The organism is Micromonospora sp. NPDC005161, from assembly GCF_053599855.1.
Genome location: NZ_JBSFYQ010000051.1, coordinates 1 through 42,375 on the forward strand (window position 1 = coordinate 1; position 42,375 = coordinate 42,375).

42 protein-coding genes and 1 pseudogene are annotated in these 42,375 nt (G+C 71.9%); 30 read left to right on the forward strand and 13 right to left on the reverse strand.

Annotated features, from left to right (window positions below):
• Window positions 1–57 precede the first annotated feature (57 nt).
• Window positions 58–1,023 (reverse strand): COX15/CtaA family protein, encoded by a 966-nt coding sequence (locus tag ACWD5O_RS31930; RefSeq protein ID WP_450087591.1) that lies wholly within the window; start codon window positions 1,021–1,023, stop codon window positions 58–60.
• 98 nt (window positions 1,024–1,121) lie between these two features.
• On the opposite strand from ACWD5O_RS31930, the gene ACWD5O_RS31935 reads away from it, so the two are divergent.
• The 11 genes from ACWD5O_RS31935 to ACWD5O_RS31985 all read left to right on the forward strand — a co-directional run bounded on the left by ACWD5O_RS31935 (window position 1,122) and on the right by ACWD5O_RS31985 (window position 10,353).
• Complete coding sequence (locus ACWD5O_RS31935) at window positions 1,122–1,922, forward strand: helix-turn-helix transcriptional regulator (protein ID WP_450087592.1); 801 nt, start codon at window positions 1,122–1,124, stop codon at window positions 1,920–1,922.
• Window positions 1,919–3,349: a Fe-S cluster assembly protein SufB gene (gene sufB, locus ACWD5O_RS31940; RefSeq protein ID WP_074312771.1), complete on the forward strand. Its 1,431-nt coding sequence runs from the start codon at window positions 1,919–1,921 to the stop codon at window positions 3,347–3,349. The genes ACWD5O_RS31935 and sufB overlap by 4 nt, the downstream gene beginning before the upstream one ends.
• Before the next feature lie 97 nt (window positions 3,350–3,446).
• Window positions 3,447–4,592 carry a Fe-S cluster assembly protein SufD gene (gene sufD / locus ACWD5O_RS31945; protein ID WP_354968148.1) on the forward strand — a complete coding sequence of 382 codons (1,146 nt, stop codon included), beginning with the start codon at window positions 3,447–3,449 and terminating at the stop codon, window positions 4,590–4,592.
• Complete coding sequence (locus tag ACWD5O_RS31950) at window positions 4,592–4,918, forward strand: non-heme iron oxygenase ferredoxin subunit (protein ID WP_074312767.1); 327 nt, start codon at window positions 4,592–4,594, stop codon at window positions 4,916–4,918. Before sufD ends, ACWD5O_RS31950 begins: the two co-directional genes overlap by 1 nt.
• A complete protein-coding gene (gene sufC / locus ACWD5O_RS31955; RefSeq protein ID WP_354968147.1) occupies window positions 4,918–5,691 on the forward strand; it encodes a Fe-S cluster assembly ATPase SufC in 774 nt (257 codons plus the stop codon). Before ACWD5O_RS31950 ends, sufC begins: the two co-directional genes overlap by 1 nt.
• Before the next feature lie 20 nt (window positions 5,692–5,711).
• Window positions 5,712–7,016 (forward strand): cysteine desulfurase, encoded by a 1,305-nt coding sequence (locus ACWD5O_RS31960; protein ID WP_354968146.1) that lies wholly within the window; start codon window positions 5,712–5,714, stop codon window positions 7,014–7,016.
• A complete protein-coding gene (gene sufU / locus ACWD5O_RS31965) occupies window positions 7,016–7,489 on the forward strand; it encodes a Fe-S cluster assembly sulfur transfer protein SufU (RefSeq protein WP_354968145.1) in 474 nt (157 codons plus the stop codon). Before ACWD5O_RS31960 ends, sufU begins: the two co-directional genes overlap by 1 nt.
• Entirely contained in the window at window positions 7,486–7,947 is a 462-nt protein-coding gene (locus ACWD5O_RS31970) for a metal-sulfur cluster assembly factor (RefSeq protein ID WP_354968144.1), read from the forward strand. Before sufU ends, ACWD5O_RS31970 begins: the two co-directional genes overlap by 4 nt.
• Window positions 7,948–8,144: 197 nt before the next feature.
• On the forward strand, window positions 8,145–8,753 hold the full coding sequence (locus ACWD5O_RS31975) for a TIGR03086 family metal-binding protein (protein ID WP_450087593.1): 609 nt from the start codon (window positions 8,145–8,147) through the stop codon (window positions 8,751–8,753).
• Window positions 8,754–9,002: 249 nt separating this feature from the next.
• Window positions 9,003–9,647: a LysE family transporter gene (locus ACWD5O_RS31980; protein ID WP_354968142.1), complete on the forward strand. Its 645-nt coding sequence runs from the start codon at window positions 9,003–9,005 to the stop codon at window positions 9,645–9,647.
• A 52-nt stretch (window positions 9,648–9,699) separates the two neighbouring features.
• Window positions 9,700–10,353: an acVLRF1 family peptidyl-tRNA hydrolase gene (locus tag ACWD5O_RS31985; RefSeq protein ID WP_450087594.1), complete on the forward strand. Its 654-nt coding sequence runs from the start codon at window positions 9,700–9,702 to the stop codon at window positions 10,351–10,353.
• A 154-nt stretch (window positions 10,354–10,507) separates the two neighbouring features.
• On the opposite strand, the gene ypfJ is transcribed toward ACWD5O_RS31985, so the two are convergent.
• A complete protein-coding gene (gene ypfJ / locus ACWD5O_RS31990; protein ID WP_450087595.1) occupies window positions 10,508–11,425 on the reverse strand; it encodes a KPN_02809 family neutral zinc metallopeptidase in 918 nt (305 codons plus the stop codon).
• A gap of 263 nt (window positions 11,426–11,688) precedes the next feature.
• On the opposite strand from ypfJ, the gene ACWD5O_RS31995 reads away from it, so the two are divergent.
• Complete coding sequence (locus tag ACWD5O_RS31995) at window positions 11,689–13,293, forward strand: ABC-F family ATP-binding cassette domain-containing protein (protein WP_450087596.1); 1,605 nt, start codon at window positions 11,689–11,691, stop codon at window positions 13,291–13,293.
• 86 nt (window positions 13,294–13,379) lie between these two features.
• Here ACWD5O_RS31995 and ACWD5O_RS32000 read toward each other — a convergent pair whose 3' ends face one another.
• On the reverse strand, window positions 13,380–13,979 hold the full coding sequence (locus ACWD5O_RS32000) for a cadmium resistance transporter (protein WP_450087597.1): 600 nt from the start codon (window positions 13,977–13,979) through the stop codon (window positions 13,380–13,382).
• A 219-nt stretch (window positions 13,980–14,198) separates the two neighbouring features.
• On the opposite strand from ACWD5O_RS32000, the gene ACWD5O_RS32005 reads away from it, so the two are divergent.
• The 3 genes from ACWD5O_RS32005 (at window position 14,199) to ACWD5O_RS32015 (ending at window position 17,330) form a co-directional block, all read left to right on the forward strand.
• On the forward strand, window positions 14,199–14,426 hold the full coding sequence (locus ACWD5O_RS32005) for a helix-turn-helix domain-containing protein (protein WP_007462679.1): 228 nt from the start codon (window positions 14,199–14,201) through the stop codon (window positions 14,424–14,426).
• A 46-nt stretch (window positions 14,427–14,472) separates the two neighbouring features.
• Entirely contained in the window at window positions 14,473–15,240 is a 768-nt protein-coding gene (locus tag ACWD5O_RS32010; RefSeq protein WP_354968137.1) for an enoyl-CoA hydratase/isomerase family protein, read from the forward strand.
• Between the two features lie 113 nt (window positions 15,241–15,353).
• The gene (locus ACWD5O_RS32015; RefSeq protein WP_450087606.1) at window positions 15,354–17,330 is read left to right on the forward strand and encodes an ABC transporter ATP-binding protein; all 1,977 of its coding nucleotides are present in this window, start codon (window positions 15,354–15,356) and stop codon (window positions 17,328–17,330) included.
• A 35-nt stretch (window positions 17,331–17,365) separates the two neighbouring features.
• On the opposite strand, the gene mug is transcribed toward ACWD5O_RS32015, so the two are convergent.
• From mug to tnpA, 4 genes are read right to left on the reverse strand one after another with little or no spacing between them, the layout of a single operon-like run.
• Window positions 17,366–17,971, reverse strand: coding sequence for a G/U mismatch-specific DNA glycosylase (mug, locus tag ACWD5O_RS32020; RefSeq protein ID WP_354968136.1), 606 nt, complete (start codon window positions 17,969–17,971; stop codon window positions 17,366–17,368).
• A complete protein-coding gene (locus tag ACWD5O_RS32025) occupies window positions 17,968–18,729 on the reverse strand; it encodes an SDR family oxidoreductase (protein WP_354968135.1) in 762 nt (253 codons plus the stop codon). Before ACWD5O_RS32025 ends, mug begins: the two co-directional genes overlap by 4 nt.
• Complete coding sequence (locus tag ACWD5O_RS32030) at window positions 18,714–19,274, reverse strand: hypothetical protein (RefSeq protein WP_354968134.1); 561 nt, start codon at window positions 19,272–19,274, stop codon at window positions 18,714–18,716. Before ACWD5O_RS32030 ends, ACWD5O_RS32025 begins: the two co-directional genes overlap by 16 nt.
• A gap of 51 nt (window positions 19,275–19,325) precedes the next feature.
• Window positions 19,326–19,721 carry an IS200/IS605 family transposase gene (gene tnpA, locus ACWD5O_RS32035; RefSeq protein WP_354968133.1) on the reverse strand — a complete coding sequence of 132 codons (396 nt, stop codon included), beginning with the start codon at window positions 19,719–19,721 and terminating at the stop codon, window positions 19,326–19,328.
• A gap of 41 nt (window positions 19,722–19,762) precedes the next feature.
• On the opposite strand from tnpA, the gene ACWD5O_RS32040 reads away from it, so the two are divergent.
• The gene (locus tag ACWD5O_RS32040; RefSeq protein ID WP_450087607.1) at window positions 19,763–20,953 is read left to right on the forward strand and encodes an RNA-guided endonuclease InsQ/TnpB family protein; all 1,191 of its coding nucleotides are present in this window, start codon (window positions 19,763–19,765) and stop codon (window positions 20,951–20,953) included.
• Here the strand turns inward: ACWD5O_RS32040 and ACWD5O_RS32045 are convergent.
• The 3 genes from ACWD5O_RS32045 to ACWD5O_RS32055 form a co-directional block, all read right to left on the reverse strand.
• Window positions 20,950–21,768: a DUF692 domain-containing protein gene (locus tag ACWD5O_RS32045; protein ID WP_354968132.1), complete on the reverse strand. Its 819-nt coding sequence runs from the start codon at window positions 21,766–21,768 to the stop codon at window positions 20,950–20,952. The genes ACWD5O_RS32040 and ACWD5O_RS32045 overlap by 4 nt on opposite strands.
• A complete protein-coding gene (locus ACWD5O_RS32050; protein WP_450087598.1) occupies window positions 21,765–22,697 on the reverse strand; it encodes a TIGR04222 domain-containing membrane protein in 933 nt (310 codons plus the stop codon). Before ACWD5O_RS32050 ends, ACWD5O_RS32045 begins: the two co-directional genes overlap by 4 nt.
• A gap of 104 nt (window positions 22,698–22,801) precedes the next feature.
• Window positions 22,802–23,374, reverse strand: a complete 573-nt coding sequence (locus ACWD5O_RS32055; protein ID WP_354968130.1) for a TetR/AcrR family transcriptional regulator — start codon at window positions 23,372–23,374, stop codon at window positions 22,802–22,804.
• A gap of 89 nt (window positions 23,375–23,463) precedes the next feature.
• Here ACWD5O_RS32055 and ACWD5O_RS32060 point away from each other — a divergent pair, with 89 nt between their 5' ends.
• From ACWD5O_RS32060 to ACWD5O_RS32070, 3 genes are all read left to right on the forward strand, one after another.
• The gene (locus ACWD5O_RS32060) at window positions 23,464–24,321 is read left to right on the forward strand and encodes a carbon-nitrogen hydrolase family protein (protein ID WP_450087599.1); all 858 of its coding nucleotides are present in this window, start codon (window positions 23,464–23,466) and stop codon (window positions 24,319–24,321) included.
• A 65-nt stretch (window positions 24,322–24,386) separates the two neighbouring features.
• On the forward strand, window positions 24,387–25,031 hold the full coding sequence (locus tag ACWD5O_RS32065; protein ID WP_450005444.1) for an HAD family hydrolase: 645 nt from the start codon (window positions 24,387–24,389) through the stop codon (window positions 25,029–25,031).
• A 205-nt stretch (window positions 25,032–25,236) separates the two neighbouring features.
• Window positions 25,237–26,169: a serine protein kinase RIO gene (locus tag ACWD5O_RS32070; protein WP_354968127.1), complete on the forward strand. Its 933-nt coding sequence runs from the start codon at window positions 25,237–25,239 to the stop codon at window positions 26,167–26,169.
• A 48-nt stretch (window positions 26,170–26,217) separates the two neighbouring features.
• Here ACWD5O_RS32070 and ACWD5O_RS32075 read toward each other — a convergent pair whose 3' ends face one another.
• Entirely contained in the window at window positions 26,218–26,466 is a 249-nt protein-coding gene (locus ACWD5O_RS32075; RefSeq protein WP_328418721.1) for a DUF2630 family protein, read from the reverse strand.
• 388 nt (window positions 26,467–26,854) lie between these two features.
• On the opposite strand from ACWD5O_RS32075, the gene ACWD5O_RS32080 reads away from it, so the two are divergent.
• The 10 genes and pseudogenes from ACWD5O_RS32080 (at window position 26,855) to ACWD5O_RS32125 (ending at window position 37,314) form a co-directional block, all read left to right on the forward strand.
• Window positions 26,855–28,240 (forward strand): cytochrome P450, encoded by a 1,386-nt coding sequence (locus ACWD5O_RS32080; protein ID WP_450087600.1) that lies wholly within the window; start codon window positions 26,855–26,857, stop codon window positions 28,238–28,240.
• On the forward strand, window positions 28,237–29,148 hold the full coding sequence (locus tag ACWD5O_RS32085; RefSeq protein ID WP_354968125.1) for a terpene synthase family protein: 912 nt from the start codon (window positions 28,237–28,239) through the stop codon (window positions 29,146–29,148). The genes ACWD5O_RS32080 and ACWD5O_RS32085 overlap by 4 nt, the downstream gene beginning before the upstream one ends.
• Complete coding sequence (locus tag ACWD5O_RS32090) at window positions 29,145–30,764, forward strand: prenyltransferase/squalene oxidase repeat-containing protein (RefSeq protein WP_354968124.1); 1,620 nt, start codon at window positions 29,145–29,147, stop codon at window positions 30,762–30,764. The genes ACWD5O_RS32085 and ACWD5O_RS32090 overlap by 4 nt, the downstream gene beginning before the upstream one ends.
• Window positions 30,765–30,873: 109 nt before the next feature.
• Complete coding sequence (locus tag ACWD5O_RS32095) at window positions 30,874–33,477, forward strand: sensor histidine kinase (RefSeq protein ID WP_450087601.1); 2,604 nt, start codon at window positions 30,874–30,876, stop codon at window positions 33,475–33,477.
• Window positions 33,478–33,567: 90 nt separating this feature from the next.
• Window positions 33,568–33,990, forward strand: a complete 423-nt coding sequence (locus ACWD5O_RS32100) for a roadblock/LC7 domain-containing protein (protein ID WP_354968122.1) — start codon at window positions 33,568–33,570, stop codon at window positions 33,988–33,990.
• 5 nt (window positions 33,991–33,995) lie between these two features.
• Window positions 33,996–34,382: a DUF742 domain-containing protein gene (locus ACWD5O_RS32105; RefSeq protein WP_450087602.1), complete on the forward strand. Its 387-nt coding sequence runs from the start codon at window positions 33,996–33,998 to the stop codon at window positions 34,380–34,382.
• Complete coding sequence (locus ACWD5O_RS32110) at window positions 34,363–34,974, forward strand: GTP-binding protein (protein ID WP_089019891.1); 612 nt, start codon at window positions 34,363–34,365, stop codon at window positions 34,972–34,974. The genes ACWD5O_RS32105 and ACWD5O_RS32110 overlap by 20 nt, the downstream gene beginning before the upstream one ends.
• A 94-nt stretch (window positions 34,975–35,068) precedes the next feature.
• Window positions 35,069–35,404: a YciI family protein gene (locus ACWD5O_RS32115; RefSeq protein WP_450087603.1), complete on the forward strand. Its 336-nt coding sequence runs from the start codon at window positions 35,069–35,071 to the stop codon at window positions 35,402–35,404.
• A gap of 58 nt (window positions 35,405–35,462) precedes the next feature.
• Window positions 35,463–36,690 (forward strand): annotated as a pseudogene (locus ACWD5O_RS32120) (RNA polymerase sigma factor).
• A 78-nt stretch (window positions 36,691–36,768) separates the two neighbouring features.
• Window positions 36,769–37,314, forward strand: a complete 546-nt coding sequence (locus ACWD5O_RS32125; protein WP_354968119.1) for a GNAT family N-acetyltransferase — start codon at window positions 36,769–36,771, stop codon at window positions 37,312–37,314.
• Window positions 37,315–37,370: 56 nt separating this feature from the next.
• Here ACWD5O_RS32125 and ACWD5O_RS32130 read toward each other — a convergent pair whose 3' ends face one another.
• A complete protein-coding gene (locus ACWD5O_RS32130) occupies window positions 37,371–38,462 on the reverse strand; it encodes a winged helix DNA-binding domain-containing protein (RefSeq protein WP_450087604.1) in 1,092 nt (363 codons plus the stop codon).
• Between the two features lie 106 nt (window positions 38,463–38,568).
• The gene (locus tag ACWD5O_RS32135) at window positions 38,569–41,421 is read right to left on the reverse strand and encodes an aconitate hydratase (RefSeq protein WP_450087605.1); all 2,853 of its coding nucleotides are present in this window, start codon (window positions 41,419–41,421) and stop codon (window positions 38,569–38,571) included.
• Window positions 41,422–41,611: 190 nt separating this feature from the next.
• Between ACWD5O_RS32135 and ACWD5O_RS32140 the strand changes: the two genes are divergently transcribed.
• Window positions 41,612–42,268, forward strand: coding sequence for a DedA family protein (locus ACWD5O_RS32140; protein WP_387330342.1), 657 nt, complete (start codon window positions 41,612–41,614; stop codon window positions 42,266–42,268).
• Window positions 42,269–42,375 lie beyond the last annotated feature (107 nt).

The window sequence follows — 42,375 nt, forward strand, 5'->3', positions numbered from 1 at the left end:
GGGCGCGGGGCGCGGGGCGCGGGGCGCGGGGCGCGGGGCGCGGGGCGCGGGGCGCGCTCAGGCGGTGGCCGGGACGGCTTCGGTGTCGGCGGGGGTGGCGGCCCGGGGTGCGGGGGCGACCGGGCGGCGTTCGCGGGTGGACCACTGCACCGAGAGGGTGGCCAGCAGCACCAGGCAGGAGCCGAACATGTGTGCGCCGACCAGGATCGCCGGCACGTGGGTGAAGTACTGCACGAAACCGATGAGGCCCTGACCCAGCTCCACCGCGAGCAGGATGACGGCGGCCCGGGTGGCCCGCTGTGCGCCGACCGCGCGGAACGCGAAGATCAGCGCCACCGAGAGACCGATCAGCAGGAAGACGCTGTCGGCGTGCACCTGGGAGATCGACTCCGGGTCGAGGCCGTTGCGGGCCGCGCCCTGGTCGCCGGCGTGCGGGCCGCTGCCGGTGACCCAGGTGCCGATGACCAGCACGGCGACGCCGACGCCCGTGGTGACCCGGGCCAGGGTGCGCAGCGGCGCCGGGACCACGGCCACCGTCGGCCCGTCCGGGTCGGCGATCCGCCGCCAGAGGGCGTACGCGGCGGCGATCACCCCCATCGAGGCGAGGAAGTGCAGCCCGACCACCCACGGGTTGAGGTTGGTGAGCACGGTGATGCCACCGATCACCGCCTGGGCGGGAATGCCCAGGAAGACCGCGACGGCCAGCGCCAGCAGACCGGGCCGGCGTGGCCGGTGTGCCAGCACCGCCAGCACGGTGGCCAGCGCGATCAGGCCCACCGCGAAGGTCAGCATCCGGTTGCCGAACTCGATCACGCCGTGCCCGCCCATTTCCGACGTCGCGACGTACGACGCGTCCGTGCACCGGGGCCAGGTGGGGCAGCCGAGGCCCGAGGCGGTCAACCGGACGGCCCCGCCGGTGACGACGATGCCCACGTTCGCGATGATCGAGGTGAGCGCGAGGCGGCGCAGCAGGGTGCCGGAGACCGGACGGACGTATCGGTTCACGGCGCAAATCCTACGCACCGTAGTGATCGAGGTTCGTCCGACTCCGCCAGGTCGGTGGTTCGGATCACCGGGGCCCGGGTTTGCGACCCTCCGGGTAATTACGTAACGTTGGCGTTGTGAAAAACGTGGCGGCGCTCTCCGGGCAGCAGCCGACGGCCGGTCCGGCCGTCGGTGCGAGCGCGTCCGCGCCGGTCGTGACCACGTCAGCCGCGCTCAGCGGCACCGCGCCGACCGAGGTCTCCACCCGGGACCGGGTCACCCAGCTGCTGCTGGAGCGGGGGGCCACCACCGCCGCGCAGCTCGGGGAGGCGCTCGGGCTCAGCCCCGCCGCGATCCGCCGGCATCTGGACGCCATGCTCGCCGACGGTGACGTGGTCGCCCGCGAGCAGACCGTGCAGGGCAGCCGCGGTCGGGGGCGTCCGGCCAAGGTGTTCCTGCTGACCGAGGCCGCCCGGGTCCGCTGTGGCACCCACCACTACGACAACATGGCCACCGCCGCGTTGCGCTGGATCGCCCGCAGCGGCGGCTCGGACGCGGTCGGGGCGTTCGCCACCGAGCAGGTGGCCGCCCTGGAGGCGCGTTGTCGGACCGCCATGGAGGACGCCGGCGACGACCCGCTCGCACGGGCGGAGGCACTCGCCGGAGCGCTCACCGCCGAGGGTTACGCTGCCAACGCGACCACGATCGCCTCCGGCGGCCAGCTCTGCCAGCACCACTGCCCGGTGGCGCACGTGGCCGCCGAGTTTCCTCAGCTGTGCGAGGCCGAGACCGCGGTGATCTCCCGTCTGGTCGGCACCCACGTACAGCGCCTGGCCACCATCGCGCACGGCGACGGTGTGTGCACCACGCACATTCCGACCCAGCCGGGCCGCGTCCAATCCGGTAATCCCGTCACCACTGTGAGGACAGATAGATGACCGAGCAGATCGTCCAGCCCCTGACCCAGGAAGAGCAGCTCGCCGCCCTGGGTCGCTACGAGTACGGCTGGTCCGACCCGGACGCCGCCGGGGCGGTCGCCCAGCGCGGCATCAACGAGGCGGTGGTGCGGGACATCTCGGCGAAGAAGAACGAGCCGGCCTGGATGCTCGACCTGCGCCTGAAGGGTCTCCGGCTGTTCGGCCGCAAGCCGATGCCGGCCTGGGGCGCCGACCTCACCGGGATCGACTTCGACAACATCAAGTACTTCGTGCGGTCCACCGAGAAGCAGGCCACCAGCTGGGAGGACCTGCCCGAGGACATCAAGAACACCTACGACCGGCTGGGCATCCCGGAGGCGGAGAAGCAGCGGCTGGTCGCCGGTGTCGCGGCGCAGTACGAGTCCGAGGTCGTCTACCACAAGATCCGTGAGGACCTTGAGGAGCAGGGCGTCCTCTTCCTGGACACCGACACCGCGCTGCGTGAGCACGAGGACGTGTTCAAGGAGTACTTCGGCACGGTGATTCCGGTCGGCGACAACAAGTTCGCCGCGCTGAACACCTCCGTATGGTCCGGTGGCTCGTTCATCTACGTGCCGAAGGGTGTGCACGTGGAGATCCCGCTGCAGGCCTACTTCCGGATCAACACGGAGAACATGGGCCAGTTCGAGCGGACGCTGATCATCGTCGACGAGGGTGCGTACGTGCACTACGTCGAGGGATGCACCGCGCCGCTCTACTCCTCCGACTCGCTGCACAGCGCGGTCGTGGAGATCATCGTCAAGAAGAACGCGCGCTGCCGCTACACGACCATCCAGAACTGGTCGAACAACGTCTACAACCTGGTCACCAAGCGCGCCGTGTGCCACGAGGGCGCGACCATGGAGTGGGTCGACGGCAACATCGGCTCCAAGGTGACTATGAAGTACCCGGCGGTCTACATGACCGGCGAGCACGCCAAGGGCGAGGTGCTCTCGGTGGCCATGGCCGGCGAGGGCCAGCACCAGGACGCCGGCGCCAAGATGGTGCACGCCGCGCCGCACACCTCCTCGACCATCGTGTCGAAGTCGATCGCCCGGGGCGGCGGCCGCACCTCGTACCGGGGTCTGGTGCAGGTGCTGGAGGGTTCGCACCACAGCCGGAGCACGGTCAAGTGCGACGCGCTGCTGGTCGACACGATCTCCCGCTCGGACACCTACCCGTACGTCGACATCCGCGAGGACGACGTGTCGATGGGGCACGAGGCGACCGTCTCCAAGATCAGTGACGACCAGCTCTTCTACCTGATGAGCCGCGGCCTGAGCGAGGACGAGGCGATGGCCATGATCGTGCGTGGCTTCATCGAGCCGATCGCCAAGGAACTCCCCATGGAGTACGCCCTGGAGCTGAACCGGCTGATCGAACTCCAGATGGAGGGCGCGGTCGGCTGACCCGGCCGGCCGTCGCGCGGCGGCCCCGACCCGCCGCGCCGCGCCGGGACCAGCTCGACCGACCCTCCGATTAACCGCAGAACAGACCAAGGAAGACATGACTACCCAGGCTTCCGCGCCGCCGCCCAGCACCAAGTCGCAGGCGCTGCGCTCGTACGACGTCGCCGACTTCCCGGCCCTCACCGGCCTGGAGGAGGACTGGCGTTTCACTCCGCTCAAGCGGCTGCGCGGCCTCGCCGGTGAGGCGCTGGCCGCCACCGGCACGGTCCGGCACGAGTACGGCGACCTGCCCGAGGGCGTGGCCGTCGAGCGGATCGGCACCGACGACCCGCGGGTGGGCAGCGTGCTCACCCCGGTCGACCGGGTCAGCGCGCTCGCCTACGGCGGTGCCGGTCAGGCGCTGCTGCTCAGCGTGGCCAGCGACGTCGTGGTGGGTGCGCCGGTGAGCCTGCGGGTGGTCGGCGACAACGCCGAGGGCGTGGCCTTCGGGCACACCTTCGTCGAGGTGGGCCGGTTCGCCGAGATGACCCTGGTGCTGGAGCACGTCGGCTCGGTGACCCTGGCCGACAACGTCGAGGTCTCCGTGGCCGACGGGGCGAAGCTGACCCTGGTCACCGTCGCGGACTGGGCCGACGACGCGGTGCAGGCACAGCACCTCAAGATCAAGCTGGGTCGGGACGCCCGGGTGACGCACGTCCAGGTCAGCCTCGGCGGTGACCTGGTCCGGCAGTACACGTCGGTGGAGTACACCGGCCGCGGCGGCGAGGCCGAGCTGTACGGCGTCTACTTCGCCGACTCCGGCCAGCACCTCGAGCACCGGCAACTGGTGGACCACAGCGTGCCGGACTGCCGCAGCTACGTCGGTTACCGGGGCGCCCTGCAGGGCGAGGACGCGCACACCGTCTGGGTGGGCGACGTGCTGATCCGGGCCGAGGCGACCGGCACCGACACGTACGAGATCAACCGGAACCTGTTGCTCACCGACGGCGCGCGGGCGGACTCCGTACCCAATCTGGAGATCGAGACCGGCGAGATCGCCGGCGCCGGCCACGCCAGCGCGACCGGCCGCTTCGACGACGAGCAGCTCTTCTACCTGATGGCCCGGGGCATCCCGGAGGGCGAGGCCCGCCGCCTGGTGGTTCGCGGCTTCTTCGCCGAGCTGATCAACAAGATCCCGGTGGAGTCACTGCGGGAGCGTCTTGGCGACGCGATCGAGGCCCGGCTGACCAAGGCTGGCGCCTGATGATCCGGATCTGCTCCACCGAGGATGTGCCGAAGGGCACCGCGATCAGCGCGGACGTCGACGGCACCCCGATCGCGCTGGTGCACGGCGAGGACGGCCAGTTCTACGCCGCCTACGACGAGTGCTCGCACGCCTCGGTCGCCCTCTCCGAGGGTGAGGTCGACGGCTGCACACTCGAGTGCTGGCTGCACGGCTCGCGTTTCGACCTGCGCACCGGGCAGCCCTCCGGGTTGCCGGCCACCGAACCCGTACCCGTCTACCCCGTCGAAGTCCGCGACGGCGACATCTACCTCAGCCTGACGCCGAGTAATGGAGTGACCCGATAATGAGCACCCTGGAGATCCGCGACCTGAAGGTGTCGGTCAAGCTGCCCGAGGGTGAGCTCAAGCCGATCCTGTCGGGCGTCGACCTGACCGTCCGCTCCGGTGAGACCCACGCGATCATGGGCCCGAACGGCTCCGGCAAGTCCACCCTGGCGTACTCGATCGCCGGCCACCCCAAGTACGAGATCACCGGCGGCACGGTGACCCTCGACGGCGAGGACGTGCTCGCCATGACCGTCGACGAGCGGGCCCGCGCCGGCCTCTTCCTGGCCATGCAGTACCCGGTCGAGGTCCCCGGCGTCTCGGTGGCGAACTTCCTGCGCACCGCGAAGACCGCCATCGACGGCGAGGCCCCGAAGCTGCGCACCTGGGGCGGCGAGCTGCGCGGTGCCATGGAGCGCCTCCAGATGGACCCGGCGTTCGCCCAGCGCAACGTCAACGAGGGCTTCTCCGGTGGCGAGAAGAAGCGGCACGAGATCGTCCAGCTGGAGCTGCTCAAGCCGAAGATCGCGATCCTCGACGAGACCGACTCCGGCCTCGACGTGGACGCGCTGCGGGTCGTCAGCGAGGGCGTCAACCGGGTCCGTGACACCGGCGACACCGGCGTGCTGCTGATCACCCACTACACGCGGATCCTGCGCTACATCAAGCCGGACTTCGTGCACGTCTTCGTGGCCGGCCGGATCGTCGAGCAGGGCGGCCCGGAGCTGGCCGACAAGCTCGAGGCCGAGGGCTACGAGCGGTACGCCGCCGGGGCCGGCACGGCCCGGGCCTGAGCGGGAGAGGCGCTGCCGAGATGACCAGCATCGCGATCCCTTCGGGGATGCCGCAGTACGACGACGTGCCGCGTTTCGACGTGGCCCGGGTGCGCGCCGACTTCCCGATCCTGGAGCGGGAGATCAACGGGCACCCGCTGGTCTACCTCGACAGCGCCAACACCTCGCACAAGCCACGGCAGGTGCTCGACGTGCTCGGAGAGCACTACGCGCGGCACAACGCCAACGTGTCGCGTTCGGTGCACACCCTGGGCTCCGAGGCCACCGAGGCGTACGAGGGGGCGCGCGCCAAGGTCGCCGCGTTCCTCAACGCGTCGAGCTCGGACGAGGTGGTGTTCACCAAGAACTCCACCGAGGCGATCAACATCGTGGCGTACGCCTTCTCCAACGCCTCGCTGCGCCCGGACGCCGACCCCCGGTTCCGGCTCGGGCCTGGCGACGAGGTGGTGATCTCCGAGATGGAGCACCACTCGAACATCGTCCCGTGGCAGCTGCTCTGTGAGCGGACCGGCGCGACCCTGCGCTGGTTCCCGGTCACCGATCAGGGCCGGCTCGACGAGTCGGGCCTCGACGACCTGGTCACCGAACGGACGAAGATCGTCTCTTTGGTGCACATGTCGAACATCCTCGGCACGATCAACGCCACCGCCCGGATCACCGCGCGGGTCCGTGAGGTGGGGGCGCTGCTGCTGCTGGACTGCTCGCAGTCGGTGCCGCACCTGCCCGTCGACGTGGTCGACCTGGACGCCGACTACATCGTCTTCACCGGGCACAAGATGTGCGGCCCGACCGGCATCGGCGTGCTCTGGGGCCGGGCCGAGCTGCTGGCGGCGATGCCGCCGGTGTTCGGCGGCGGCTCGATGATCGAGACGGTCACCATGGCCCGGTCGACGTTCGCCGCTCCACCGGCCCGGTTCGAGGCCGGCACCCCGCCGATCGCCGAGGCGGTCGCGCTCGGCGCGGCGGTGGACTACCTCACCGGGATCGGGATGCAGGCCATCCAGTGGCACGAGAAGGAGCTGACGGCGTACGCGCTGGACGCCCTCGGTTCGGTGCGCGGCCTGCGGATCTTCGGCCCGACCGTGCCGGTGGGCCGGGGCGGCACCATCTCGTTCGCGCTGGGTGACGTGCACCCGCACGACGTGGGTCAGGTGCTCGACTCGCTCGGCGTGCAGGTGCGGGTGGGCCACCACTGCGCGAAGCCGGTGTGCAGCCGGTTCGGTGTCCCGGCGATGACCCGGGCCTCGTTCTACCTCTACACCACCACCGAGGAGATCGACGCTCTGGTGGCTGGTCTGGAGCAGGTGCGGAAGGTGTTCGACTGATGCAACTCGACCAGCTCTACCAGGAGATCATCCTGGATCACTACAAGCACCCGCACGGCCGTGGCCTGCGTGATGCCGACGACGCGGGCGACCAGGTCGCCGAGGCGCACCACGTCAACCCGACCTGCGGCGACGAGGTCACCGTCCGGGTGGCCACCGACGGCGCCGTGCTGCACGACATCTCGTACGACGGGATGGGCTGCTCGATCAGCCAGGCGTCGGCGAGCGTGCTGCACGAGTTGCTGCGCGGTCGGGGCGCTGGGGAAGCTTTCGAGGTGCACGAGGCGTTCGTGGAGTTGATGTCCGGGCGTGGTCAGGTCACGCCGGACGAGGACGTGCTCGGTGACGGGGTGGCTTTCGCGGGTGTGGCCCGCTACCCCGCCCGGGTCAAGTGCGCGCTGCTGCCGTGGATGGCGTTCAAGGACGCCGCGGCACGCGCCGGTGTGGGCGTGAGCCCGGAGGTGAAGGCATGAGCGAGAACACCGCTACCGCAGCGACGCCGGAGGCCGGTGACGCCACCGCGGCGGCGCAGACCGACGCCGTGACGACCGACGGCGCCGCGACGGCGGGTGCCGGCGACGCCGCCACCCCGACGACCGGCGTCAGCAAGGCCATGATCGCCGACGTCGAGGAGGCGATGAAGGACGTCGTCGACCCGGAGCTCGGCATCAACGTGGTCGACCTGGGCCTGGTGTACGGGGTGCACGTCGACGACGAGAACGTCGCGACCCTGGACATGACGCTCACCTCGGCGGCCTGCCCGCTGACCGACGTGATCGAGGACCAGGCCCGGCAGGCGCTGACCACCGGCCCCGGCGGCGGCCTGGTCAACGACATCCGGATCAACTGGGTGTGGCTCCCGCCGTGGGGTCCGGACAAGATCACCGACGAGGGTCGGGACCAGCTCCGTTCCCTCGGCTTCAACGTCTGACCCGTTTTCGTCTCACCTTCGTCGAGCGCGGCGCCCGTTTGGGTGCCGCGCTCGATGCGTTCTGAACCAGTGCGAACCAATAGTGGAACGGATCGTTCCGGTCTGCTAAGCTGATCTCAGCACGACGGAGCGGAACATTCCGCTCCGCAAGCGAGTGGAGTCGCTCGTTTGACGGCGTCGGCGGAGAGGTCAGGACGATGAGCGAGATGGCAGCTGGGCAGTGGCGGACCGTGCTCGACGAGGCGCACCAGGCGCTCCGGACGGTTGTCGAGAGGGTTCCGGCCGACGCCTGGGATCGGCCCACCCCGTGCGAGCGGTGGACGGTCACCCAGGTGCTTCAGCACGCGACCGGAGACCAGATCGCCTTCGCGGCGGCGATCGTCGGCGGGCCGGGGCCGGCGGAGGACCCGTTGTCGCCCTCCGGCCGCGTCGACGGGGACAAGCTGGTCGGCCTACGCGCCGCCCTCGACGCGTCCGCACGAGCCTGGGCAGGTGTCGCCGACGACGACCCGCAGGTGCCCACGCCGCTGCCCCAGGGCAAACTGTCGGCCCAGGTTGGTGCCGTCGCGTGCGCCCTCGACGCGGCAGTGCACGCCTGGGACATCGCGGCGGCCACCGAGCAGCCGTCTCCGCTCAGCGACGAACTGGCCCGCCCCCTGCTGGTGGTCGCCCGGCAGATCGTCGAGCCGCTGCGAGCCTATGGCGCGTACGCCCCGGCGATCGACCCCGGGCCGGAGGCCGACGACGTCAGCGTCCTGCTCTCCTACCTCGGTCGCCACCCCCAGGGGCTCGCCGGAAGGCCCTGATCGGCCTGGCGGCCCAATCGGATCCCATGATCGTGCTCGATCTTGGAAAGAGTGCCTACCGCCAGTTGATGAGGCCACTACTTCCTGGATCGAGCACGATCTTGGCGCGGGGCGCGGAAATCCGGTGGCGGTGCGCGACCTCGGCGCGCAGGATGCGCATGTGATTGAGGCGTACCCGAAGCAGGTTCCTGTCCGCGCGGCCACCGCCGCGCGCCGACAGCGCACCGGGCCTGGGCTCGCCTCGATCCGTTGCCCGTCGTCGTGAGCGGGGCGTTCCTCGCCGGTCTCGTGGCCGGCTACGGGGTCGCCATCCCCGTCGGCGCGATCGCGATCCTCATCCTGGGGCTCAGTGCCCGTACCTCGTTGCGGGTCGGTGCGGCCGCGGCGCTCGCGGTGGCGACGGCCGACGGGCTCTACGCGGCGGTTGCCGTGCTCGGCGGTGCCGGTCTGGTCGGGATCATCGCGCCGGTCGCCGGGCCGCTGCGGGTGGTCGCCGCGGTGGTCCTGCTGGGTCTCGCCGCGCACGGCCTGTGGCGGACCTGGCGCGCCCACCGCTCGCGGCAGGCGCCCACGGCACCCGCCGGTCGAGGTCTGAGCACTCCCGGTCGGGCCTACGCCGCGTTGCTCGGGCTGACCCTGCTGAACCCGATGACGGTGCTCTACTTCGCCGCGCTGGTGCTCGGCCGTCGTGCCACCACCGATGCGCATGCGGGCTCCGCGGCGCTCTTCGTGGCGGGCGTTTTCCTGGCGTCGGCGAGCTGGCAGTTGCTCATCGCCGGTGGAGGCACCGTGGTCGGTCGGGCGCTGGCCGGGCCGCGCGGCCGGCTGGTCACCGGCTTGGTCTCCAGCGCGCTCATCGCCGCGCTGGCGGTGGTCGCGTTGCTGCCAGGCTGAGCGTTCCCCGCCCGACGGTCCGGCCGGGCCCGCCGTGCCGTACGGTCGGGCGGTGACCAGTCGACCCGCAGCCGGGGGCGGCCGGTGGGTCGAGGTCGACCCGGCCCGCGTCGGGCGCTGGGTCGAGGGCTTCGCCGACCGGCACGGCCCGCCCACCACGACCGTCCAGGGGTACGGGCTGCTGCTCGCCGCACCCGACGGGGCCACCGCCGAGCTGCACGCCCCACCTGGCGCGCCGGCCGCCCCGGACGTACCCGGTTTCGTGGCCGCCGTGGCCACGCCCCGCCGGATCGGCCTGCTGCTCGCACGCAAGGGCGCGGTGGCGGTCGGTGTCGCGGCGGGGGAGGAGCTGACGGTCTCCAAGGTGGACACCCGGTACGTGCAGGGCCGCACCGCGGCCGGAGGGTGGTCCCAGCAGCGCTTCGCCCGACGACGCGACAACCAGGCGAAGGCGGCGCTGGGCGACGCGGCCGAGCTGGCCGTACGGCTGCTGTTGCCGGAGGCGTCGTCGCTGAGCGCGGTGGTCTGCGGCGGCGACCGGCGGGCGGTGGACACCGTGCTGGCCGACCGGCGGCTCGCCCCGCTGGCGGCGCTGCGCGCGGAGCGGCTGCTGGACGTGCCCGAGCCCCGGCACGCCGTGCTGGTCGCCGCGATCGCGGCCGCCCGGGCGGTCCGGATCCTGGTCCGCGACCCCGCCCCGGCCTGACCACGGGCGTCGGTTCGACGCCGCGCGGTACGGGCTGACGCGCCGGCTGGTCAGGCGGCGAGGATGACGACCGCCATGGCCGTCACCGCGACCAGTTGGGCCGGAAGTGGTCGTGGCAGGCCTTTTGAGGGCCTGCCACGACAGGTGTGCGGTGTCAGAGCTGGTTGGTGCCGAAGGTGTCGCAGGTGTTCGGGTCGCCGCGGTCGTAACCCTGCCGGAACCAGCGCTGCCGCTGCTCGGAGGTGCCGTGGGTGAACTGGTCGGGGTTGATCCGACCGCCGGAGCGCTGCTGGATGGTGTCGTCACCGATCGCCTCGGCGGTCTGGACCGCCTCGCTGATGTCGGTCTCGGTGACCGATTTGAACAGCGGTTCCTGGCCCGTCTTGTCCTTACTCTCGGTGGCGTGCTTCGCCCAGGCGCCGGCGTAGCAGTCGGCCTGCAGTTCCAGACGTACGGAGGTGGAGCGGGGCCCGCTCTGGTCGCCCTGGCCGGCCCGCTCGTTGGTGCCGAGCAGGTTCTGGACGTGGTGGCCGTACTCGTGGGCGAGCACGTACGGCGCGGCGAACTCGCCCTTGGCGCCGAACCGGGAGGCCAGCTCGTTGTAGAAGCTCAGGTCGATGTACACCTTCCGGTCGGCCGGGCAGTAGAACGGGCCGACGCCGGAGTCTGCCTGGCCGCAGCCGGTGTTGACCGCGGCCTCGAAGTAGTTGGTGGTGGTCGGCTCGTACGTCCCCTTGCTCAGCTCCGGGTACGCCTTCTCCCAGTAGTCCTGGATGCTGTTGACGTAGAGCAGGTTGCGGCAGCGCACGTCCTCGAAGCGCTGGGCGTTGCTCGTGTCACACCCCTCCAGCTTGGTGCCGCCGGCCTGCCCGCCGTCGTCGCCGTTGGTCATCGCGTTCAGGCCGAACCCGCCGCCGAGCAGCGCGACCAGCACGGCCACCACGATGCCGATGATCCCGCCCCGACCGCCGCCGCCGGGGATCGGGATGCCGATGCCGCCGCCGGATCCGCCGCCCCGACCGAGGTCGTTGACCTGGGAGGTGTCGAGTTCGGCCCGCTCGTTGAGTTCCATGCTGACCCCGATCGCCGTATGCCGGTGATTGTCGTGTGAATGTCGTTGTGTCGCCTCAGTGCCGGACTGGTCCGGATAGCCGTTACCCGTACCCGATGATCTTGGCTGGTAATCCGGGCGGGACGTCCAGGAGCGCCCGGTACACTGGTTGGGTGCTGCGCTGCGAAGGCTGAACCGCCCCGCGCCGTCGGGCCACCGAGCCCGCCGGCCGTTTCGCGTGCCCCGAGTCAGCCTTCCAGACCCCGAGAGCGAGCCCCGAACAGATGATCACTGCCACCGGCCTGGAACTGCGTGCCGGCTCCCGGATCCTGCTGTCCGACACCACCCTGCGTGTGCAGCCCGGTGACCGGATCGGCCTGGTGGGCCGCAACGGCGCCGGGAAGACGACCACGCTGAAGGTGCTCGCCGGCGAGGGTCAGCCGTACGCCGGGCAGATCGACCAGCGCAGCGCCATCGGCTACCTGCCGCAGGACCCGCGCACCGGCGACCTGGAGGTGACCGGCCGCGACCGGGTCCTCTCCGCGCGCGGCCTGGACGTGCTGATGTCCCAGATGCAGGAGGTCGAGGCCCGGCTCGCCGAGGACGCCGACGACAAGCTGGTTCGCCGCTACGGCGCGCTGGAGGACCAGTTCGCCGCCCTGGGCGGGTACGCGGCCGAGGCCGAGGCCGCCCGGATCTGCGCCAACCTCGGCCTGCCGGACCGCGCGCTGGCGCAGACCATCGGCACCCTCTCCGGCGGTCAGCGGCGGCGCATCGAGCTGGCCCGGATCCTGTTCCGGGACGCCGGCGAGAACGGCGGCGGCATCCTGCTGCTGGACGAGCCGACCAACCACCTCGACGCCGACTCGATCACCTGGCTGCGCGGCTTCCTCGCCAACCACAAGGGCGGCCTGATCGTGATCTCCCACGACGGCGCGCTGCTGGAGTCGGTGGTCAACAAGGTCTGGTTCCTCGACGCCACCCGGTCCGTGGTCGACGTGTACAACCTGGGCTGGAAGGCCTACCTGGAGTCGCGCGAGACCGACGAGCGGCGCCGCCGCCGGGAGCGGGCCAACGCGGAGAAGAAGGCCGGCGCCCTGATGGCGCAGGCCGACAAGATGCGGGCCAAGGCCACCAAGACCGTCGCCGCGCAGAACATGGCCCGTCGGGCCGAGAAGCTCATCTCCGGCCTGGAGGAGGTGCGGGTCGCCGACCGGGTGGCCAAGGTGCGCTTCCCCAGCCCCGCGCCCTGCGGCAAGACCCCGCTCACCGCGACCGGCCTGTCCAAGTCGTACGGCTCGCTGGAGATCTTCACCGACGTCAACGTGGCGGTGGACCGCGGCTCGCGGGTGGCCATCCTGGGGCTCAACGGCGCCGGCAAGACGACGCTGCTGCGAATGCTCGGCGGCCTGCTCACCCCGGACACCGGCGAGGTGCACGCCGGGCACGGGCTGCGGTTGGGCTACTACGCCCAGGAGCACGAGACGCTGGACGTGGAGCGGACGGTGCTGGAGAACATGCGCGCCGCTGCCGTCGAGCAGTCCGACACCGACCTGCGCAAGATTCTCGGCGCGTTCCTCTTCTCCGGCGACGACGTGAACAAGCCGGCCGGGGTGCTCTCCGGCGGCGAGAAGACCCGGCTGGCCCTGTCGACCCTGGTCTGTTCCGGCGCCAACGTGCTGCTGCTCGACGAGCCGACGAACAACCTCGACCCGGTCAGCCGGGAGCAGGTGCTGGACGCGATCGCCAACTATCCGGGCGCGATCGTGCTGGTCACGCACGACCCGGGCGCGGTGCTGGCGCTCAAGCCGGACCGGGCCATCCTGCTGCCGGACGGCGACGAGGACGCCTGGAGCGACGACCTGCTCGAGTTGGTCGAGCTGGCCTGACCGCTCCCGGTCGATGCCTGTTAGGAAGGGCCCCTTCTTATCGCGAGGCGATAAGAAGGGGCCCTTCCTAACAGCCGGGGCCGCCCTCAGCCGAGCAGGTCGACCAGCCGGCCGAGCACGCCGGAGCTGACCAGGATCACCACCCCGATGCCGACGAAGATCGCCGGCACCAGCCAGTGGCCGGCGCGCTCGACCAGCCGGACGATCCTGGGATGCCCGCCCAGCCAGGCCGCGACGGCGCACCACAGCGCGATGAGCAGCACGAAGACCAGCAGGAAGACCGCGCTGTCGGCGGGGCCGAGGGCCCGGAACACGGGTACGTAGACGGCCACGTTGTCGGCGCCGTTCGCGATCGTCACTCCGGCCACCCCGAGTGTGGAGGCCACCACGACGGGTTCCTCGTCGCCGTCGCGCTGAACGAGGGCGCGGACCCCGAGCGCGATCGGCAGCAGCCCGAGCAGCCCGGTCCACGGGTCCGGCACGACCAGCAGGCCCGCGGCGACCACCACGCTGGCCAACGCCAGCGTCCCGATGCCGAGGTACTGCCCGGCCACGATCTGCCGGACCCGCGGTCGGCCGGTGCGGCGGGCGGTGACGAAGAACAGCGTCAGGATGACGATGTCGTCGATGTCGGTGGCCGCGAAGACCACGGCCGCCCCGGCTGCGGTGCCCAACAGGTCGGTCACGACCGCAGGGTACGGGGCGTCGACGGGCATCGTCGCGCGGCGATGGTGGTACGCCCGGCCGGTGCGGCGGGACCGATCGCCAGGATCACTCTATCGGGAAGCTGACATTGCATAGCGTGTCGGTTGGCGAAGAGTTGATATCTGGCGCATGATCGTTCGAGGCGGTCTAATAGGTGGGACCGTATCCGAACCGCACAGTCTGGGACGTGAGGACACAGCATGGCAGCCACTGGCACAGCCACCAGCACTGAGAAGGGTCGCCGGATCGTCGGAGCCGAGCGTCAGACGCTCGCCAAGGACCTGGTAAAGCGGTACACCTCGGGGGAGAGCATCCGCGCGCTGGCGGCCTCGACCGGCCGTTCCTACGGGTTCATCCACCGAGTGCTCACTGAGTCCGGGGTGCAGCTGCGCCAGCGCGGCGGTGCCCGGCGCCGCAAGAAGGCGTGACCCGCCCCCCAGCGTCGTCCGACAGCTCCGCTCCCCGGGCCGCCCGGTGACCGCCGAGGCGACCGGGGTCCGGCTGACCTGCGACGGGCCGGTCGCCACGGTGACGTTGTGCCGGCCCGACGTGCTCAACGCCCAGACTCCCGCCATGTGGCGGGCGATGAGCGACTTCTCCCGCGACCTGCCCGGTGACGTGCGGGTGGTCGTCGTCCGGGGCGAGGGGCGTGCCTTCTCCGCCGGTCTCGACCTCTCCGTGGCTGGCGCTTCCGGCCCGGGGTCCTTCGCCGAGCTGGCCACACTGCCCGAGCAGGAGTGCGCGGACCGGATCGCCGAGTTCCAGGCCGGTTTCACGTGGCTGCACCGCCCGGATGTCATCTCTGTCGCGGCCGTGCAGGGGCACGCGATCGGCGCCGGGTTCCAGCTCGCGCTCGCCTGTGACCTGCGGGTCCTGACCACCGACGCGAAGCTGTCGATGGCCGAGGTGACCCTCGGTCTGGTGCCCGACCTGGCCGGCACGAAGCGGCTCGTCGAGCTGGTCGGCTATGCCCGGGCGCTGGAGATCTGCGCGACCGGCCGTCGGCTGGACGCCGCCGAGGCGGACCGGATCGGGCTGGCCACCCTCGTCGTGCCGCCGATCGACTTGGACGGCGCGGTCCGTGACCTGACCGCCGGCCTGCTCGCGGGCGCCCGGGACGCGGTGGTGGAGATCAAGGCGTTGCTCGCCGGGGCCGCCGGGCGGTCGCACGCCGACCAGCAGCGCGCCGAGCGGGAGGCACAGACCCGCCGGCTGCGTGATCTCGCCGGCCAGGGAGAATAGTAAGGACCGTACGGGAAGATCCGGGTTACGACCGAGGTTGTCACAGTCGTCGGGAGAATTGACCTGACGATGCGGTCTGCCCGACGACCCGGAGGTGAACGGTGTCCAACCCGATGTCCGGCGGTGGCATGGCGGGCTGGAGCATGCTCCGGTCGATGCGTAACCGGGACGAGGTCTCCACCCACCGGCTGAAGCACGGGGTGGCCAGGCGGATCGTCGCCTTCGCCCAGCCCTACCGGCGCGACATCGTGGTCTTCCTGGCCACCGTGGTGCTGGCCGCCATCATCGGCGTGGCCACCCCGGTGCTCGCCGGCGAGGTGATCAACGCGATCAACCGGGGCGGCAGCGAGGCCGGTCGGCTGGTGGTCAAGCTGGCCCTGTTCATCGCCGCGCTGGCGGTCGCCGACGCGCTGCTCTCGCTGGCCCAGCGCTGGTATTCCGCCCGGATCGGCGAGGGCATCATCCTCGACCTGCGCACCCGGGTCTACGACCACGTGCAGCGGATGCCGCTACAGTTCTTCACCCGCACCCAGACCGGCGCGCTGGTGAGCCGGCTCAACAACGACGTGCTCGGCGCCCAGCGGGCGTTCACGTCCACCCTGTCCGGGGTTGTCAGCAACGTCATCCAGCTGGTGCTCACCGCCGCGGTGATGTTCACGCTCTCCTGGCAGATCACCGCGCTGTCGCTGGTGCTGCTGCCGATCTTCATCATTCCGGCCCGCCGGGTGGGCCGGCGGCTGGCCGACATCACCCGCGAGGCGTACAACCTCGACGCCAAGATGAACGCGACGATGACCGAGCGGTTCGGGGTGGCCGGCGCGCTGCTGGTGAAACTCTTCGGCCAGCCTGAGATCGAGGCCCGCCGGTTCGCCGGCCGGGCCGAGCGGGTGCGCGACATCGGCATCCAGTCCGCCATGTACTCGCGGACGTTCTTCGTGGCGATGCTGCTGGTCGCCTCGCTGGCCCAGGCGCTCACCTACGGCCTCGGCGGCTGGCTCGCGGTGACCGGCGGTGTCAGCGCGGGCACGGTGGTGACCCTCGCGCTGCTCCTCACCCGCCTGTACGGCCCGCTCACCGCGCTCTCCAACGTCCGGGTGGACGTGATGAGCGCGCTGGTCTCCTTCGACCGGGTCTTCGAGGTGCTGGACCTGAAGCCGGGCATCGTGGAGAAGCCCGACGCGGTGCCGGTGCCCCGAGGCACCGGCCGGGTCGACTTCCGCGACGTGCGGTTCCGCTACCCGAGCGCCGCCGAGATCTCCCTCGCATCACTGGAGGAGGTCGCGACGCTCGACCGCACCGTCAACGAGCCGGTGCTCAAGGGTGTCTCGTTCAGCGTCGAGCCGGGGCAGATGGTCGCCCTGGTCGGCCCGTCCGGCGCCGGCAAGTCGACGCTGTCCATGCTGATCTCCCGGATCTACGACGTCACCGACGGGCAGGTGCTGGTCGGCGGGGTGGACGTGCGGGACGCGACGCTCGCCTCCCTGCGCGACGAGATCGGCGTCGTCACCCAGGATTCGCACCTGTTCCACGAGACGATCGCCGAGAACCTGCGCTACGCCAAGCCGGACGCCACCGACGACGAGATCTGGGCCGCGCTGGCCGGCGCCCAGGTCGCCGACCTGGTCCGGTCGCTGCCCGACGGGCTCGACACCACCGTGGGGGAGCGCGGCTACCGGTTCTCCGGCGGCGAGAAGCAGCGCATCGCCATCGCCCGGCTGCTGCTCAAGGCCCCGTCGATCGTGATCCTCGACGAGGCGACGGCACACCTGGATTCGGAGAGCGAGGCGGCGGTGCAGCGGGCGCTGTCGGTGGCGCTGGCCGGGCGAACCGCGCTGGTGATCGCGCACCGGCTCTCCACCGTCCGCGACGCCGACCAGATCCTGGTTCTGGACGGCGGGCGGATCGTGGAGCGCGGGCGGCACGAGGAGTTGGTCGCGGTCGGCGGGCTCTACGCCGAGCTGTACCGGACCCAGTTCGCGATCGCCGACTCGCCCACCCCGTACGTGGACGCGACCGGCCCCGAGCCGGTGATCATGCCGCTGGGCACCTACGTCGCCGACGAGGCGCTGCCGCCCGCGGCGGCGAACTGACCCACCGGCCCCGGCGGGCCGGGCGGCGCGCCGGCTCAGCCCGGGCGGCGGTCCGGCAGCCCGGTCGCCAGGCGCAACTCGGCGAACGCGACGCCCAGGGTCACCGGCGTGAAATGTGCGTTCAGCCCGCTCGGGTTGGGCAGTACCCACAGCCGTGCCCCGGCCAGCGACTCCGGCTGCGGCCCGAAGGTGGCCTTCGGCCGGCCGAACCCGATCCGGTACGCCGTCACACCCACCACCGCCACCCAGCGCGGCCGGTACCGGTCCACCGTGGCGGTGAGCAGCCGGGCACCGTCGAGCAGTTCCTCGGTGGTCAGCTCGTCGGCGCGGGCACTGGCCCGGGCGGCCATGTTGGTGATGCCGAGGCCGAGAGCGCGCAGCTCGTCCTGCTCGCTCGGGTGCAGCAGTCGAGGGGTGAACCCTCCCCGGTGCAGCGCCGGCCAGAACCGGTTACCGGGCCGGGCGAAGTGCCAGCCGGTCGAGGCCGACCAGAGACCGGGGTTGATGCCGACGAAAAGCACCGCCATCCCCGGCGCGAGAACGTCGGGGATGGTCCGGTCCGCGGCGGCGGCCAGCTCCGCCCGGGTCGGCCGGGGGTGCCCGGCCGCGTCGCTGGCTCGCCGGAGCGCGTCGGGCGTCACAGCCCGCGCAGCGCGCCACCGTCGACCGGCACGGTGAGGCCGGTCAGGTAGCTCGCGGCGGGGGAGAGCACGAACGCGGCCACGCGACCGAACTCGGCCGGGTCGCCGATGCGCCGCAGCGGGATGCCGGCCTCCGCCTCCGTTCGGGCCCGCTCCGGGTCGCCCGTCAAGGCGAACAGCTCCCGGTTGCGGTCGGTCAGGATACGGCCGGGCAGCAGCCCGACCACCCGCACTCCACGCGGGCCGTAGTCGTCGGCAACGTCCTTGGCGACCCCCACCAGACCGGGCCGCAGGCCGTTCGAGATGCCCAGGCCGGGCACCGGGCCGCGGGCCGAGGTGGAGAGCACCAGCCCGATCGCGCCGCCCTCGGGCAGCGCGTCAGCGACCGTGCGTACCGCGCGGACGGTGCCCAGGAAGACGGTCTCGAAGGACTGCCGCCACTGCTCGTCGGTGACCGACGCGGCGTTGCCCGCGGGCGGGCCGCCGACCGAGATGAGTGCGCCGTCGAGCCGACCGAAGTGTTCCCGGGCCGCCGCGACGAGCTGACCGGGGGTCTGTGGGTCGGCCAGGTCCGCGGCCAAGCCGACCGCCCGCTCCGGGCCGCCCAACCGCTCGGCGGCGGCGGCCACCGCGTCGGCGTCCCGGGCCGAGAGCACCACCCGGGCCCCGTCGGCGACCAGGCACTGCGCCGTCGCGTAACCCAGGCCGCGGGAGGCGCCGGTGAGCACGTACACCCGGTCGGTCAGTCCGAGATCCATGCCGCCGATCCTGCCGCATCCGGTACGCCGTCGCCACCGGCGGGCTGCGGCGCCGGGGGACGCGGGGCAGGCCGCAGCAGGCGTACCCGGCCGGCGATCTGCACCGCGACGGCGCCGCCGGCGCGGGCGACCGCCGGCAGCCGACGGGGACGCGGCGCCTGATGCCCGTCGTAGCGCAGGCGCGACTCCCGGACGGCCAGCTCCTCGGCGGCCGCCGGGGGCAGCGCACGCTGCTCGTCCAGCGCACGGGCCAGGTCCCAACCGTCGCACAGCGACCCGGCGGTAGGTCGCCGGTCGGCCCAGCCGGCGAATGTCGTCGACCACCCGGCGCCGAGGCCGGCGGCGAGCAGTGGCCAGTGCCGGGCCACCTCGCCGGCACGTTTGCGCAGCAGGGCCGCCCGCGTGGCGGCGAGCTGGGTCGGTGCGAACCCCGGCGGTGGCGGCCCTCCGCCGACCAGGGTCGCCACCAGCTCCGCCTGCCGGTCGGCGAGCCTTGTGAGATCGACGGGTGGCCGCGTGCCGGTGCCGTCGCGTGCGTCGGTCATCGGGTCGGTCCCGAGAAACCCGGCTTTTGCCGTGAGAGGTAAGAGACCGTTTCACACGTCGCGCTGGTTTTCGACATAGCGTTTGACCACCTCTGAGGTCGCGCCGCCGGTTGTGGCGACGAAGTAGCTGTTGGTCCACAAGGTCGGAAGCCTGGATTTGAGGTGCGGAAATTCTTGCCGCAGAAGTCGCGACGACCTGGCCTTGATCTGCTTGACGAGTCGGTGGATGCCGTACTGCGGGTCGCAGACGACCAGCAGGTTGACCTGATCGGGCATGGTCTCGATTGCCTCGATGGGAGCGTCTCGTTCGGCGCACACCTCGCGAATGATCTGTCTGAGCCGGTCGTCCACTGCCCCGGTGAGGACGGGGCGGCGGTACTTCGGGCACCACACGACGTGGTATTTGCAGCGGTAGACGACGTTGTTGTTGGATCTGACCTCATCCATCCCGGCACTATATAGCGCTGTGCTTTATAGTGATTGTTGTGATGGAGACAGTGCGCTACACCTACCGGCTGCGCCCCGGCGCGACCGCGACGGCCGCACTGCTCGCCGAATGGGGTCGCTGCCGATTCCTGTGGAACGAGGCTGTGCACCAGCAGAAGATCGGTGCGAAGCCCACCTTCGGCGGCCTGTCCAAGATGCTCACCGAAGCCCGTGCCCGAAACGTGTGGTTGCGTGACGGCTCGCAAGTCGTCCAGCAACAAGCGCTGCGCACCTACGCCGGCGCGCTGCGCCACTCGTTCACCGTGAAAGGCCGTGGGCGGCCGACGGTGAAAACCCGCAAACGGTCGCTGCCCAGCATGGAATACACCCTGCGTGGCTTCACCGTCGCCGACGGGCGGCTGCGTCTTGCCGGTGGCATCCTCGTGCCCGTCGTGTGGTCGCGGGATCTGCCGTCCCCGCCGACCAGCGTGCGCGTCTACCAAGACAGCCTCGGGCACTGGTACGCGTCGTTCGTCGTGCGCCGCGAGGTGGCCGCCACGCCCGCGGTGTCCGGGGCGATCGGTATTGACTGGGGTGTGAAGACCACCGCCACAACCACCGACGCCCGATTCGACCTGCCGCACCTCGGGCATCGCAAGCGGTGCGCCGCCGAACTGGCCAAAGCGCAGCGAAAGATGTCCCGTCGCCGCCGACCCAACGGGCATGGACAGTCCAACGGCTACCGCAGGGCCAAGCGTGCGGCGGCGAAGCTGCACAAGAAATCCGCCCGGCAGAACAGCCACGACTCCCGGCAGTGGGCGAAACGGATCGTCGACCACCATCAGGTGATCGCCGTGGAGGATTTCAAACCGACGTTCCTGGCCAGGTCCACGATGGCACGTAAGGCCGCTGACGCCGCGATCGGCGCGGCCAAGCGGGAACTGATCCAGCAGGGCATGCGGGCGGGCCGGAAGGTGGTGCTGGTTCCGCCCGCCTACACGACCATGACGTGTTCCTCGTGCGCGGCGAGAGCCAAGCAGCGCATCGGGTTGAATGTCAGAGTGTTCGAGTGCGCGGCCTGCGGTTTCACCGCCTGCCGTGACCTCAACGCCGCAAGGACGATCCTCGCCACGGTAGAGCGCGACCGTGCCGGTGCTGACGACGTGAGACATGCGATCACCTCCCTACGGGATGAGGGGTCGAATGCGGTCCGAGCCGGAAATCCCCCGGATTCATCCTTGGGGAAGCGTTAAGTCACGACCGGGAAGCTCGCGGCGGCGGACAGGGCGTCCAGCTCGGTGCGGAGCCGGGCCGCGGGCGGGTAGTCACCGTCGCGCTCCAGCAGCAGCGCCGGCGGTCGTCGCCGGGCGCAGAGCGCGCCGACCAGCTCCAGCACCGCCGGCGGCACCGGGTCGGTGTGCGTGTCGTGGTAAAAGCCGCCACGCTCCGCGCCCCCGGCCACATGCACGTATCCGACCCGGTCCAGCGGCAGCCGATCCAGCAGAGCCAGCGGGTCGGTGCCCCGGTTGCGGGCGTTGGCGTACACGTTCGCCACGTCCAGCAGCAGCAGCGCCCCGGTCCGGTCCAGGATCTCGGTGAGGAAGTCCGCCTCGTCCAGCTCGTCGTCGGGCCAGTCGACCAGTGCGGCGATCGGCTCCAGCGCGATGGGCACCGGCAGGTCGGCCTGTGCACGGGCGACGTTGGCGCAGACCGCGTCGACCGCCTCCCGGCTGCGCGGCAGCGGCAGCAGGTGCCCGGCCTCCAGGCCGCCGGCCCGGACGAAGGCGATGTGCTCGCTGACCAGCGGGGCGTCGACCCGCTGCGCCACCGCGGCCAGGTGGGCGACCCGGGCCGGATCGACCGGCTCAGCGCCGCCGAGGGAGAGCCGCACCCCGTGCGGTACGACGGTCACCGCGCGCTCGCGCAACTGCGCCAGGCCCGGTGGCAGTGGCCCGGTCGCGGACACCGACTCGGCCACCACCTCGACGAAGCGCAGGCCGGGCAGCTCGGCCACGAAGCCGGCGATCTCCGGGCGCCAGCCGATGCCGACGCCGTACGGACCGGTCATCCGCCGCACCCCCCGCCGCCGCATCCACCGCCACCGCCACCGCCGCACGAGCTGCCACCATTGCACGAGCTGCCCCCGCCGTCGCCCGACGTGCCGCCGCTGGAGCCCGACGACCAGCCGCTGCTGGACGCCGCCGCCTGGCGCTGGATCTCGGCCTGCTCGGCGAAGCCCGGGTCGAGGGCCCACAGCGACACGGTGCCGTACAACGCCACGCCCATCGCCGCGCCCGCCGCACCGTAGGTGGCGAACGCGGGGGACGAGGCGGGGGACAGGTGGGCGTGCTGGCGTCGCAGGTCGCGCAGTGCGGCCCGACCGGCCCGGGTAAGGTTCGGCACCCGCCACAGCACCAGCGCCGCCGCCAGCACCGCGACCATGGCGAGCAGCAGGTAGCCGACCGGGCGTCCGTTGGAGAGCCCGGCGAAGAGCCGGTATCCGCCGATGGCCAGCAGGCCGACGAGGCCCAGGGTCCAGTGCCGGGCTGCGGCGCGCCGCTCGTGGCTCAGCAGCAGTCCACGCTGTTCGAGACCGGCGCGGAGCTGGTCGAGCGCGGTGCGGACCCGTTGGTCCCCAGGCAGGTCGCCGGCTCGGGCGCGCTGGTGGGCGGCCCAGTGCACCGCCTGGTCCAGTGGGGTGAGCCCGGTCGGCGCCGGGCCGGTGGTGAGCAGCCGGCGGTTCGGGCCGACGCCGATCGCGCCAGCGCCGCGCAGGCCGCCGACCGCGGCGTGCACGGCGAGGCGGGGACCGCCGTTGAGGTACGCGGCCTGCTGCGGACTGAGCGGCTCCGACACGCTGACCGAGGCGCTGGCCGGCCGGCGGAACCGGTGCCACACCGCGAGCGCGACCATCACGGCGGTCGCCACGAGGTAGAGCCGGAGGAAGGTCGGGCCGGGGATGCCCCAGGTGTCGCCCGACGCGGCGAGGTCGGTCATTGGCTGCTCCTGTCGCCGGAGGGATCGGCGGCCTCATTGTGGAGCAGCGCCGCCACGGTCGGGGACCCGGCGTCCGGGCTGGACGCTCAGCGGCGGCGGTCCGCTCAGCGGCGGCGGACCGCCTCCTCGACCAGGTCGAGCACGGGGCCCAGGTCGCCGGCCGGTCGGCCCATCGCCAGGTGCAAAACCAGGCCGTCGTAGGCCAGCTCGAGGAACTGGGCCAGCACGTCGATCGGCACGTCCTCGCGCAGCACCCCGGCGTCGCGCTGGCGGGCCAGCCGGTCCCGGGTCGCCTCGGCGATCGCCGCGGACCGCTCCGCCCAGCGCCGGGCGAACGCCGGGTCGGTGCGCAGCCGGCGGGAGACCTCCAGCTGGCTGCCGAGCCAGCCGGTGGTGTCGGGTGACACGGCGCCGGCCAGCAGGTCGCGCATCACCTGCACCAGACCGTTGCGGGCCACCGTCTCGACCATCGCCGCGGCGTCGTCCTCGGCGACGGCGAGGAAGAGGGAGTCCTTGTCCCGGAAGTGGTGGAAGATGGCACCCCGGGAGAGCCGAGTGGCCTCCTCGAGGCGGCGTACGGTCGCCCCCTCGTAACCGTGCCGGGCGAAACAAGCCCGCGCGGCGGCGAGGATTTCCTGCCGGCGCGCGTCGAGCTGGTCCTGGCTTACTCTGGGCACGCGTCGATCGTCGCAGGTCACCCCGCGTCACGCAAACCGTACGTACGGCTTGGTGTATCGCCCCGAGTCGGCACCGCTACCATCGCCCGGTGACCCCGCCCCGCACCCCCGCTGCCCCGCTGACCGTCGCCACCGTCCAGGCCACGCCGACTCCCGGCGACGTCGCCGGCAACGCGGTCGCCGCCGCCGATTTGGTCCGCCGGGCCGGTGGGCAGGGCGCCCGGGTGGCCGTCCTGCCGGAGCTGTACCTCTGCGCGTACCACCCGCCGACCCTCGCCGCCGATCCGGCCGGCACCGACGTCACGGTCGATGCGGCCGGGGCGGTCGCCGACCCCCGGCTCGATCCGCTGCGCGCGGCGGCGCGCGAGGCCGGCGTCACCGTCGTCGTCGGCGCCGCGGCCCGGCACGCGGACGGCCGGCGGACCATCGCCGCGCTGGTGGTCGACCGGGCCGGTGTGGTCCGCGTCGGGTACGACAAGCAGCAGCTGTGGGGCGGTGAACGCGACCTCTTCAGCCCCGGTGGGCGGGGCGCCACGCTGCTCGTCGACGACTGGCGGCTCGGGCTGGGCATCTGCTACGACGGCTGCTTCCCCGAGCACGGCCGCGCCGCTGCCCTCGACGGCGCGCACGGTTACCTGTGCCCCAGCGGCTACCTGGCCGGCTCCGAGCACCGCCGGGACCTGTACTACGCCGCGCGCGCTCTGGACAACACGATGTTCGTGGTCTTCGCCAACGCGGTCGGGGGCGTCGACCCGTGGCGCTTCAACGGAGGCGCGGCGATCTACGACCCGCAGGGGCGGGCGTTGGCCCGGGGCGCCGACGAGGGCACGGCGGTGCTGGTGGCCACGCTGGATCCGGCCACGCTCGCCGCCACCCGCGCGGCCCATTCGATGCTCGCCGATCGACTGCCGGACCAGGGCGGCCAGCGGGTGTCGATGTCCGGTTGAGCCCACCGTCAGGTCGACACCCGCCGGCCCTGTTGGCGGACACGTCGGTCCCGTAGGGTGCCCGAGTGCCACTGCTCCTGCTGGACCTGGACAACACCCTGTTGGATCGGGCTGGGCCGTTCCGCCGCTGGGGTGTGCGCTTCCTGGACGGCATCGGAGCGCCCCCCGCCGACATCGACTGGCTGGTCTCGATCGACGCCGACGGGTTGACCGACCGCTGGGATCTGGCCGACGCCATCCGGGACCGCTACGAGCTGCGCATTCCCTCGATCGATCTGGTGGAGGAGCTGCACGACGGGGTGGTGGCGCAGACCCGGCTCGATCCGCTGACCGCATGCGCCCTGCGGATCGCCGACGACGCCGGCTGGGTGCCGGTGGTGGTCTGCAACGGCACGGTACGCGTGGAGGACGCCAAGATCCGCCAGACCGGCCTGGACCGCTACGTCGCCGACTGGGTGATTTCCGAGGAGGCCGGGGTCAGTAAGCCGAACCCGCGGATCTTCGCGCTCGCCGCGCAGCGGGTCCGGATGCCGCTGCGCGGCGCCTGGGTGATCGGCGACGGCCCGGAGGCGGACATCGGCGGCGCCGCCGCGGTCGGACTGCCCAGCGTCTGGCTGCACCGGGGGCGTACCTGGTCGGACACCCGGTTCGCGCCGAGCCGATCCGTGGACGGGCTGATCGCCGCGGTCGCCATCGTGCTCGGCGGCTGACGGGCCGCCCGCGCGTCGCCGCCCGTGCCGCTCGCGGTGGGGTTTCGGTAATTCGGTTGACCGGCTGCCGTGGCGACGGCGAGCATGGTCGACGCATCGTGCACCCGGGCGTGCGCCCGGTCGAGGAGAGGGGGTCGGTCATGGCCGTCTTCGCAGGTCGCTTCCAGCTGCCTTCATCAGCCTCGACCAAGGGAACCTCACCACAGTGCGCGATCATGACCTTCCGGCGCTGGAGCGCCGGACCCGCGGCAAGAGTCGTTTCGACGACGACGAGCCGCAGTTTCTGAAGCGCGGGCGGCCCACTGAGCCGCCCGCCGACCCGGACGGCGAACCTGACCCGGACACCGGCGACCACTGGTCGACCTGGGACGACGCCGTGCACGGCCCGCAGCCGTACCCGGACTGGCTGGTCACCGAGCTGGCCGCCAAGGACACCGAGCTGGGTGTTCTCAAGACCGGCAAGGAGGCGGACGTGCACCTGGTCCGTCGGGCGGTGCCCGACACGGACCGGTCCTGCCTGCTGGCGGTCAAGCGCTACCGGGACGCCGAGCACCGGCTGTTCCATCGGGACGCCGGCTACCTGGAGGGCCGGCGGGTGCGCCGGTCCCGCGAGAACCGGGCGATGGCCGGCCGGACGGCCTTCGGCCGGCAGATGATCGCCGGGCAGTGGGCAGCGGCCGAGTTCACCGCCCTGGCCCGGCTCTGGGAGATCGGCGCCGGCCACGACCGGATCGCCGTGCCGTACCCGGTGCAGCTGCGGGGCACCGAGTTGATGTTGGAGTTCGTCGGCGACGCCGAGTCGGGGCAGGCCGCGCCCCGGCTGGCCCAGCTGCGGCCCGGTCCGGCCGAGCTCCGCGACCTGTGGGGCCAGCTGGTGGAGGCGCTGCGGGTGCTGGCCCGGGCCGGCTACGCGCACGGCGACCTGTCGCCGTACAACCTGCTCGTGCACGACGGCCGGCTGGTCGTGATCGACCTGCCGCAGGTGGTCGACGTGGTGGCGAACCCGCAGGGGCCCGAGTTCCTGGCCCGGGACGTGCGCGTGGTCGGCACCTGGTTCGTGGCCCGGGGGTTGGCCGCCGAGCAGGTCGATCCCGCCGCGCTGACCGGGGAGCTGCTGCGTGAGGCGGGCGTTCGCTGACCGGGACGGGTCGGGCGGCCCCACCGGCCGCCCGACCCTCCGCGCCGGTCACTGCAGGTAGCGCTCCACCTCGGGCTTGGGGCGTTCGCCCTGGGAATCCGGGTCGCCGTGGGTCTGCCGGGCGGCCCGCCGGCGGCGCAGCAGGTCCCAGCACTGGTCGAGGGACTCCTCCAGGTTGCGCAGCCGCTCGCTGGCCTCGCCTTCGGTGCCCGACTCGTGGGCCTGAGCCGCCGCACGCAGCTTGTGTTCCTCGTCGACCAGTTCGGAGATCCGGTTCAGGATGGTCTTGTCGTCCATGACAAGAGCCTGGCACAGGGTGCCGGGTGTCGCCCGGATTCGGTCGTTCCGCCGGGTCGGCGCGCATGGCGCGGGTGACGAGTGACGCGGTCCCGGGCCGAGCCGGCGCGTCCCTGGGCAGGCCCGCTCGAGGGGCGGCGAGTGAGTGATGTTCGTCACTATCGAGCGCCTCGGATGCCGGCTGGTCGTCGCGACCACCGCTACCTGCGGGATCTGTGGCACGCGCACTTCCCGCGGATTGAATCCTGCGGAGGCGCGATCCTTGCGCATGAAAATTTCACGTACTGCGCCTAGAGAAAGGTGACCGAGCGATGGCATGCTCCACGAACACCTAACTCCGCATAGTCGTTCCGCGACGCAGAGCATCCACAAGGGAGTGTCGGTTCTCGTGGCAGCACCTCGGACAGTGCCGGTTCAGCCGCGACGGGCGGGCTCGGTCCCGCTGCGCCATGTGGTGCCCAATCTGTTCCGCGATCCGGCCCGCACCCTGGTCGAGTTGGGCGAGCGGTCGCAGGGCGAGGTGGTAAAGCTCAGCCTCGGCGCGTTCCGGCCCTACCTGATAACGCGACCGGAGCACCTGCAGCGGGTTCTGCGCGAGAAGTCCGACAACTACGTCCGCGCCGGCGACGGTCTCCAGTGGCGTCCGCTGAAGCGGTTGTTCGGCGACGGCATCCTCAGTGACGGCGATTACTGGAAGAACAGCCGCCACGTGCTCCAGCCGCTGTTCACCGCTCGGCGGGTCGACTCGCTGGTCGACCGGCTGGCCGAGGCGATCGAGGAAGTGGTCGACGAACTGGACGAGCCGGCCCGCGCCGGCCAACCCGTCGACATGGGCACCGTGCAGGCCCGGATCGTCTGCTCGGCGATCATGCGGGTCTTCTTCGCCGACAAGATCTCGGTGCCGCAGGCGATGCGCATCATGGAGGCGCAGGACGCGATCGCCTGGTCGGTGATGCCGCGGCTGGTGGTGCCGTGGGCGCCGTTGGCCATGCCGATGCCCGGCGACCGCGCGTTCCGTCGGGCAGTTCGACTCATCGACGACACTGTGCTCCCGATCGTCCGCGCCGCCCGGGGAACGGCCGAGACCGATGGCGACGACATCATCGCCACGCTGTGGCGGGGCCGCACGGAGGCTGGCGGCCGGCTCGACGAGCGGCAGGTCCGTGACGACACCGTCTCCATGGTCGCCACCACCACCGAGACCACGATCAGCGTACTGACCTGGCTCTGGCCGCACATCGCTCAGGACGAACAGATCGCCGAGCGACTGTACGAGGAGATCGACCGGGTGGTCGGCGACGCGCCGGTCCGGCGCGAGCACCTGCGCGAGCTGCGTTACACCCGGCAGGTGCTCGACGAACTGCTGCGACTCTATCCGATCGGCTGGCTCTTCCCGCGCCGCGCCTTGGAAGCCGACGTGATCGGCGGCGTACGCATCGAGGCCGGCGCCACTCTCGTGGTCAGCCCGCTGATCACCCACCGGATGTCCGCGTTCTGGGACCGGCCCGAGGTCTTCGACCCCGACCGCTTCGACCCCGAGCAGGTCCGCAACCGGCACCGGTACGCGCACTTCCCGTTCGGCGGCGGCCCACACCAGTGCATCGGCATGCATCTGTTCTACCTGGAGGCGATGCTGATCGTGGCCACCGTCCTGAGCCGGTTCCGGTTCCGCCTGGAGCGGCAGGCTCTGCCCGGTATCAAGGTGGCCGCCGCGCTGCGGCCCCTCGAGCGTGTCGAGGTGACCCTACAGCCGGTACGGAGTGTCTCCGCATGACCGCTGGGCTCGCGTCGCTGCCGGGTACCGGTGGCGACCAGATGGCGCTGGCCGCGGAGCAGGGCCGGATCTGTGCCCTCGCCGCAAAGGGCCAACGTGACCTGGCCGAACGTGCTGCGGCGTACCCCGATCTCTTCCCGGCGCGACCGTTCGACCCGGCGCTGTTCGGCAACGTCGCGATGGCGATCGCATTCGGGGCGCCCTGGTGTGACCTTGCCCAGTTGCGCGTCACGAACCGGGCCGTGCTGTGGGGCTTCGCGGTCGACTGGCTCGTCGACCACGAGGCGCGTACCCGTGACGAGATCGACCGATTGGCGGCGGGCTGCCTCGCCGTGGCGGAGGGCGGGAAACCGGCGGAGGACGACTCTCTCGGCCGTTTTCTCGCCGAATTGCACGACGAACTGGCCGCCGTGCCGGCGTACGCGACCCACGGGGCGGTATGGCGGAACGAGTTGCGGACGATGCTCGACGCCATGGCGCGAGAGTGGGACTGGAAGCAGACCGCCAGCACCGGCGTGCTGCCCACCCTGGACGAGTACCTGGCCAACGCGGCGAACCTGGCCTGCACGGTGGTCAACGTCGTGCACTGGATCCACTCCGGCGATCCCGCGACGCTGACCCACCTCGACGCGCTCGTCGCGGCCAGTGACCAGGTGCAGCGGATCCTCCGACTCGTCAACGACCTCGCGACCTACGAACGCGACCAGCGGTGGGGCGACCTCAACGCGTTGATGTTGGTGCCGGAGCGGGCCGACATCGAGCGCCAGATCACCGGCCTGGTGGCGTACGCCCGCGAGCTGCTCGACCCGCTGCGCACAAGCTGCCCGGTGCAGGCCGACTACCTCGCCCGCCAGATCGGCTTCAGCACCGGCTTCTACCGGTCGACCGACTTCTGGGGCGTGCTGTGACCACCTCACCAGCCGCCGCCGATGCCGGGGACGAGTCCGACGTGGCCGCATCGGCCCGGGAGTTGCTCGCCGCCATGGTGCTCGAGCCTGCGGGCCGGGTCACCCCGTCGGTGTACGAGACCGGCCGGGTCGTCGCGGACGCGCCGTGGCTCACCGGGCATGACCGGCGGCTGCGGTATCTGCTGGGCGAACAGCGTTCCGATGGCGGGTGGGGTGGCGCCAGCGGCTACGCCGTGGTGCCGACGGTGAGCGCGGTGGAGGCGCTGCTCGGCACACTGCGGGGCACCCAGGGCTCCTCTCGGCCCGAGCTGGCCGCCGCGGCGAGCCGCGGGCTGGGCGTGCTCGCCGACTGGCTCGGAAGGGGCACGCCGCTCCCAGACACGCCGGCGGCCGACCTCATCGTGGCGGCCCTGGTGCAGCGGATCAACGACCACCTCACCTTCTTTGCCGCACGCCCCGGTCGGGGGTTTGTCGACGGGGTCCGCGCCCTGCCCGGCGTGGACCGACGGCGGCTCGACGCGGTACACGCGCTGGTGGGCGCCGGACATCCGGTGCCGCAGAAGCTGCTGCACGCCTTCGAGGTGCTCGGACCGGTCGCGCGCCGGCACGGCGGCGTGTCCCCGGTCGCCGGGGCCGTCGGTGCCTCGCCGGCGGCCACCGCCGCCTGGATCGGCGACCCGGCGACGCCCGGCGCGGACCCGGAGGCGCTGGCCTACCTGGGGGCGGCTGTCGGTCTCCTCGACGGACCGGTGCCCTGCTGTACGCCGATCACGGTGTTCGAGCGGGCTTGGGCGCTGAGCAGTCTGGCCCGAGTGGGGGTGCCGGTCCGGCCCGCGCCGAAGCTCATCGCCGAGTTGGCCGCCGCGCTCGGGCCGCATGGCACGCCGACCGGGCCAGGACTACCGGCCGACGCGGACACCACCTCGGTCGCTCTCTATGCTCTCGCCCGCCTCGGTCACCCGGTGGATCCGGCGAGCCTGCTCCACTTCGACCTCGGCAGCCACTTCTGCACCTGGCGGGGGGAGGACGGGCGGTCGGTCACCACGAACGCGCACGTGCTGGAGGCGCTCGGCTGGCACGCCCGTCACACGTCGGCGGCCGCGAGCCGCTACGGCGGCCGTGCGGCGGCGCTGGCCGGGTGGCTGGGCGACGAGCAGCAGCCCGACGGCTCCTGGGTGGACCGCTGGCACGCTTCGCCCTACTACGCCACCTCGTGCGTCGTGGCAGCCCTCGACCGGTACGCCCCGGCCGGGATCGCCGGATCGGCGGTGGATCGCGCCGTCGACTGGTTGGTCGCCACCCAACGGGCGGACGGGGCGTGGGGACGCTGGGCGGGCACCGTGGAGGAGACCGCGTACGCCCTGCACGTGCTGCTGGGGGTCCATCGACCGGCCCGGCCGGGCGTACGGGAGGCGATCGGTCGCGGGTTGCGTCACCTGACCGAGGTAGACGATCACCACGATCATCCTCCATTGTGGCATGACAAAGATCTCTACACACCTGTGCTGATCGTCCGTGCGGCCATTCTCGCGGTCCGGCACTTGGCCCTGACCAGATCCGACCTGGTCAACGAGATGGACAGGGCCCCGCTCCGGCCACGTACGGTGGTCTCATGATCAGCAGCGCTTGAGCGCGGCCCCGGACGCTGCTAGCGTGCGCCGGGTCGATGCGTGCACTCCGCACTTCTGACTGATCAATCACACAGGTCGCGCCAGGGACGGTGTAATGGGTTCCCGCAGTACGAATCTGCGTACCAAGGTCGTTGCTCTACTGGTCTCACTCGTGGCGCTCTGGGGCTTTACGGCCTGGGTCACCGTCCGGGACGGGGTCAACCTGCTCGGCGTGCAGACCCTGGACACGAAGGTCTTCGATCCCACCGAGCCGCTGCTGTTGCAGTTGCAGTTGGAGCGTCGGACGTCGCTGACCTACCTCGGTCGACCCGACGACGCGCAGCGCGCCACGCTGGCGCAGATGCGGCAGCGCACCGACCAGTTGGCGGCGAAGTTTACGAAGTCCACCGAGAACTGGCAGGTCGACGCGCTGGGCAGCGACACCCTCGACCAGCGGATCAAGGCTCTCATCACCGGGCTGAACGACCTGGACAAGACCCGTACGGCGGTCGACGACCGGAGCATCGACCGGGCCGGGGCCATCGCGACCTTCACCGGAGTGATCGAGTCGATCTACCGGGTGTACGACGCGCTCGGCAACCTCGACGACGAGCAGGTCGCCGAGGACACCGCCGCGCTGATCGGCCTCAACCGGTCCCGGGAGCTGCTGTCCCAGGAGGACGCGCTGCTGGCCGGCGTGCTGGCCGCCGGGCGCATCACTACGGCCGAGCGGGCGGAGTTCACCCGGATCGTCGGCGCCCGACAGTTCGTCGCCGCCTCGGCACTGGTCCGGCTCCCCGGCACCGACCAGCGCCGCTACGAGACGATGTCGACGGGCGACACCTTCAGCCGGCTGACCGCCCTGGAGACCCAGGTGATGCAGGGCGGTGGTGCCGGCCGGCCGGCCGTGACCGCGACGGAGTGGACCGACACCATTGCTCCGGCGCTGACCGAGATCAGTGACGTCGTGCTGGCCGGTGGCGACGGCGTGGTCGACCGGGCGACCCCGGTCGCCATCGGCGTCGTCGTCCGGTTGGCGCTGGCCACCGGCCTCGGTCTGCTCGCCGTCATCGCCTCGATCGTCGTGTCCATCACCACCGCCCGCTCCCTGGTACGGCAGCTGGAACGGTTGCGTGGCGCGGCCTTCCGCCTGGCCAACGAGCGGCTGCCCAGCGTGGTCGAACGGCTCGGTCGCGGCGAGGAGGTCGACGTGGCCACCGAGGCGCCACCCCTGGAGTTCGGCACCGACGAGATCGGCCAGGTCGGCAAGGCGTTCAACGCGGTCCAGGAGACCGCTTTGCGCACCGCCGTCGAGCAGGCCGACCTGCGCCGCAACGTCCGCGAGGTCTTCCTCAGCCTGGCCCGGCGTACCCAGGCGCTGGTGCACCGCCAGCTCACCCTGCTGGACGCGATGGAGCGGCGCGAACAGGACGCGGAGGAACTCGAGGACCTGTTCCGGGTCGACCACCTGGCCACCCGGATGCGGCGCAACGCGGAAAACCTGATCGTGCTCTCCGGCTCCACCCCGGGCCGGGCCTGGCGGCGCAACGTGCCGATGGTCGACGTGGTGCGCGGCGCGGTGGCCGAGGTGGAGGACTACACCCGGGTCAACGTGCTGCCGCTCGGGCCGGTCTCGCTGGCCGGCCGCGCGGTCGGCGACATCATCCACCTGCTCGCCGAGCTGATCGAGAACGGCCTGTCGTTCTCCCCGCCGCACACCACGGTGGAGGTTCGTGGCCAACTGGTGGCCAACGGGTTCGCCATCGAGATCGAGGACCGGGGCCTCGGCATGAGCGAGGAGGACCTGGCCGCGGCGAACCACCGGATCGTCGACCAGTCCGAGCTGAACCTCGCCAACGCCGCCCGCCTCGGCCTCTACGTGGTGAGCCGGCTGACCGAGCGGCACGGCGTGCGGGTCCGGCTCAAGGAGTCGGCGTACGGCGGCACCACCGCCGTCGTGCTGATCCCACTGGAGCTGGTCACCGAGAACGGCGCTGCCCCGGAGGACTCCGGCGCGATGCGGGCCGGGTCACCGGCCATCCCGCTGGCCCCGTCGTCGACCGGAGGTCCCGCCGACAGCGGTCGCCCGAGCCTCCTCGCGCTGGCCGCGCCACCGGCGGCAGCGGGTACGACGGCGCCGGACGTACCGGATCTGGTGACCCCGACCGCCCCGGCGGCGGTTCCGGCCGACGCGCCGGCGACGACCGACACCACCAGCCCGACGGCGCAGACCGACGCGACCGATGTGGACGCCGCTCTGCCCACCCGCCAGCGGACGACGCCCGCTACCGGGTTGTCGGAGCTGCCCAGCCGGGCCCGGCGCACGCTGGGCCAGCCGGCCCTGGAGGGCCCGACGGTGCCCACCGGCCTGCCCGCCTTCGACCGTGCCGGACCAGCGGACAGCACCAGCGTCGGCGAGCCGGGCGCGGACGGCGGGCCACTGCCCGCCCAGGCCGAGGCGGACCGGACGGACTCGGGCCTGCCGGTGCGGGTCCGGCAGGCGAGCATCGTGCCCGAGCTGCGCGACGACCCGGCGGCGACGGAGACCGACGAGGAGGACGTGGCGCGCCCGCCCGAGCAGGTGCGCCGGATGATGAGCTCCTACCAGAGCGGCACGCGGCGAGGTCGGACCGACGCGGCACGACTGCTCGACGGCGCTTCCGGCGCCCCGCCAGCGGAGACGTCCGAGCCGACCGACGAGGACCCGCGCACCACCTGATCGGACGCCGGCAATGCGGGTTTCCGCGCGGCGTGATGGTCAGCCCCAGACGAGCACGGCGACAACAGCCGGGGGAGAAGAGGACGACGAGTGGCCCAGAAGACGGCTTCGAGTGCCGACCTGACGTGGTTGCTGGATGATCTTGTGGGCCGGGTGAAGCAGGCCGAGCATGCGGTCGCGCTCTCCACCGACGGGCTGTTGATGGCCTCCTCGCAGGGGCTGAGCCGGGACGACGGTGAGCACCTCGCGGCGATGGCGGCCGGCATCCAGAGCCTGGCCCGGGGCGCCGGCAAGCGCTTCGGTGGCGGGCAGGTGCAGCAGACCATCATCGAGATGCAATCGTCGTTCCTGTTCGTCACCGCGGCCGGGCGCAACGCCTGCCTGGCGGTGCTGGCCAGCGAGGACACCGATGTCGGCCTGATCGCCTACGAGATGGCGATGCTGGTCACCAGGGTCGGCAAGTACGTTGCCTCCCCATCCCGCGGCGCCGACCAGCCGGCCGGCGAGAAGTAGCGGCCATGAGGGTGCAGGGAGAGTCCGCGGACCATCAGTGGGTGGATGACCATGCGGGCCCGGTGGTCCGCCCGTACGCGGTGACGCGCGGGCGCGCCCGCCCGGTCACCGGCACGTTCGACCTGATCTCCCTGGTCACCGCGACCCGAGGCGACGTCACACCGGAGGTCGGCCTCGGTCCGGAGCACCTGGCGATCGTCGGACTGTGCCAACGAATACAGTCCGTCGCCGAGATCGCCGCCCATCTCGACCTGCCGGTGGGCACCATCCGGGTGCTCCTCGGCGACCTGGCGGCCCGCAGCCTGGTGCAGGTCCGCGAACCACAGACCACGGCCGGTCTTCCCGACAACAGCATCTTCGAGGCGGTAATCAATGGACTACGGGCACTCTGACCGGCCGGCGGGAGCGACCCCACTGCCCACCGCGATCAAGATCCTGGTCGCCGGTGGCTTCGGCGTCGGCAAGACCACCATGGTTGGCGCGGTGAGCGAGACCCGGCCGTTGCGCACCGAGGAGGTGCTGACCGAGTCCGGGGTCGGCATCGACGACCTGTCCGGGGTGGAGGAGAAGACCACCACCACCGTGGCGATGGACTTCGGTCGGATCACCATCAGTGACGACCTGGTGCTCTACCTGTTCGGCACGCCGGGGCAGGACCGGTTCTGGTTCGTCTGGGACGAGCTGGCGCTGGGCGCGATCGGCGCGGTGGTGCTGGCGGACACCCGCCGGCTGGCCGACTGCTTCCCGTCGATCGACTACTTCGAGGGCCGGGGCACCCCGTTCGTGGTCGCGGTGAACTGCTTCGAGGGGGCCCGGCAGTATCGGCTCGACGAGGTGCAGTCCGCGCTGAACCTGGACCCGGGGGTCCCGGTGCTGCTCTGCGACGCCCGTCAGCGCGCGTCCAGCAAGGAGGTGCTCGTCACGTTGATGGAGCACGCCATGAAGACCCGGGAGGCCCGACGCCGCGCCGCCGGCGCGAACTGACCGACAACCCGCGAGGTTTTCCGGCACCCGGTGTCCGGAACGGCCGCGGCCGATCGTCATGCTGGCGATACCCGGACACACCAGGGAGCGCCAGATGAAGTACATGATGTTTGTCTGCACCGACGCCGAGCCGGACACCGACCCGACCGACGTACCCGACATCCACGCGTGGGTGGCCGAGAACGACGCCCGTGGCCGCCGTCTCCAGGGCGACGCGCTGGCGCCGAGCACCGCGGCCACCACGGTCCGGGTGCGCGGCGGCGAACTGCTCATCTCCGACGGGCCGTTCGCCGAGACCACGGAGGTGATCGTGGGCTTCGACCTGCTCGACTGCGCCGACCTTGACGAGGCGATCGAGGTGGCGCGGGCCCACCCGATGGCCCGGCACGGACGACTGGAACTGCGCCCCTTCGTGGGCCTGCCCGGCTGATCGGGTGACCCGCACCGAAACGCCGGCCGGTGAGCGGCACGAAAGCGCCGGCCGGGCGATCGGCACGGGTGCGGCTGCGGCGGCGGAGGCCGTCGCGGCCGCCGGCGCCGAGGCGTACCCACGGATCGTCGCGACCCTGATCCGGGTGACCGGGGACTGGGCGTTGGCAGAGGACTGCGCCCAGGAGGCGCTGACCGTCGCCCTGGAGCGCTGGCCCGGTGACGGCGTGCCGGCCAACCCGGGCGGCTGGCTGATGACGGTGGCCCGCAACCGGGCGATCGACGTGCTGCGCCGGGCCGCCGTGGAGCGCCGCAAGCTGCACGACCTGGCGGTGCTCGCGCCGGCGGACGCGGAGCCCGCGCCCGGGGCGTGGGAGGACGTGGTGGACGACCGACTACGGCTGATCTTCACCTGCTGCCACCCGGCGCTGGCGCCGGAGGCGCGGGTGGCGTTGACGCTGCGTACCGTCTGCGGGGTGTCGACCGCCGACATCGCCCGGCTCTTCCTGGTCACCGAGTCGACGATGACCCGGCGGTTGACCCGGGCCCGGACCCGGATCAAGGAGGCCGGCATCCCGTACCGGGTGCCGGCCGGGCCGGCGCTCGCCGAACGGCTGCCCGGTGTGCTGGCCGTGCTGTACCTGCTCTTCACCCGCGGCTACGTCGCCGACGGCGAACCGGCCTTCGCCGACGAGGCGATCCGGCTGGCCCGGCTGCTCGACCGGCTGATGCCGGGGCAGTCCGAGGTGGCCGCCCTGCTCGCGTTGTTCCTGTTCCAGCACTCGCGCGCCGACGCCCGCCGCGACGCCGCCGGCTACCTGCTGACCCTGGAGCGGCAGGACCGCGGCCGGTGGGACCGGGCCGCCATCACCGAGGGACTGGATGCGCTGGCGCGGGTACACCACGACGGGCCGTACGCGTGGCAGGCCCGGATCGCGGCCCTGCCACGCCACCGCCGCGTCCGCCGAGGCCACCGACTGGCCGGCGATCGCCCGGGCCTACGACAGCCTGGCCGGCGATCGGCCCTCGCCGGTGGTCGGGTTGAACCGGGCCGTGGCGCACGGCTACGCGTACGGGCCGGCGGCCGGGTTGGCGCTGCTCGGCGCGGCCCGCGCCGGGGGCGCGTTGGACGGCTACCCGCTCGCCGTCGCGGTGGAGGCGGACTTGGTGGCCCGGCAGGGCGACCGGGTCCGCGCCGCCACCCTGTTCCGGAGGGCCGCGGCCGAGGTGACATCCGCCGCCGAGCGCCGCGCCCTGCTCGACCGTGCCGCCGACCTCGCCTCGTAGCCGGGTGGTACGCGCACCCCGGGCCGGCGGGATCGGCAGGTCCTCCTCGCAGAGGGGATTCGTGAGAGGATCCCGCGCATGATCGACCTGAATGTGCGGCCGATGTCCCGCGCGGAATTCGACCGGTGGCAGACCGACGTCGTCGCCGCCTACGCGCAGGACCACGTCGAGGCCGGCACCTGGACGGCCGACGAGGCTCTGCGCCGCTCCGAGGAAGCCAACAGAGCCCTGCTGCCACAGGGGATGGCCACGCCCGGCATGATCTTCCTGCTCGGCGTGCTGGCCGACGGCACACCGGTCGGACGCCTGTGGATCGGGCTGACGCATCCGCGCGGCGTCGCGCACTGCGCCTACCTCTACGACATCGAGGTGGTCGCCGAGCGCCGCGGGCAGGGTCTGGGGCGGGCACTGCTCACGGCCGCCGAGCGGACGGCTCGCGAGGAGGGCGCCCACGCTCTCGAACTCAACGTGTTCGGATACAACACGACGGCGCTCAACCTGTACGACTCGTCGGGGTACCGGGTGACGACCCAGCAGATGCGCAAGAACCTCCGCACGTCGACCCGGCAGGAGCCGGACGCGGAAGCGGCGACCGAGGTGGGTGATCCTCGCGCAGGTGGATGACGCTGCGTCCGTGGGCTGCAACTGGCCGCGCCGCTCGCGACGCGTCCGGTCCGTCGTCAGTCCAGGAACTCGACGCCGGCGAGAGTGGCGGCGCGGTGCGCCGCGAGGCGCTCGGCCTGCTCGATGACGGCCCTGCGCCTGCTCTCGGGCAGCTTCTGCCAGGGCTGGACGGCGACTGTCATCCTGGCGCCCGACTTGCGGGGCCGCCAGGTGCCGACCAGCTCACCGTCGACCAGGACGGCGCCGGGGCGACCCAGCACCGGCCACAGCTCCTTGGCGCGCGCGGCATCGGGCACCAGCGTCGCCCGGTCTCTGGCCTGAAGGAAGAGGTCGAAGGGACCGAGCAGGCGGGTCACCGCCGCTGCGGCCGACGCCAGCGACTGCTCGTCGGCGGCCAGGAGCGAGCGCCTCTCGCCGTCGACCGTCACCTCGATCACGTCCTCGGGCCATCGTGCCTTGACTTCCCGGACCGGGGCATCGAGGTAGGTGGCCACGTGGCCGGGGGTGGCCGGACCCAGCAGCCGCAGGTACGCGCGCACGAGGTCGAACCGGTCGCCCGCGCCGGCCGCCGCACGGAACCCGGGGATGCGCCGCAGCACCGGCGGCGACGTGTCGCGCTGCAATTCCAACCCGGCGCGCACCGCGGCCAGCCGCAACGGCATCTCGAAGATGTGCGTGGCGTCGCAGGGGCGGCAGAACCGCAGGTACGGCCCGGGCAGCACCGCGCTCAGGCGGCCCGACACGTCGCCCTTGACCATCGGCTCGGTGACGGTGGCCCGCAGCTCGGCGGCCACTGTGTCGAGAGCCTCCAGGTTGGCGATGCCGGCCGCCCTCAACGGCTTGGCGGCGTCGTAGATGCGCTTGCCCGCGTCGGCGTCGGACCAGGGTGCGACCGCGGACGCCACCTCCCCCGCGTCAGCGCGGCGGTAGAGGTGGGGCGCGCCGCGCACGGTCCACAGCAGCACCAGGTCGGCCCCGGACGACGCCGCCCGGTCGACCCCGCGCAGCGCCAGCGCCCAGCCGCCGCCGTCGGGGCCGGTGTCCTGCACGCCGGCGTCGAGCACGGCGGTGTCCGCCAGCGTGCCGTGCGCCCGGGCGAGCTGCTGTGCCTGGACGCGGAACCTCATCACCTGACGCCGGTCGACCACCCCGACACCATAGGGGGTCACCCCGACAACGGGCAGCATGGCCGGCCAGGACGCCGCAGGGCCCCTCCCCGCCGAGGCGGGAAGAGGCCCTGGTGGACGCGGTACGTCAGTTGGCGATCATGCGGCGCAGCACGTACTGCAGGATGCCGCCGTGCCGGTAGTAGTCCGCCTCGCCCGGGGTGTCGATCCGGACCACCGCGTCGAACTCGACGCCGGTGTCGGTGGTGACCTTCACCGTGCGCGGGGTCTCGCCGTCGTTGAGCGCGGTCACCCCGGTGAAGGTGAACGTCTCGGTGCCGGTGAGGCCGAGCGACTCGGCGGTGGTGTCCACCGGGAACTGCAGCGGCAGCACGCCCATGCCGATCAGGTTGGAGCGGTGAATCCGCTCGTAGGACTCGGCGATGACCGCCCGGACGCCCAGCAGCATCGTGCCCTTGGCCGCCCAGTCCCGCGACGAGCCCGAGCCGTACTCCTTGCCGGCCAGCACGACCAGCGGGATGCCGGCCTCCTGATAGGCGACCGAGGCGTCGTAGATCGAGGTCTGCTCGCCGGTGAGGTGGTTGACGGTGAAGCCGCCCTCCACCCCGGGGACCAGCTGGTTGCGCAGCCGGATGTTGGCGAAGGTGCCCCGGATCATCACCTCGTGGTTGCCCCGGCGGGAGCCGTACGAGTTGAACTCGTGCCGCGGCACGCCGTGCTCGGCGAGGTAGTGACCGGCGGGGGAGTCGGCCTTGATCGAGCCGGCCGGCGAGATGTGGTCGGTGGTCACCGAGTCACCCAGCTTGGCCAGCACCCGGGCGTCGGCGATGTCGGTGACCGGGCTCGGCTCCTGCTGCATGCCCTCGAAGTACGGGGGCTTGCGCACGTAGGTGGAGTCGCCCGCCCAGGCGAAGGTGTCGCCGGTCGGGGTGGGCAGCGACTGCCAGCGCTCGTCGCCGGCGAAGACGTCGGCGTACGCGGCGCTGAACCCGGTGGCGCCGATCGCCTGGGCGATGACGTCCTGGATCTCGGCGCTGTTCGGCCAGATCTCACGCAGGAAGACCGGGTTGCCGTCGCTGTCCTCGCCGATCGGCTCGTTGGCCAGGTCGATGTCCATCGTGCCGGCGAGCGCGTACGCGACCACGAGAGGCGGGGACGCCAGGTAGTTCATCTTGACGTCCGGGTTGATCCGGCCCTCGAAGTTGCGGTTGCCGGAGAGCACCGAGACGACGGCGAGGTCCTTCTCGTTGACCGCCGCCGAGACCTCCTCGGGCAGCGGGCCCGAGTTGCCGATGCAGGTGGTGCAGCCGTACCCGACCAGGTTGAAGCCGAGCTTGTCCAGGTACGGAGTGAGGCCGGCCCGCTCGTAGTAGTCCATGACGACCTTGGAACCGGGCGCCAGGGTGGTCTTGACCCACGGCTTGCGGGTCAGGCCCTTCTCGACCGCGTTGCGGGCCAGCAGTGCGGCGCCGATCATCACCTGGGGGTTGGAGGTGTTGGTGCAGGAGGTGATCGCGGCGATCACGACGGCGCCGTGGTCCAACTCGTACTCGACGCCGTCGGCGCCGGTGACCCGGATCGGGTCGGTGGCCCGACCGCCGGAGCCGACGGCCGCGGTCTCCAAGTCGCGCGGCTCGTCGGCCGGGTCGCTGAACTCGTTGGCCGGCGGGTCGCTGGCCGGGAAGGACTCGGCGCTGGCCTCGTCGGCCGGGCCGTTGGCACCGCGCGGCAGTTCCTCACGGGGCACGCCCGGCTTGAGGTCACGCTCACCGACGGAGTCGTCGGCGACGTAGTCGGTCAGCGCCGAGCGGAACAGCGTCTTGGCGCTGCCCAGCGGCACCCGGTCCTGCGGGCGCTTCGGGCCGGCCAGCGAAGGCTCGATGGTGCTCAGGTCGAGCTCCAGGCGCTCGGAGTACTCCGGCTCCGCGTCCGGGTCGTGCCAGAGGCCCTGCTCCTTGGCGTACGCCTCGACGAGCGCGACCTGCTGCTCGTCGCGACCGGTCAGCTTCAGGTAGCGGACCGTCTCGGCGTCGATCGGGAAGATCGCCACGGTGGAGCCGTACTCGGGGGACATGTTGCCGATGGTGGCGCGGTTGGCCAGCGGCACGGCGCTGACGCCGGGGCCGTAGAACTCGACGAACTTGCCAACCACGCCGTGCTTGCGCAGCATCTCGGTGATGGTCAGCACCAGGTCGGTGGCGGTGGTGCCGGCCGGCATCTCGCCGTGCAGCTTGAAGCCCACCACGCGGGGGATCAGCATGCTGACCGGCTGACCGAGCATCGCGGCCTCGGCCTCGATGCCGCCGACGCCCCAGCCGAGCACGCCCAGGCCGTTGACCATCGTGGTGTGCGAGTCGGTGCCGACCACCGTGTCGGGGTACGCCTGGCCGTTGCGCTCCATGATGGTGCGGGCCAGGTACTCGATGTTGACCTGGTGCACGATGCCGGTGCCCGGCGGGACGACCTTGAACTCGTTGAACGCGGTCTGGCCCCAGCGCAGGAACTGGTAGCGCTCCTTGTTGCGCTCGTACTCCAGCTCGACGTTGCGCTCGAAGGCGTCCTCGCGGCCGAACAGGTCGGCGATGACGGAGTGGTCGATGACCAGCTCGGCCGGGGCGAGGGGGTTGACCTTGGTGGCGTCGCCGCCCAGGTCGCGCACCGCCTCGCGCATGGTGGCCAGGTCGACCACGCAGGGCACGCCGGTGAAGTCCTGCATCAGCACCCGCGCCGGGGTGAACTGGATCTCCACGCTCGGGGCGGCGGTGGAGTCCCACCCGCCGAGCTGGCGGATGTGGTCGGCGGTGATGTTCGCGCCGTCCTCGGTCCGCAGCAGGTTCTCCAGCAGGATCTTCAGGCTGTACGGCAGCCGGTCGTGGCCGTCCACCTTGTCGATCCTGAAAATCTCGTAGCTCGCGTCTCCGACGCGTAGCTGGGTCTTCGCACCGAAGGTGTCGAGGCTCGCCACGTCGTACTCCTTCACACCAGCGACCGTGAGTAGTCCTGAGCAGTGTGTCGCACCGGCCAGGGTGCCGCCGAGGTTAGGTGACACTTACCGCCGATTCCGCTCTCAACAAAACCGTACGTCCGTCTTGCTAGTTGCGCAACCCGACGTCGGGTCCGAGCGACCGGCCGACGGTAGGGTTCGAGGCCGGACGGGGAGGGGGTCGACGGTGTTCGACGTTCAGCACTGGCTCGTGTCGCTGCCGCCGATCGCGGTCTACCTGCTCGTCGGCGGGGTCATCGGCGTGGAGAGCATGGGTGTCCCACTGCCCGGCGAGATCGTCCTGGTCAGCTCCGCCCTGCTCGCCGCCACCGGTGTGGTGGAACCGGAGTGGGTCGCCACCGCCGCTGCCGCCGGAGCGATCATCGGAGACTCCGTCGGGTATGCGGTGGGCCGCCGGGGTGGCCGTCCGCTGCTGGCCCGGCTGGGCCGGCGCTTCCCCCGACATCTCGGCCCCGCACAGCTCGCCCGCGCCGAACAGAGCTTCGCCCGGTACGGGGTCTGGGCGGTCTTCTTCGGCCGGTTCGTGGCACTGCTGCGGATCCTGGCCGGGCCGCTCGCCGGGGCACTGCACGTGCCGTACCGGCGGTTCCTGCTGGCCAACGCGGCCGGTGGCCTGGTCTGGGCGTTCGGCACCACCTACCTGCTCTTCACCGTGGGCCGCGCGGCCGAGCACTGGCTCAAGGACATCTCCTGGGCCGGGCTGGCCCTCGCGGTGCTCGCCGGTCTCGCCAGCACGTGGTGGCTGCGCCGACGGGCCCACCGGTTCGAGGCGACCGAACCGACCCCGGACGCCGAGCCGATCCGCGCGGGCAGCGAACACTGACCCGGGCGCGACGAAAGGGCCGGACCCTGGTTGGGGTCCGGCCCTTGTCGTTGTTGGTGGTTGGGTCAGCTGGTGGCGTAGCCGCGGGTGGCGATCCAGTCGGCGAG

Excerpts from the sequence above, each read along its gene's own strand:
- ACWD5O_RS32110 (WP_089019891.1), top strand. The coding sequence starts at position 34,363 with ATGGACTACGGGCACTCTGACCGGCCGGCGGGAGCGACCCCACTGCCC.
- ACWD5O_RS32125 (WP_354968119.1), top strand. The coding sequence starts at position 36,769 with ATGATCGACCTGAATGTGCGGCCGATGTCCCGCGCGGAATTCGACCGG.
- ACWD5O_RS32085 (WP_354968125.1), top strand. The coding sequence starts at position 28,237 with ATGACCGCTGGGCTCGCGTCGCTGCCGGGTACCGGTGGCGACCAGATG.
- ACWD5O_RS32075 (WP_328418721.1), bottom strand. The coding sequence starts at position 26,466 with ATGGACGACAAGACCATCCTGAACCGGATCTCCGAACTGGTCGACGAG.
- ACWD5O_RS31970 (WP_354968144.1), top strand. The coding sequence starts at position 7,486 with ATGAGCGAGAACACCGCTACCGCAGCGACGCCGGAGGCCGGTGACGCC.
- sufC (WP_354968147.1), top strand. The coding sequence starts at position 4,918 with ATGAGCACCCTGGAGATCCGCGACCTGAAGGTGTCGGTCAAGCTGCCC.
- ACWD5O_RS32040 (WP_450087607.1), top strand. The coding sequence starts at position 19,763 with ATGGAGACAGTGCGCTACACCTACCGGCTGCGCCCCGGCGCGACCGCG.
- ACWD5O_RS32025 (WP_354968135.1), bottom strand. The coding sequence starts at position 18,729 with ATGGATCTCGGACTGACCGACCGGGTGTACGTGCTCACCGGCGCCTCC.
- sufU (WP_354968145.1), top strand. The coding sequence starts at position 7,016 with ATGCAACTCGACCAGCTCTACCAGGAGATCATCCTGGATCACTACAAG.
- ACWD5O_RS32105 (WP_450087602.1), top strand. The coding sequence starts at position 33,996 with ATGAGGGTGCAGGGAGAGTCCGCGGACCATCAGTGGGTGGATGACCAT.
- ACWD5O_RS32115 (WP_450087603.1), top strand. The coding sequence starts at position 35,069 with ATGAAGTACATGATGTTTGTCTGCACCGACGCCGAGCCGGACACCGAC.
- ACWD5O_RS31975 (WP_450087593.1), top strand. The coding sequence starts at position 8,145 with ATGAGCGAGATGGCAGCTGGGCAGTGGCGGACCGTGCTCGACGAGGCG.
- ACWD5O_RS32045 (WP_354968132.1), bottom strand. The coding sequence starts at position 21,768 with ATGACCGGTCCGTACGGCGTCGGCATCGGCTGGCGCCCGGAGATCGCC.
- ACWD5O_RS31995 (WP_450087596.1), top strand. The coding sequence starts at position 11,689 with ATGATCACTGCCACCGGCCTGGAACTGCGTGCCGGCTCCCGGATCCTG.
- ACWD5O_RS32050 (WP_450087598.1), bottom strand. The coding sequence starts at position 22,697 with ATGACCGACCTCGCCGCGTCGGGCGACACCTGGGGCATCCCCGGCCCG.
- sufD (WP_354968148.1), top strand. The coding sequence starts at position 3,447 with ATGACTACCCAGGCTTCCGCGCCGCCGCCCAGCACCAAGTCGCAGGCG.
- ACWD5O_RS32095 (WP_450087601.1), top strand. The coding sequence starts at position 30,874 with ATGGGTTCCCGCAGTACGAATCTGCGTACCAAGGTCGTTGCTCTACTG.
- sufB (WP_074312771.1), top strand. The coding sequence starts at position 1,919 with ATGACCGAGCAGATCGTCCAGCCCCTGACCCAGGAAGAGCAGCTCGCC.
- tnpA (WP_354968133.1), bottom strand. The coding sequence starts at position 19,721 with ATGGATGAGGTCAGATCCAACAACAACGTCGTCTACCGCTGCAAATAC.
- ACWD5O_RS32030 (WP_354968134.1), bottom strand. The coding sequence starts at position 19,274 with ATGACCGACGCACGCGACGGCACCGGCACGCGGCCACCCGTCGATCTC.
- ACWD5O_RS32005 (WP_007462679.1), top strand. The coding sequence starts at position 14,199 with ATGGCAGCCACTGGCACAGCCACCAGCACTGAGAAGGGTCGCCGGATC.
- ypfJ (WP_450087595.1), bottom strand. The coding sequence starts at position 11,425 with ATGGAACTCAACGAGCGGGCCGAACTCGACACCTCCCAGGTCAACGAC.
- ACWD5O_RS31960 (WP_354968146.1), top strand. The coding sequence starts at position 5,712 with ATGACCAGCATCGCGATCCCTTCGGGGATGCCGCAGTACGACGACGTG.
- ACWD5O_RS32015 (WP_450087606.1), top strand. The coding sequence starts at position 15,354 with ATGTCCGGCGGTGGCATGGCGGGCTGGAGCATGCTCCGGTCGATGCGT.
- ACWD5O_RS31950 (WP_074312767.1), top strand. The coding sequence starts at position 4,592 with ATGATCCGGATCTGCTCCACCGAGGATGTGCCGAAGGGCACCGCGATC.